Origin of the sequence: Paenibacillus sp. 1A_MP2, from assembly GCF_052244825.1 — a bacterium.
GTDB classification, from domain to species: Bacteria; Bacillota; Bacilli; order Paenibacillales; family Paenibacillaceae; genus Paenibacillus; species Paenibacillus vandeheii.
Map to the genome: position 1 here is coordinate 3,054,232 of NZ_JBQQCS010000001.1, position 57,671 is coordinate 3,111,902.

The following is a 57,671-nucleotide window of genomic DNA, read 5'->3' on the forward strand; positions in this document are numbered from 1 at the left end:
CTGATATTATTAATGCTTACGCCAGTGTCGAGTATTTGCAGACCAAAGTAGCCTTTGGCCAAATTGTACGCGGAATGCACCATTGGGGAGCCAGTCTGGTTATCGTTATGATGTTCTTACATACGATGCGTGTGTTCTTTACCGGCTCTTACAAAGCACCGCGCGAGATGAACTGGGTTGTCGGCATGCTGATCTTTTTTGTCATGCTGGGTCTCGGGCTTACAGGGTACCTGTTGCCATGGGATAACAAAGCCTACTTTGCAACCAAAGTTACCCTGGAGATTGCGAATACGGTTCCTTGGCTGGGGCCGATCATTAAGGAATTCTTGCAAGGCGGAACCATTGTAGGTGCACAGACGTTAACACGGTTCTTTGCCCTGCACGTCTTCTTCCTTCCGGCTGTGCTTCTGGTGCTTCTGGTCGGTCACTTTATTATGATCCGCAGACAGGGCATTTCGGGACCACTATAATCTGAGAAGGGAGGAATCGACATGGCTCACGGACAAAAGTCAGATGACCAGGAAAAGATTATCTTCGTCGGGGACTCACGCGTCCGTAAAGGAGCGGGGTTTATAACTCCACCGGATTACACGGCGTATCCCGGCAAATCAGAGGCTTTTATTCCTAACTTCTTGCTGAAAGAATGGATGGTTGGTGTCGTTGTACTGGTTGGTATTTTGGTACTAACGATTTCGGAGCCTGCACCACTGGGCTATCCGGCCAATCCAAGTGCATCGGTTATCCCGATGCCGGACTGGTATTTCCTGTTTCTGTATCAGTATTTGAAATACCCATATGCCTCAGGGGATTATGTCCTGTTGGGGGTACTTGGAGTCAGTGGAGTCGCTTTCGGCGCTCTGCTGCTCGCCCCGTTTCTGGATACAGGCAAGGAGAGACGGTTCTACAAACGTCCGATTGCATCATCGCTGATGATTTTGTCGGTGATGGCCGTATTCTACCTGACCAATGTTGCGTGGACACACTACGAGCATGAGTTGGAAGCAAGCGGTAAGAAGCCGGAACATATTCAGCGTGAGGAAGAAGCGCTGGAGAAACATCTGCAGGGTCTACCTACCTCCAATGCGCCAGGTCAGAAAGAAGAAGTGGCGATCGTCGAGAAGGATGACCCTGCGATGGATACCTTCAAAAAGGCCGGGTGTATCGGGTGTCATGCCGCTGATATGAAGGGGGCAGGTGGACCTTCTCTACGTGGTGTGGGGGACAAACACAGCCAGGAAGAAATCCTGACGATTATCAAAGAAGGATACAACAGCATGCCGGCTCAGTACGACAAAGCCATTGCCCAAGGGTTGACGGATGATGATATCAATCACCTGGCGGAATGGCTTGCGAAACAGAAGGCAGAACAGTAAAATCGAAATAAGCAGTGAAACCTGATCGTTTATGCGGTCAGGTTTTTTTGAGGAGTTTTTCGCAACACCTTTCTTTGGAACGCAGAACACATAGGATGGAAGGGGCAGAGAATGTGGCTTTATCGTACTTTTGGAGTCGGGAATTTCTAACAAATCGTTATTTCCTGTGGCTCTTGTTTTGGTGTAACGCATTAGGAACTGTATACGGATACATATGGTACGGGGATCAAATGGAGTATACGCTGGCACAGCAACCACTGTGGCAGATTGTGTTTGTGCCGGACAGTCCCACAGCGAGTTTGTTCTTCACGTTATCTTTATTGTGGGTATTGTACAAGCCAAAATCGATGGTCCTGAATCGAATTGGACATGTCATCCAGGCACTTGCTGTGGTCACTTCGGTAAAGTACGGTGTATGGGCGGTATCTATCATTTTTGCAGGCTGGATGCAAGGGGGGCACAACATTGGCAGGATTGGATGTTGATTGCATCTCATAGTGTTATGGCTATTGAAGCGCTCTTGTATGTTAGATTCTTTGGGTTCCGTTGGGGGGCTTTGGTGATTGCTGCCTTGTGGACGCTGCTAAACGATACGATGGATTATACCTATGACATTTTCCCTTGGCTGCCTGCATCGCTCATGGACCATCTGGATGGTGTACGCAATTTCACCGTCGGATTGACACTAGTGAGCATTCTATGTGCGTGGCTTGCACTGAGACAGGCCAAACGGGCCTGAATTCATAACGCAAGCTTGTTCTAAGGAACTCTCCCCTGCCATACATTGATGGTGGGAGGGATGTCCGTGAAGAGAACGTTCAGGATCAAAACTGGATTGATGGTGGTGTCGTTCATGACTCTACTGTTCTGGACGAACTTGTCATACAGTGTATCGGCGGAGAGTAAAGGTGCGAACGGAAATACAGATCAGCAAGTATCAGCCAAAAATTCAATAAAACAATTAAATGAAGAAGCGGCCCTGCTGTATCGACATGCCTTGGATAATGATATTGAAGAGGTTAGAGGCAGTATTTTGCGAATCAGTAAAGGTCTGGAGCATATATCCTTTGAGGGCCAGACGACAGTAGAAGGCATTCATGCCCTATCCGAGACCATTGTTGAAGTGAAAGAAGCTGCCGTTAGGGTGAAAAGTGATGATAATTCTCTCCAGCAGGCCTCTGCCAAACTTCGACTTGCGGCGGACAGTCTTGCCAACCCAGCTAAACCCTTATGGCTCCAGTATTATAAAATCGTAAAAAATGATATTGATGCGCTATCAACTGCAGCAGATCAGCAGTTAAGCACCGCGATCATAGCAAGCCGCTACGCCTTGCTGGAGGAGCACTACGAGACGATCCGGCCTGCGGCAATGATTCGCCGAGAACCTTACGAGATCGCCCAGTTGGACGCCTGGTTGTCTCATACAAAGGGGCTGACTGCGGCCAAGCAGACTGACATCGCACAATTGAAGAGTATGGTAGCCCATGGTGAAGAGTTGGTAAACCAGCTGTTTGGTCGTGAAAAGGATGAGAGCGCCTTTGTGCCGTTTGTTCAGGGGCCAGACCGGAGGGTAGCCGGATTGCTCATTAGTTCCGTAATTATTGCCGTGCTAAGTTATGCGGGGTATCGTAAGTATCGAGCGCAGCAGCAAGGGATTTTTCCTTTCCGGCGGTAGCTCCTTTTCTACCATCACGATATGAAAAAAGACCTCTATCTACAAGAAGGGCCATCTCATGGCTTTTGTCTTGGGGAGAGAGGTTTTCTTATTGTAGAGATACAAGGTCAGCTTTCCTTAAACCCTTCTCCATGCACATCATGGACATCGCTAATAATAACAAAAGCTCTGGGGTCGACGGAACGCACAATCGTTTGCAAACGTCTGAATTCCTGCCTGGAAATGACACAGTATGCAACATGCTTAGCCTGTTTTGAATATGCGCCAATGGCGGGAATTAGCGTGACGCCGCGATCCATATCACGGGTAATCAAATCCGCAATCTCGGGTGCGTGATCACTGATGATCATAAATGCGCGGGCCGAATACGCTCCTTCCTGAATAAAGTCGATTACTTTAGAGGCAATAAATACAGCTACAAGGGTATACAGTATTTTTTCTTTGGGAATGTAGACGAGGGAGATGCCAATAATGATGAAATCGATACCTAGCAGTACACGCCCCATACTCCAGCCATACTTTCGATTAAGAATGCGGGCAATGATGTCAGAGCCACCTGTCGTTCCGCCCAGCGGAATACGATGCCAAGGCCTGCACCGAGTGTAACACCGGCGTAAAGCGCCGCAAGTAAAAGGTCGTTCTCTGTATGTAGCGGTTCGATCCAGCCGAAATGAATCATTTTTTCAAATAACCAGAGGAACAACGTAAGCGCTCCAATACCCACGCCTGTATAAATCATCTGTCTGCCGCCCAAAATCTTAAGTCCCACCAGAAAGAGCGGAATGTTGACAACCAAGGTTGTAAGTGAAGGAGAGATGTTGAACGCGTACTTCAGCAGGACCGTAATCCCGGTTACGCCGCCTTCCATGAGCTGGTTGGGGATGATGAAGTACAGAAGTCCAAAGGCATATAATGCCGTACCCAATAGGATGGGGAGAATCAATTTGAATTGAACCCAGGTTTTGGAAGTGCTCATAAGTTCCCTCTCCATTTTACAAATTAGAATGAGAAAGCAATCATTCCCATCTTAGTATACCTGTTTATCGATTCTTTAAAAATGATTTGTCGTTTCTGATGGTGGAAGTGAATCTAAATAACTGATATATTAGGAACAAATACGACACAATTTCAAAAGGAGAATCCGTTCTCATGGAGAAAAGCATTGCAGAAATGCAGCGTGAGGTTGATCTGTATATTTCCCAGTTCAAAGAAGGATACTTCAGCCCGCTGGCCATGCTTGCCCGTATGTCTGAAGAGGTGGGAGAGCTTGCAAGGGAAGTGAACCACGAGTTCGGTGAAAAACCGAAAAAACCTTCCGAAGCAGACAATTCCATTGAGCTTGAGCTCGGTGACATTTTATTTATCACGATTTGTTTTGCGAATTCTCTGGGATCGACCTGGCAGAGGCGCACGACAAAGTCATGCATAAATTTAACACACGCGATGCAAATCGGTGGACGCCAAAAAACACCGATAAGGCGTAGATTACATATGCTGTACCATCACCTCAATGGGGAGGGACAGCTTGGATGATGAAACCGGAAGAGTACATGCAGCATGCATACCGCTGTATTTTGCAAAATGATTTTGAGCAGGCGATTCGTTGGTTTGAATCTGCCATTGATGCTCACCCTGAACATGCAGAGCTCTATTATCGTTGTTCCATTACACATGCCCGCAGTCAGCACCTGGGTCCAGCGCTCGAATATGCGCGCAAGGCTGTTGAACTGTCTCAGGGGCTTGAGGAGTACGTTTTACATCTGCAGACCCTGGAAGCCAAACAGTTAAGCACTCAGGCCAAGGCATTGCTTGAACAAGCCGGGAACGAAACGCATGAACGATATGTGAAGGCGGCGGATCTGCTGAAACAGGCGGTTAAACTTGACCCGTTATATGTGGAAGCGCATATCATGCTTGCTCTTGCTTACTGTGATCTAAATGAGTTCGACCTTGCAACCCGGTCCGTTCGTAACGCATTGTTGCTAGACCCGCAGAATGAGCAACTGCATCTATTATTACAGGAAATTAAGCAGCGAATGAAATCCATTCAATAAGAACCCATTTCAGATGGAGATCGTTTGAAATGGATTCAACCAAACGAACTAACATAGTGAGGAGATGCAGCCAAGATGAGTGAAGTAATAAGAGTGGCCGTAATCGGAGCGGCTGGCCGGATGGGCCGTGAAGTAGTGAAACTGGTGCTTCAAGATCCTGATCTGGAGCTCGCAGCAGCGGTCAACCGCTCCGGAGCAGGCACGGATGCCGGAACGCTTGTTGGTCTGCCTGAATGTGGGTACTTTTGACCGATGATATCGAGATGGCTTTTGCAGAGACTAAACCACAGGTTATGGTAGATTTCACAGTCCCTCAATACGCCTTCGCCCATACAGAGATTGCCATTCGTCATGGAGTCAGACCTGTTATGGGGGTTACCGGTTTTACGCCGGAGCAGATTGAACAGCTGGACAAGCAGTGTCAGGACAAAGGCATCGGAGGGTTAATTGCCCCGAACTTCTCGATCGGTGCTATTCTGATGATGAGGTTTGCTGCGCAGGCTGCCAAACATATGCCGAATGTGGAAATTATTGAATATCACGGCGATCAGAAGCTGGATGCTCCTTCAGGTACAGCAATTAAAACAGCCGAGTTAATTGCAGCAAACCGCGAGGAACTTCGTCAGGGCAATTCGAACGAAGAAGAGACGATCGAAGGAGCACGAGGCGGATATTATAATGGATTCCGAATTCATAGTGTACGGTTGCCGGGGGTATTTGCACAGCAGGAAGTCGTATTTGGAGACTTTGGCCAATCCCTCAAAATTCGCCATGATTCCTATGAACGTGCAGGTTATATGCCTGGTGTTAAAATTGGTGTACAGAAGGTTATGGAATATACAGGACTTATCTACGGATTTGATCACTTTATCGACTAAAAGAGGTAGTTCAAAAAGTCAACTTTTGATCACGAGGTCACTCGAGAAGCGGATACAACATCGAATCTTGAATTCAGCCGGGCCTTCCGTTGCTCACGTAGGTTCGCCTACGCTCCGCTACTCAGTCCCTAGCTTCATCCAACCTTCTTGGTGCTGAAAACCTGACTTTTTGAACACACACTAAAAGGAGATTGTCATGTTGAAAATTGCATTTATTGCCCATGATCGCAAAAAAGAAGAAATGGTTAACTTCGTGACAGCCTACGAAAATGTTTTTACAGACCATCAACTATACTCGACTGGTACAACAGGTCTTCGTATTATGGAAGGAACCTCATTAAAGATCCATCGGTTTGAATCCGGTCCACTGGGCGGGGATCAACAGATCGGAGCCTTGGTTGCGCAAAATGAGATGGATCTGATTATTTTTCTGCGTGATCCATTGATGGCACAGCCGCATGAACCAGATATTAACGCTTTGCTGCGTCTGTGCGATGTACAGGGGATTCCGCTTGCCACGAATATTGCAACTGCAGAGATTCTTGTTAAAGCACTGGATCGCGGTGATTTTGGCTGGAGAGAGCTTGTACATAAATACAAGCCTGAGGGTGGATTGAATTCGGGTGATGCTCAATGAGTTTGGACATTCTCATATTCGGTGCACACGCGGATGATGCAGAGATTGGGATGGCAGGAACGATTGCCAAACATACTGCAGCGGGACTGAAAGTAGGCGTGTGTGATCTGACCCGGGCAGAGATGTCTTCCAACGGGACAGTAGAGCGCAGAGCCGAGGAAGCGGAGCAAGCCTCCCGCGTCCTCGGTCTTTCGTGTCGAAGCAATCTCGGTTTGCCTGATCGCGGGCTGTATATTACTCCTGAACACATAGAGGCTGTGACGGCCGAGATACGCCGTCATGCGCCTCGTATCGTGTTTGCGCCATATTGGGAGGATCGCCATCCGGATCATGTAATGTGCAGCAAATTGGTGCAGGAGGCTGTATTCAATGCCAAGCTTAGAAACTATAAGCCAGACATGCCCGCAGTGCAGGTGAAAGAATTGTATTTTTACTTCATCAACGATATCGGACCAACGGATTTGATTGTGGATATTACGGAACACTATGAGCAAAAGGAAAATTCATTGCGTAGTTATCGTTCCCAGTTCGAATTGGGAGAAGGCGCAGTTGCCACTCCATTGACTCAAGGGTATATTGAACGTGTGAGAGCTAGGGATTCTTTGCTTGGACAGCGGAGCCTTATTCCTTATGCAGAAGGATTCGCTAGCATTACACCTTATGTAGTTCATCAATTTGGCCAAGCAGCCAAGTCATAAAATGATCGAACTTGCTCGTATAAATTAGTTATCAATTGCATTTCCGTTGCATTACATCAACCTGCACAAGCGGGAGATTAAAGGAGCGTCCACCGGATGGATCAAAAGCTAAAAATCGGTATTACCTGTTATCCGTCCCTCGGAGGGTCTGGCGTTGTCGCAACGGAGCTGGGCAAATTGCTTGCCGAACAGGGTCACCAGGTTCATTTTATTGCTAATAGTATCCCGTTCAGACTGGGTACATTCCAGAAAAATATTTTTATCATGAAGTTGAGGTCAATGATTATTACGTCTTCCGTTATCCGCCATATGATCTCTCATTGGCCACGAAGATGGCGCAAGTAGCCAAAGCACAGAAGTTGGATCTGCTACATGTCCATTATGCGGTGCCACATGCGGTATGTGCCTTTTTGGCAAAGCAAATGGTTGGTGAGGATTTAAAGGTGGTAACAACGTTACACGGAACAGACATTACCGTACTGGCACAGGATGAGTCGTTGAAGGATTTGATTCGACTTGCCATTAACGAGAGCGATGCTGTTACGGCAGTATCACAGGATTTGATTCGTGAAACAATCGATTTGCTGGATATTAGACGTCCCATCGACCTGACCTATAACTTTATTGATAAAAGAATCTATTATCCACGTGATGCAGCGAGTCTGCGTAGAGACTTCGCAGCTCCTCACGAAAAAATACTGATGCATATCTCCAACTTCCGCCCTGTGAAGAGAACACAGGATGTGGTGGAGGTGTTCCGTCAGGTACAGGAACAGGTACCTTCCAAACTGTTATTTGTTGGAGAAGGGCCAGATTTGCCGAAGATTCAATGGAAGATTAATGAGCTTGGACTGAATGACAAGGTTCATTTTCTGGGTAAGCAGGATGATATTGCGCAAGTCATTTCAATGGCTGATGTGTTGATGCTGCCGTCGGAGAAGAGAGCTTCGGACTTGTGGCACTTGAAGCCATGGCTTGTGGTGTCCCTACCATTGGGTCACAGGCAGGGGGTATCCCTGAACTGGTATTGCACGGCAAGACCGGATTTTTGTCTCCAATCGGCGACACACAATCAATGGCAGAGAACACAATTCGTTTGTTGACGGACGACCGTTTAATAGCGGATTTCAGAGAAGCGTGCTTGAAACGGGCACACCATGATTTCTGCAATGATGCCATTCGGCATGAATATGAACAAATATACTACCGCGTGCTGGGACGTGAAGTTCCGAATCTGAAGCCGATTTGTGGCTGATTATTAGATCGGATGGTTCCATCGCGGAAATATATCTGTGTAAGCCACACCAAGCAACACGTAGTTATGAGGTGATAATAAGTGGTTCAATGGACACAGGTAGATCCTGAAATGGCAAGACAAAGTGAACAGGTGCTGCGGACATTAAATGATAAAGGGTACGACGCCTACTGGGTAGGTGGTTGTGTTCGTGATGAATTGCTGGGACGTCGCGTGGATGATATGGATATCACCACGTCAGCTTCCCCGAGCAAGTCATGGAATTATTCGCAAATTGTATTCCTACGGGCCTCCAGCATGGAACGGTTACTGTTCGTTCAGGAGGCTTTTACTTTGAGGTTACAACATTTCGCACCGAATCCGAATATAAGGATAATCGAAGACCTGCTGCCGTTCATTTTGTGCAGGATGTCAAAGAGGATTTGCAGCGGCGTGACTTCACGATGAATGCTCTCGCTGTGGATCGGGACGGAAATATCGTTGATCCTTTTGGTGGACAGTTGGATATTCAGGATGGACGGGTCAGATGTGTGGGATTGGCGACTGAGCGCTTCGGTGAAGATGCGTTGCGGATGCTTCGGTGTGTTCGTTTTGCTTCGGTATTTGATTTTAAAATTGCCCACAACACCTGGAAGGGGCTAATTCGACAAAAGGATCTGCTACAACATATCGCCATGGAAAGAGTACGTACCGAAATGGCGAAAATGATGGCAGGCCCACATCCGCTGCACGGTCTGGAATTGCTGTTTCGAAGCCAGGCGCTGGAGCATGTGAAGGCACCAATCTACATGGAACGATTCAATAAAGACCTCCTGTCCAATATGGAGCAATTGATAGAAGAGAACGTATTATTACGCTGGTCTATGCTGCTGATTGCCGGCCGTTATACCAGGGATGAAGCAGATGCATTACTTCGAAAATGGACATTTTCTAATGATGATCGTTCCCGCATCAGTGGAGTTCTCCAGGTCGAACAGTTAATCAAGGCTGTCGTACAAGAGCAGAAGGACGAAGAGGCACTGCGTTCAGAATGGATTGTAACTGTGCTGTCTAGCGGACGTCAGGCGACAGAGGACTGGCTCATGATTCAACGACTGCTTCCAACAGGCTGGCGAGAACATGAGGTTCTGCACGAAGAACAGATTGCTGTAATACAGTCCAGGGGTGCTGCATGGAGTCAATCCATGAAGGTGTATGAACTGAAAGATCTGCATATTACGGGTGAGAACGTTTTGCAGCAACTTGGACGCAAAGGCGGACCATGGCTGGGACAACTGATGAAACATCTCCTAAGAGAGACTGCGATCGGAAATATAGCGAATCAGCATGACATGCTGACCAACGAAGTAAAGCGGGTGGCTGCAGATGACAAAGCATGAGGATCTGTTACATATGTTGCTGAATGCAGAGGGGGAGTTTGTGTCTGGTGAAGAGATCAGTCGCAACCTGTCCATTAGCCGAACAGCCGTGTGGAAGCACGTAAACAAACTGCGTGACATGGGTTATGAGTTTGAAGCCGTATCTCGCAGAGGGTACCGCTTGGTCACGAAACCGGACAGCATTGATGCCACTGCGCTTCAGCTGGCACTGGAAACAACAGTGTTTGGCCGGAAAGCCATAATCCTGAATTCCACGTTGTCCACCCAAGGTGATGTTCAGCAGATGGCTGAGCAAGGGCAGAGCGAAGGAGTAGTTGTTCTGGCGGAAGAACAGACGGGAGGGCGAGGCCGCTTTGGGCGTAAATGGTTCTCCCCACCCGGGAGAGGTATCTGGATGAGCGTTCTTATGCGCCCGGAACTTGCTCTGCAAAATACACCACAGCTGACCTTATTAACGGGTGTGGCCGTGTGTCGTGCTATTCGGTCATATACAGGTGCAGATGCCGGGATCAAATGGCCTAATGATCTTTTGATAGCTGGTCGGAAGGTATGTGGGATACTGCTTGAATCAACTGTTGAAGATCACGAAGTGCGTTATTGTGTAGCGGGCATAGGCGTTGATGTTAACTTCGATTCGAAGGATTATCCTGAAGATTTGAGATCCATTGCAACTTCACTCAAAATGGAGACGGGACAAACCATAGACCGGACTAGACTTGCAGCGGCCATTCTCTCGGAATTGGAGCGTTTGTATATTTTTTATCAAAAGGAAGGCTTCGGTGTGATCTCTTCACTCTGGGAAGCTTTGTCCGTATCCATGAATCGTGAAATTAAGGTGGCTAATCCACAGGGCATCATCGAAGGTACAGCAATGGGCCTTGATCCTTCTGGAGCATTGATTGTGGAGAAGCCAAACGGTGAGCGTGTCTCGGTTTACTCTGGTGAAGTTTCATTGGTAAATTAAACAATTTGTCGAATTTACACCGTCAAAATGAACATAAGACGTGAACTTTGGGCAGAACTTTGGTATACTGTGTTCGTGAGGCGATATCGGCTATTACAGACCGAATTGCACTCCGGCAATAGTATGCTTTGTTCTGCTTTACATTTGTTGCAGTGACAAGGCAGGAATGGTAATAAATGAATAAAGTGAGTTGTTGGATTCTGCTCTGAGCCGAAGAGGACCGAGACAGAAGGGACGATCGCAAGTGACTCTTTTTTGACTTTTCGGGACTTTTTAGTGGAAACTAAAAGGTTTTTTTGTTGCGTTTAAATTGAAAAGATGAGAGGAGCCATGGCGAAAAATGGCAAACAAACAAGCATTGAATATTGTGAAAATGAAAAAATATAAGCAGGACGGCGTGCCGCTTAGTATGATTACAGCTTACGATTATCCGACAGCTCAATTGGCTGAGGAAGCAGGTATCGATCTGATTCTGGTGGGTGATTCACTGGGGAACGTGGTGCTGGGTTATAACTCTACCTTACCTGTTACGATTGACGATATGGTGTACCATACACGCTCTGTAGTGCGTGGTGCGGGAAATACGTTTATCGTTGCTGATATGCCCTTTATGACGTACCATGGCAGCGTGGACGAGACACTCAAAGGTGTCCGTCGCCTGATGCAGGAAGGACATGCACATGCGGTCAAGATGGAGGGCGGTCTCGAAATCGCAGATACGGTAAAAGCGGTTGTTCAAGCTGGTGTGCCTGTTCTTGGACATATTGGACTGACTCCTCAATCCGTGAATCAAATTGGTGGTTATCGCATTCAGGGCAAGGATGCTGCAGATGCCAGACGTCTCTTGGACGAGGCCAAGGCGCTTGAAGCGGCCGGAGCTTTCGGCATTGTACTGGAATTGGTCACTGAAGAAGTGGCAAGAGCGATCTCGGAAGAACTGACTATTCCTACGATTGGTATAGGCGCAGGCAGAGGATGTGATGGTCAGGTACTGGTATTCCATGATGTGGTTCAGTATGCTTCCCCATACACGCCAAAACGCTTTGTCAAAACGTATGGAGACGTAGGTACATTGATTCGCAATAGCATTGAATCCTATGTGAAAGAAGTTAAGGACCGTTCGTTCCCGGCCGAAGAGCATGTATTTACCGCTGCTGACGGCGTTCTAGATCAACTGTACGGACAACGTAAAGAAAAGGTGGAGACCAGCGTATGAAAGTGATACGGACAATCGCAGAATTAAGACAAGAACTTAGCTTGCAGCGTCAGTCGATTCAGTCCAGAGAGTCGGTTGTAGGACTTGTGCCTACGATGGGATTTCTTCATGAAGGCCATGCAAGTTTGATGCATGCGGCCAAACAACAAAGTGATATCGTGGTTTTGAGCATATTTGTAAATCCGATTCAATTCGGTCCCAATGAAGACTTTGACAGTTACCCCAGGGATGAAGCCAGAGATGTGGAAACAGCACGTGCAAAAGGAGTGGATATCGTATTTATTCCCTCTGTTGAAGAGATGTATCCACAGCCTACACAAACGACCGTATCGGTTTCCCGTTTAACGGATCGCTTATGCGGTGCTTCCCGTCCGGGTCATTTTGACGGAGTAACTACGGTCGTCTCGAAGCTGTTTAATATTGTACAACCGCAGCGTGCATTTTTTGGCATGAAGGACGCACAGCAGGTTGCTGTGATCCAACAGATGGTTAACGATTTGAACATGGCAGTAGAGATTGTACCTTGTCCTATTGTCCGTGAAAGTGATGGTTTGGCGCTTAGTTCTCGGAACGTGTACCTCAGCACCGAACAACGTCAGGAAGCTCTTGTTCTGTCCAAGGCACTGCGTGTGGCACAGGAAGCTGTAGATGCAGGGTCGGCTGTGACAGCAGCGGATATCCGGGGCATATTGCGCCAGAACATTGAACGTTCACCAATGGCCGTGATTGATTATGCTGAAATTCAGGCTTTTCCAAGTTTGGAGCCACTTGCGGATCAGGAAAAAGTTCTTGGCCGGGACGATCTGCTGATCGCACTTGCAGTAAAATTCGGCAAAACCAGATTGATTGACAATATACGACTGCAAAAATCGGAGGTGCTGTCCCATGTTTAGAACACTAATGAAATCCAAAATTCACCGGGCAACCGTTACAGAAGCAAACCTGAACTATGTGGGTAGCATTACCATTGATGAAGATCTGATGGAAACTTCTGATCTAATGGAAAATGAGAAAGTACAAATTGTGAATAACAACAATGGTGCCCGTCTGGAAACCTATGTCATTCCAGGGCCACGTGGAAGTGGTGTCATCTGTTTGAATGGAGCAGCAGCCCGTCTGGTACAGCCTGGCGATACCGTCATTATCATTTCATATGCAATGATGTCTCAAGAAGAGGCAAATAATCACAAACCTACGGTTGTATTTGTGGATGGACAGAATAAACCTGTGCAAACGATGAAGCACGAAGTTCATGCGACGATTATGTAATCGACTGGTAAGGGGAATGAAATCGACCCATTCTACAAAAAATGAGTAAAGGTCACTGCACTAATCCATTTTTTCAAGGGTGGGGATGCATCGATGTTCCAGCATGTTTTCGCAGAAATGAACGACATGTTAGATGAAATTATCAAGCGCTACCCTTCTGCTGAAGGCCTAAGCAAACAGGAATTGCTGCAAAAGTGGAATTTGCTCAAGCGGATGAGTGACGGGATGATTGATGAGTGGCTGATGTTTGAAGAAAAAATGAGCCAGGTAAGGGAACGGGAATTGGATAAAGATAAGCCCGCCTCCCTTGAGCCTGAACAGGAAGCTGTTACCGCAATGCCAGAACTGCATCTGGAGTGTTTCAGTCGCGGTCAGGGTTATTTCAAACTGCAAATGTACCCGCAGGCTATTATGCAATTTTCCAGGGTTGTGACCGACTATCCGGAAAGTGCATTGACTCGGTTTTACCTGGCTCTTGCTCATCTTAACCTGGAACAAACCGAGGAAGCTGGAATACACTTGCAGCGGATTATGCATCTGAACGGTTCGCCGAGATTGAAGGGACTGGTATGTAACGTCCTGGGCTGTATTGAGGCTAAACTCGCGAATCCTGAAGGTGCATGTTCACTATTTGCGCAGGCGCTTCAGTATGACCCGACGTTGACCGAACCGCTGTATAACATGGAAGCCTGTCGATTAAACAGCGGAAAATTGCAATATGCAAATCAGCTGACAGCCTTAAATTAAGGGCCATTCGGCGGCATAAAGACGGTGTTCCCTCCTCTGGCATAGCGGAGGGGACACCGCCTTTTTTGTCAGTTAATTTTCAAATGCCCTTTTTTTTGCTATGCTGTAACATAGACTGGAATGGAAGGGACCGTACATTGCAATGAAATTTGCCGTATTGGATTTCGAAACAACCGGCACGCAGTCCGACGGTGAGATTATACAAGCCGGACTTGCCATCATAGATCATGACTACAGCATAACTCAAATATATAGTTCTTATGTGAACCCAGGTGTACCGATTCCTCCGTTTATTACGGGGTTAACCGGTATTACTGATGAAGATGTAGCGGATGCTCCCTCATTGGAAGAGATGATGATGGAGATGGTTCCGCTGCTCGACGATGTGGTTCTTGTTGGGCACAACGTTGCTTTTGATTTTCACTTTCTTCAAAATGCACTCGATCGCTGCGGTTACCTGCCGTTCACCGGACGTATTCTGGATACGATTGATTTCCTGAAGATCACGTTCCCGTCACTGGGCTCTTATCAACTCGGATATGTGTCTTCAGAATTCGGATTTCAGCATGACCGCCCTCATCAGGCAGATAGTGATGCTCTTGCGACAGCTTTTGTATTACTGAAGTGTCTCGATGAGCTGCGTGCATTGCCTCTGATCACGATTCAGCGCCTCAGTGATCTGTTTGCGCCAGAAGATAGTGACTTGGGTTGGTTCTTCGACGGAATGCGTACTGAGAAGGAATCAGAGCCGATTCAGGACCTGGATGGTCATACGTATTATCGCCAGCTCGCCCTGAACGTGAGTGACTGGACTGATATAGGTTCACCACGTGATGAGCGGGAGGGTAACCCGCTGGAAAACGTAAGTTTCGAGCAGTTTATGGATCAGGTTAGAGATAACCTGAAGGAGACGCTGGACCATTATGAGGAGCGTGAGGCACAAACTCAGATGTTCAGCAGTGTACGACAAGCGTTGGATGAAGAGAAGCATCTATTGATTGAAGCTGGAACGGGTACAGGCAAATCGCTTGGTTATTTGTTGCCTGCCATCTATGAAAGTGTGAAACAGGAACAGAAAGTAATGGTCAGTACACATACCATCAACCTGCAGGAGCAATTGAGAGAGCGGGATATTCCTATGCTGACCCAAGTGGTTCCGTTCCCGTTCAAGGCAGCGGTGTTCAAAGGACGTGGGCACTATCTGTGTCTGCGTAAGTTTGAGCATAAAATCAATAAACGTGAATTCGCTACACCGAAAGAGGATTATTTTACAGCAGCTCAGATGATTGTCTGGCTTACCCAGACGGAGACTGGAGACGACGAGGAGCTTAATCTAAGCGGGCGCGGTGGAGACTTCTGGGAGACGGTACAGAGTGAGTCTGAATCCTGTCTTGGACGCTCCTGTCCTTGGTTCCGCAAATGTTTCTATCATCGGGCCAAACATGAAGCCGGGCTGTCCGATATCGTCATTACGAATCATTCGAAATTGTTTACGGATGTCAAAGCAGCACATCAGCTGCTGCCAGCCTACGAAAGTCTTGTCATTGATGAAGCACATCATCTGGAGGATGTAGCAGGTAAGCATCTTGGTCTTCACATGAAGTATTTTACGTTGGTTCATACATTGACCCGACTGTTTAAAGATAGCCGTAATGGCCAACTGCCGATGCTTCGTTCTCAACTGTCGGGTCATGAAAAATCGGTACAGTGGAGCTCCATGATCGATCAGATGTTCCCGCTTGCCGTTGAAGTTAAGGAGATATGGGATCGACTAAGCGATACACTGTTCGGCCTGCTGCCTGAACGTAGCGATGCTTCTCCAGGCGAGACTGGACAATTTTCACTTAGACTGAAGCCTTCGCAAAAACCGGCTAAATGGCAGGAGTTGCAGGATGTAGAAAACCAAATCTATGTAACCCTAGGCGATTTGATTCGTAAAGGCGACAAGCTGCTGCTTGAAGTGAAAGAAGATCAGGATGATTATCAGTCCGATAGTCTGATTACGGATATCTCAGGACTGCTCAAGGACTTGGCAACGATCAAGGATAATCTGCGTTTCTTCATGCGCATGGATGATGCCAATACCGTGTACTGGATGGAGGCTAGCGGCCAATTCCGCAGTAAATCACTGCAGCTCTATGCCGTTCCTGTCGATGTCAGTGCGCAATTGAAGGATATGTTCTTTGATAAAAAGAAAAGCGTTGTGCTTACATCGGCTACGCTCTCCGTTGACAAGTCATTTCAATTCATGATCGAACAGCTGGGCTTGCAGGAAGCTGCCGAGAATAACCGCTTGTTGACATCCATGCTGCCGTCACCATTCAACTATCGCGAACAGGCCCTGCTCGTCATTCCGCGTGATTTCCCAAGTGTGAAGGGCAGTGTAGGTGATGCCCACTTTGTGGATATGCTCGTGCATTCGCTCGCGGAAACGGCTATCGCCACTCGTGGACGCATGATGGTGCTGTTCACCTCCTACCGCATGCTGCGCCAGGTCTATGACCCGCTTAAGGAGGCCTTGTCAGGTAATGATATCTCTTTGCTCGGGCAAGGGGTGGACAGCGGCAGCCGTTCCAAGCTTACACGTCGCTTCCAAGATGCGAAAGCGACTGTACTTCTTGGCACAAGCAGCTTCTGGGAAGGAGTGGACATTCCCGGAGAGGCTCTGACCTGTCTTGCAATTGTCAGACTGCCGTTCCAGCCACCCAATCATCCATTAGTTGAAGCAAAGAGTGAGCTTTTGCAACAACAGAAGAAAAATCCGTTTATGAAGCTGTCCGTGCCGCAAGCCGTTATCCGCTTCAAACAGGGATTCGGCAGACTGGTTCGTACGGGTAAGGACAGAGGTATTGTGATTGTATACGATACACGTGTCATTGAAGCATATTATGGCAAGTACTTTTTATATTCATTACCAGGTCCCAAAATGGAACACATGCTCACAGAGCAGATGGTTCCTCGCATTTCGGAATGGCTTGAGAGACCAACCGATGAACAGCAATAACAGCTATGCTCTGTAGCTTATATGATTGCATGAAGCCACTATTTGGCGGTAAAATTGAGCAATATCATTCATTCGTTTCATGAATAGTGAGTAAAGCGATTAAAGAAGTAATTTAAGCAATTATCCATTATATAACAAAGAGCATCCTGTTTAATTCAGTCATCTTTTTGCATCGTTTTAGACAGGGTGCTCATTCTTTTCATCTATCTATCTATCGTGGCCTTGGTAAGGGGGAGCAATTGAATGAAATCAGATAAAATTTCGGAAGCCGTGGTGCGAAGATTGCCTGTTTACTTGCGTTATTTGAATGAACTGCATCAGCGCGAAGTCAATACGGTTTCTTCACAAGAACTTGGATTGAGACTGGATTTGAATCCGGCTCAGATTCGTAAAGACCTGGCTTACTTCGGTGACTTTGGTCGTAAAGGGATCGGATATGACGTTTCATATCTCATCGAGAAGATCCGCCATATTCTGAAAATAGACCAGCAGATCAATGTAGCTCTTGTCGGAGCAGGTAATTTGGGACACGCTTTGTCCAATTACAATGCCTACCTCAAAGACAACATGAAGATTGTCGCTGTATTTGATGCCTACGGTCCGAAGATTGGAAGTCAAATTAACAGTCTGACGGTGCAACCGATGAATGAATTAACGGATTCGGTCAAAAAAGATAACATTCGTATAGGGATTATCACGGTTCCGGATACGGAAGCCCAAAATGTTGCCGATCAGTTGATTGAGTCAGGAATTGAAGCGATTCTGAATTTTGCGCCAACGATCCTGAAGACCCCGCCGCATATTCGTATTCATCATGCCGATTTTACGACGGATCTGCTTAGCCTTGCTTATTATTTGGAGAATGGAAAGGACGACGAGGAAGATGACGACAAATAGATGGGTAATTCACAACGGCAAATTTGCCGTCAGTGAGGGCACGAATTGGAAAGTGGTTCAAGGTTATATGGTTGTCGAGAATGACAAGATTGTGCATATTGGTGAGACTTTGCCGGAAGGAGACGAAAGTCTGACAAAGGTGGACGGAAAAGGACTGCTCTTCTTGCCGGGTCTGATCAATACGCATGGTCACGCGGCCATGTCGCTTCTGAGAGGTCATGGAGATGATTTGGCATTACAAGTATGGTTGCAGGAGAAAATGTGGCCAATGGAAGCCAAAATGACGTCTGAAGACGTATATTGGGGCACATCACTTTCCGTACTTGAAATGTTGAAAGGTGGAACAACAGCATTCCTGGATATGTATGATCATATGGATCAGGTTGCAAAAGTGGTGGAACAATCCGGCGTTCGGGCTGCTCTGGCACGTGGGGTAATCGGACTTTGCTCAGCGGAAGAACAACAGCGCAAGCTGGAAGAATCCGCAGCATTTGCCCGTCAATGGAATGGACAAGCAGACGGAAGAATTACAACCGTAATTTCTCCACACGCACCTTACACTTGTCCTCCAGATTACATAGAGAAGCTGGTACAGGTTGCTCATGACCTGAATCTGCCTTTGCATACGCATATGTCTGAAACGCTTCGTGAAGTGGAACAGAACGTGGCTGATTACGGTCAACGTCCGGTTGCACATCTGGAGAAGCTAGGATTTTTCTCCCGTCCATCTCTGGTTGCACATGCGGTACATCTGAATGATGAAGAGATCGAAATTCTTGCATCACATGATGTAGCAGTTTCCCACAATCCAGGCAGTAACCTGAAATTGGCTTCGGGTGTTGCACGAGTACCTGATCTGCTGAAAGCAGGGGTGACCGTGTCCCTCGGAACAGATGGACCAGCAAGTAACAATAACCTCGATATGTTTGAAGAGATGAGACTTGCTGCTTTGATTCACAAAGGTGTGTCCGGTGACCCTACCGCAGTGCCAGCAGGGGAAGCACTTCTGCTTGGAACTTCGTATGGTGCCAAATCCATATTCCTGAACAATACAGGAGCACTGCAAACAGGCATGAAGGCTGACTTCATCGCCTTGAATATTGAACAGGCCCATTTCTATCCGCATACGGATCTGATTTCCCATACCATATACTCCGCATCAGCCAAAGATGTAGAGCATGTGTGGGTGGATGGTAAACAAGTGGTTAAACATGGCGAATGTCTTACGATGGATGAAGAGCGTATTTTGCGTGAGTCTCAACTGGCATTTGACGGTCTGCTTGCCCGTTAATTCCAAGGACAGCATCGTCATAGGGAAAGGAAGTTCGGCTTTTGAAGAAAAAAAGAAGTGGATATGGATTTCGCTGCTGCTCCTGGTTCTGATTCTGTTTGGACTTCAGCGTTATTATGTCTATGTTACTCAGGATCAGCGCAAGGAAGAGGCGTTGGCCATACAGGCGGCCCAGGAACAGGTCGGTATTACGTCACACGAAGACCTGCGTAAGTATGTCTGGGGGCAAAAAGACGGCGGAGACAACATATACTGGACCCTGATCGGTAAAAATAAGGATAACCAGGATGTATTGGTGTGGATCAAGTTTGATGAAAATAACAAGCCTGTGACAGGGACCAATGCGGTGCACAGTGAACTGCTGAAGAACGGCATGTCTGAAGCACAGATTCGAAATCGGTTCAGCTCTGAAGTTCCAGGCGGGGAGATCAAACGAATCATGCCAGGTGTTGTGAATGGAATCTATGTATGGCAAGTGTATTATAACGATGCTACTCACAATTATTATAGGTTTTACCGCTTTAGTAACGGGGAACAGGTTGACCTGGTCTATACGATTCCGAATAGCTAGAATCAGCAGACGTACTATTTTCTAAAAAGAATACAGTAAAGAACCGGCAGACGGAAACCCGACTGGACCGGTTCTTTGACGTGTTTTCTTGATCATTTTGGATTTGAATAGTTAAAATTAATAATTTATTCATATTTTCGCCTTAGATATTGTATATACGATGTGATATACTCAAATATGTATTCAAGGATACATCATACACAAATAAATCCTGTTAGACACATCACAGGACTTTACGTACACATATTCATATTCTTGCCTACAAGCTATAGAATGGGCCAAATTATAGGAGGGGTGACTCACTTGAAGATAAAAGTATTGCCTATTGCTCTGACTGCCGTCATTTCAGCCGTTGTGTTGTTTGGAGGTTGGTTTGTGTATCGTCATGTGGCTGTGCAAAGCCCAATTGAAAAGATGGTTACCCAGTACGATGGAGTCAATGATGTACAATTAACTATTAACCACAATGATGTACAGTTGAAACTCGATCTGCAGCCGGATGTTGATTTGGGCAGGTTGGTACAATATATTCACAAAGAAGGACAAACCCTGATTGGCACTCGTTCGTTGAAGCTGGATGTCGTGGATCATTCCAACGAAGCGCTGGAAAGCTGGTGGGGTAGCGCCATGTTTACCGTAGCTCAGGCTATGGAGAGCAAACAATACACCGAGATTACACCGACCTTGTCTAAAATGGCTACGAATGGGATCAAGGTAAACACAGCCATGGATGACAATAATGTATATGTCAGCCTCAGAGATGGAGATGCCAGCAAGTTTATTATTCTACCGCGTGTGCCCGGTCAGATAGGAGTGTGGCCAAATGCCTAAATGGACGAAAGAAATTGCCATTGGATTTGTACCCGTATTAATTATCTTTCTCGCTTTTATCGGTGTAAACATGATTCCCATTCTGATCGCTGCAATGATTGTGGGAGCTTTGCTGCTCATGATGCAAATGCGTGGTGGAATTACGGTGGGTGCGGGTCAGGAACGCAAACGCAAGAAAAAAGGACCGTCCAAGCTGACTTTTGAAGAAATTGGCGGTCAGGAGAGTGCGAAGCAGGAGCTGAGGGAAGCGCTTGATTTTCTCATTCGACATGAGGAAATTCAGAAGTTTGGTATTCGTCCTTTGAAAGGGATTTTGCTCACAGGTCCTCCTGGAACAGGCAAAACCTTGATGGCCAAAGCTGCTGCTCATTATACCGACTCTGTTTTTGTAGCTGCTTCAGGCAGTGAGTTTGTTGAAATGTATGTCGGTGTGGGTGCCGGCAGAATACGGGATTTGTTTCGGGATGCGAGAACTCGTGCTGCAAAAGAAAATAAAGAAAATGCCATTATATTTATCGATGAAATTGATGTGATCGGTGGAAAACGGGAAGGTGGACAACAGCGTGAATATGATCAGACGCTGAATCAGCTGTTGACGGAAATGGATGGCATCTACTCTTCCGAAACACCGCGAACACTCGTGATCGCCGCTACAAACCGAAAAGAAATGCTGGATAGCGCACTGACGCGTCCAGGACGTTTTGACCGTCATATTCAGGTGGACTTGCCGGATAAAAAAGGCAGAAAACACATATTGGAGCTGCATGCAGTCAATAAGCCTCTTTTGGAAGGGGTAAATCTTGAGAAGACAGCCGAAGAATCCTATGGCTTCTCTGGAGCACAGCTGGAAAGTGTGATGAACGAAGCTGCAATTTATGCGATGAGAGACGGGCTGCTCAACATTGAACAGCGTCATCTGTCCCTTGCGATTGATAAAGTAATGATGGGTGAGAAGACGGACCGCGAATCCAGCGTGGAAGAGAAAAAAGAGTGGCTATTCATGAATTGGGACATGCCATTATGGCTGAACTGGTTCGTCCTGGCAGTGTGAGTCAGGTTGCACTCAGTCCGCGTGGACAGGCCCTGGGATATGTACGTCATAACCCGCAGCAAGAACAATTTCTGTACACAAAGCGTTTCCTGGAAGAGCAGATCATGATTGCCCTCGGTGGTGCGGCAGCAGAGGAAATGTATTACGGTGGACGCAGTACAGGATCACGTAATGACTTTGAACAAGCAACGAATGTGGTACAGACGATGATGGCTTCCGGACTTACTTCGTTGGGTATTGTTAATATGGATATGGTAACGACGGAAGAGTTGATGCGGGAGAACAAATTGATCCTGCAAGACCTGATGGAACAGACCAAACGATTGCTTGAAGAACAGCGGACAATATTCGACAATTCCCTCGACACGCTGCTCAGGGAAGAAGTATTGTCTGGCGATCAATTTCGTTGTCAATTTCGTGACAGCGCCCTTCTACCGGCATAATTTATTTATGTCGGTTATTTTTTTTACATTTCACTCGTGCTAAGATATTATTATATGTTGGGTCGAAATTTGTAATTTTCGGCGAACAGGGTACAATAGAGAAATAGAGAACCGAAAGGATGGAGCAGAACCATGTTTTTCAAAAAGATAGGAGTTGTCGGCGGCGGCACGATGGGACAAGGTATTTCCCAGATGCTTGCAGCCAAAGGACTTGATGTGCTTCTGGTGGAGCATACGACGGAGAAGCTGGATCATGCATATAACATGATTGAGACCAATCTTGACAAACAACTGGAGAAATGGGCTATTACGAAAGCGGAGAAGAAATTGATTCTCTCCCGTATTACCAAAGTTGCTCATTTGGCTGAACTCGGATCTTGCGATATGGTTATTGAGACCATTTCCGAAGATCTGGACGCGAAAAAAGCGGTATTTAGTCAACTCGACCAAGTTTGCCCAAGCAACGTTATTCTTGCAAGTAATACATCCACGCTGAGTTTGACTGAGCTTGCAAGCTCGACCAAATTCCCAGAGCGTGTTATTGGTATGCACTTTATTCACCCGGTTTCCCGGGTTGATCTTGTAGAGATTATTCGTGGTCTGAAAACCTCAGATTCCACATTTGAAGAAACTAGACGTTTTGTGGAAGAAGTAGCAGACAAAAAAGGCGTTATGATCTATGAATCGCCTGGATTTGTTACGTCCAGACTGATCTGTCTTTTGATTAACGAAGCACTGCATGTATTGCAGGAAGGTGTCGCTTCCGCTGAAGATATTGATGACGCTATGCGTATCGGATATAACTTCCAGCACGGACCACTTGAGATGGCAGACCGTTTCGGACTGGATTCGGTAGAAGCTGCACTCGAAAGAATGTTCCGTGAATTCGGTGAGTTGAAATATCGTCCTTCCACGGTCCTGAAAAAAATGGTGCGTGCAGGACACCTGGGTGTCAAAACAGGCGAAGGATTCTTCAAGTACGACAAGGATGGTGACCGGCTGTGAAAGTACTCGTAATTAATGCGGGAAGTTCCTCGCTCAAATATCAATTGTATAACATGACGGATGAATCCGTATTGGCAAAAGGTCTGGTAGAACGGATCGGGATGGATTCTTCCATTCTGACACACAAACCAACGGGCCGTGAGGATGTTACCGAAGTTAGCGAAATTTTGGAACATACAACAGCGATTCGTAAAGTTATTGACATCCTGACAGACAAAGAAAACGGTGTGCTCGGTTCTGTGGATGAAATCCAGGCTGTTGGACATCGTGTGGTTCATGGTGGTGAAGCATTTAAGGAATCGGCCTTGGTCGATACTGCTTCCAAAGCAGAAATCCGCCGCCTTTTCGATCTGGCTCCACTGCATAACCCTGCAGCAATGATGGGTATTCGTGCGGCTGAAGCGAATATGCCGGGCGTACCACAGGTCATGGTCTTTGATACGGCTTTCCATCAAACGATGCCGGAAAAAGCATATCTGTATGCCATTCCACGTGTGCTTTACAAAAAGTATAAGGTTCGTCGCTATGGCGCACATGGTACTTCCCATGATTACGTAAGCAAGGCAGCAGCTGAATACCTGGATCGTCCATTGGAAGATCTGAAGATCATCACATGCCACGTCGGTAATGGTGGTAGCGTAACTGCTGTGCAGGGCGGCGTATCCGTAGATACTTCCATGGGGATGACTCCACTCGAAGGATTGATGATGGGAACACGTAGTGGTGACCTTGATCCGGCAATTGTACCTTATGTTATGAACAAGGAAGAACTAAGCGTGAGCGAAGTAAACTCCATGTTGAACAAACATAGCGGACTTCTTGCAATCTCCGGCATCAGCAGCGACATGCGTGAAATCACGGAGGGTATGGAGGCTGGCGATGCCAACTCCACGCTTGCATTCGAGATGTATGAATACCGTCTGCGTAAATACATCGGTTCTTATGCAGCAGCAATGAACGGTGTAGACGTGATTGTATTTACGGCTGGTGTAGGTGAAAATTCCGTTGTTCTTCGCCAAAAAGTATGTGAGCAGCTCACGTACCTGGGCGTTGAACTGGATGAAGCGCTGAATGCGATTCGCTCGGGAGAACCACGTCGTATCACAACCGCGAATTCCAAAGTGGACGTTCTCGTCGTTCCTACGAACGAAGAATTGGTAATTGCAAGAGATACACATCGAATCGTATTGAATTCTCTGTAATCTAATTGTAAAGTGAATATAGCATGACAAGGAAGTGCAGGGGACAGGCATATGCCTGCCCGCTGCATTTTCAAATTCAGGATTCCAAGGAGAGATATGTGCATGAGTACGGATTGTGTAATTCGTAATGTGAGTGAGCATGTGGGCGAGACGGTTAAGATCGGCGCCTGGATTAACAACAAACGTTCCAGCGGCAAAATTCAATTTTTGCAACTGCGTGATGGAACCGGATATATTCAAGGGGTAGTGGTTAAGAGTGAAGTCAGCGAAGATATCTGGAATGCTGCCAAGAGCCTGACTCAAGAAAGTTCATTGTATGTTACAGGTATTATCCGCGAAGAGCCACGCAGTGCATCTGGTTATGAGATGACGGTTACTGGCGTGGAAATTATCCATCTGACTGAAAATTATCCAATTACTCCGAAAGAGCATGGGGTAGACTTCCTGATGGATCATCGCCATCTATGGCTGCGTTCGACGAAACAACGTGCGATTATGGTTATTCGTGCGGAGATTATCCGCGCTGTTCAGCAGTTCTTTGATGGTAACGGATTCACACAGGTTGATCCTCCGATTCTTACCCCTTCATCTGCTGAAGGAACAACGAACTTGTTCCACATCAAATACTTTGATGAAGATGCTTACCTGACACAAAGTGGACAGCTCTATATGGAAGCTGCGGCGATGGCACTGGGTAAAGTGTATTCCTTCGGCCCTACATTCCGTGCTGAGAAATCCAAAACACGTCGTCACCTGATCGAGTTCTGGATGATTGAGCCGGAGATGGCTTTTGTGGATCACGAGGAGAGCCTGCGGGTGCAAGAGAAGTTTATTGCTCACGTCGTTCAAACGGTTCTGAAAAACTGCCGTGCTGAACTGGAGTCCATCGGACGTGATGTATCCAAGCTTGAGAACATTGTTGCTCCGTTCCCGCGCATTACGTATGATGAAGCGATTGAGTTCCTGAATGGACAAGGCTTCGATATTCCTTGGGGAGAAGACTTCGGTGCTCCGCATGAAACGGCAATTGCCGAGAAATATGATACACCGGTCTTTATCACACATTATCCGGCTGGAATCAAGGCGTTTTACATGAAACCTGATCCAAATCGTCCTGAAGTGGTCCTCTGTGCAGACATGATCGCACCAGAAGGATACGGAGAGATCATTGGTGGTTCCCAGCGTATCGATGATCCGGAACTGATGCAGCAGCGCTTTGATGAGCATCAATTGTCGGAAGAGGCATATCAGTGGTATCTGGACTTGCGTAAATATGGATCGGTTCCTCACTCCGGCTTCGGTCTGGGATTGGAGCGGACGGTAGCATGGATCTGTGGATTGGATCACGTACGTGAGACAATTGCATTCCCACGTATGCTCTATCGTCTGTACCCTTAATGCTTAACCGTGAGTCCATGGAAGAAACCGGCTCCAAAGCCTGGTTGAATGGAGTAGCTTACGGTATGGCATCAGGGACAGCGCAGCTCCCATATGCTTTATTGCGCTATTATCATCAGCTGGGGTTAAGTGACGCAGAGGTGCTTCTGCTGATTCAATTGTTTGGATTCCGGCAAGTCGAATTCAATGAGTTTCCAACGCTTGAAGAGCTTGCTACCCGTATGGGTCTTGCGCCTGAAGGCATCGCCAGAATGCTGCAACGTCTCATGAGAGACGGGTACATTCACATTGACGAGCATCGGGATGAAGAGCGTGACATTCAATATGAACGTTATGATCTGCATGGATTATATGCCAAGCTGGCAGGATGTACAGCAGAGGATATGGCCGTTGCGCGTAAGCAGCAGCTGGACAGTAATGCATTGCGCCCGGATTCGAACAGTGTTCAAAAAGAAGAGGAAGAACGAAACATGTTCTCTATTTTTGAAAAAGAATTTGGCCGCCCGCTTTCCCCGATGGAATGCGAGACTATATCCAGCTGGTTGGATCAGGATCGCTATCAGGAGGAACTGATTCTCATGGCATTGAAGGAAGCGGTGTTTGCTGGTAAAGTCCATTTCCGGTATATCGACCGAATTCTGCTTGAATGGAGCCGTAACCGCGTGAAGAATGTGCAGGACGCCAAGGCATATACGCTGCGGTTTCGTAACGGAGGACGTTAACACCAATGTTAGATTAGACAACAACTTCATTCAGAATAAATCAAAAACAGGCCAGAAGATATTCTGAGCCTGTTTTTTTAGATTATAGAGATGTTAATTTAGACATGTTAAATTCCCGAAGAAACTGACCTTTTCAGGCAATGCACAACCTTTTTATAAAAAATTGAATGAATACGCAGGGGTCAACAAACAAGTTGTCGTCTATTGTAGTGGAGAGGAGGGGAGAGTCATTGATGAAGCGCGCTTAATCGAACAAATCCGTCAAGGCGATACATCCCAGATGCGCTTGTTGATCGAAAAGTACAGCCAGCATGTGTACCATGTGGCCTATTCCGTATTGCGGAACGATCAGGAAGCACAGGATGCAGCGCAGGAGGCGTTCATTCAAATGGTTAAATCTCTCCCCGATTACCGATCCGAAGGTTTCAAAACGTGGTTAACCCGAATTGCTTTTCACAAAGCCATTGATGCCAAACGCAAGCTGGGCAGACGAAGCGCTGAGGATCTGGGCGGAGAAGAAAAAATAATGAACATGCCCGGTCTCGAAGAAGATGTTCTTGCCCGCCTCGTGCGTGAAGAGCGTCAGGAGAAGTTGCGCGAGCGAATCAACCAGCTGCCTGCCCAGCACAGGGACATTATTACTGCGTATTACTTAAGCGAAAAAAATTATGAGCAGATTGCCCGTGATGCACAGGTGGCAGTGAAAACCGTGGAGTCCCGTCTGTATCGTGCCCGGCAGTGGATTCGAAATCATTGGAAGGAGGATGAGTGGCGTGAGGAATAAAAGGATGTATACCGTCCAGGAATGGACTGATTATATTGAAGGCCGAATGACAGCAAACGAGGCAACTATGATGGAACAAGTGCTTATGGACGTTCCAGAAGCTATGTACAACTATCTCGAAGCACTCGGCATTCATCGGGAGTTGCCACAACTGAAGGACCCGGCAGGCTTCGCCGATTCGGTCATGAATCAAATTAAGGATATGCAACCCTCCAAGCCAAAGCGCAAATCGCGTTCAGGACGAAGCCGGCTCTGGATGGATCACAAGGTATTTCATTATGCGGTAGCGGCTTGTCTGACGTTAATCTTCCTCTCCTCGGGACTGTTTGACAAGGTAGCGCCTTATCATAAGTTCCAGGACGGTGATCACAGGGGGTCATTTACGGAAAAATGGACGGAAGCAGCCACTTCCTGGCTGGATCACTTCAAGCCTAGACCATAAATTGTTTCGCATTGCCTGAAAAGAAAGGATGACGACTGTGCAATCAGATCGTAACAAATTACTTGCATTCCTATTAAACCTGATACCGGGTCTTGGTTTTCTGTACTGGGGTCGGCCTGCCAGAGCTGTAATCTATCCATTACTCTTTTTTGGGACAGCTGTTGGTTCGTTTATGCTGGCCATGCTGGTGAGAGAAAGGGAATTAATGATTCTCGGGGCCTTGGGTGCCATATTCTTCTGGTGTGTCAGCATGCTGGATATGATTATCGTTCTGCTCCGTGCGCCATCTCCAAGTGATGCCCGCTACCATGGATATGGCGCACATTACAGTGGACCACATCGGGGGCGGCATACCAAGGAGAATACGCTGATCAGGAAGGCCACTTGGGACAGATGGAAATGGACCAAGAAGGAATACATCAGCATCAAGGCAGTGAGTATGGCATCCCCAAGGGCAGTATGGTCAACCGCTCTATCGAAAAGGTAGTGATAGCGAACGATTCTTCACGATTTTGCTTTCGTTTGTTCCAGGTCTGGGACATCTCCATCTCGGATTGTTACATCGCGGATTATCGTTCCTGATTGCGTTCTTCGGTTCATTTGCCATGATGGTTTTTGTAGCTTCCATTACGAATGAATCCGTATTTCTGATGTTCTTGCTCATTCTGCCTGTCATTTGGGTGTACTGCATGTTTGATGCAGTACAGCACGTCCATCGCAAGCAGGCAGGTGAGGTGTTGCAGGATCGGACCTTGTTCGAGGAACTGGAGATGGGCAGGGCATCGGGACGACGCAGTAAAGTGCTTGCAACGCTGTTATCAGCTTTTCCGGGTGCGGGTCATCTGTATCTGGGACTGCAAAAAGAGGCATGCAATTGATGTTCCTGTTTCTTGGCAGCATTTATATTCTGGACCTGCTTCGCTTATCGGTATTTTTGTTTATGATCCCGTTGATCTGGTTCTATAGTTTCTTTGACGGGCTCCAGTGCTCGAGTCGTTACGGCCGTGAACCGCTGACCGATCAGCCCATTTTTAAGGACTGGGCCCGTCACCAACGACTGATTGGATTCGGTATTGCAGCGTTGGGTCTGTATTATCTGGTCATCCGATTGGTCATTCCACAGCTGAATGAGATGTTCCCCAATGTATTTATGACGTACGAGATTCGTTCGTATGTGAACACCGTCATTGTGTCCTTACTGCTCATTTTTGGTGGTCTGAAGCTGTTGTTCGGCAAGCAGCGTGGGGCGAGTACGAATAGTGCGGTTCATCGGAATGAGGAGGGAGCAGACAGCCTCTTTTTATTTAAAGATCGGGATGATCGACTGTAGGATTCATTCGCAGCTGTACACAAACGGTATTGGAAAACGGGAATTTTCTATAAACTAAAAACACGCCAGGGGCTATGTAAACCAGCCTCGGCGTGTTTTTGGTTGTGCAGCCTTAATTTTGAATGGAATAATTTCTATTTCGTAGCGCCCTTTAGTAGAAGTTGACGGTACATCACTTCGAACAGGAACTCGAACGCTTCCAGATGACGTTTCGCTTCAAAAGCATCTTTACCCCACGCATAAATACCGTGATTACGCAGCAAAATCCCTGGCACATTAGTATCAAGTACATCTGGTACCAATTCAGCGATGGATGAAATATCCGCGAAGTTAGGCAGAATCGGTACACGAATCTCCGCATTTTCTTCCCAGATGTTAAAAGCTTTGATCAATTCGATTCCTTGAATCGGTACGTGTCCATCTGCTCCAAAGAACTCACTGATCAGGTTGTTAAATACGGTATGCACATGGAACACGGCGCCACAGCCGGTTAAACGATAGATTTCGCAGTGAATCAACGTTTCAGCGCTCGGCTTCAGGGTTGTGGTCTCAATGGCTTTGCCATGCTTGTCCACAAACAGAAAATCTTCCGGTGTGCGGAGAGATTTGTCTTTGCCCGAAGCTGTAACCGCAAAGTAAAATTGCTCCGGGTCGAAGTCGCCCACACGCATCGACAGGTTGCCACTTGTACCTGGGAACCAGTTACGGCTGGCAAACAGCGCTTTGATATCAGCCAGCTCTTCAAGCACCTGGCGTTTGTGTTCCAATGTAATCTTTTCAAAACCCATCTTTACAGCACTCCTTGTGTTTGCTTCTGTTTCATATCTTCCATAATATCGTAAAAGGTCATGAATGGGACATGATCTACACCGAGTTCGATACACTTATCCGTCAGGATGGAACGGGAATAGACGAGATCGGCGATTTTGGCACCTTCAAAATCAGTCAAACTGTCGCCAATAAGGATACGATTATATTGTTCTTCAGGGAATGTACGAATTACCGTCGTTTTACACATGCCGCAACCGTTCTCACAAGGAGGCTGACATGGATTAGGCCATTCAATACGGATGAATTCATCTGTGAAATCCGCCCCGTTGCAATAAATGTGATCCTTTGGAATATCAAATGGAGCAAGCAAAGGCGCGATAAAAAAGTCCATTCCGCCGCTGGTGACATTGAATTCAATGCCCTCGTCTCGAACGTATGCAAGAAATTCGCTGAACCCTTCTCGGATCCCAGCCTGTCCAAGTACAAATTCCTCAATCTCGTCTTTCTGTGAAGAAGGCAACAGTGCGAACATCGCTCCAACACCTTCACGGAGGGAAATTCGCTGTTCAATCGTATCTTTCATAATCGCTTCAATACCTTCAGGCTTAAAATGCTTCATAATCGCTACAATATTGTCCGAAAGGGTGATGGTGCCATCAAAATCACAGAAAATGACCGTTTTTTTATCACTTCTCATCGTTCGCCACCCCACAAATCCAGTGCACTTTTCAGTTCTGGATGTTCGGCAGCATACTGTGCCAGTGGAATGGAGCTCTGGGCTGCTTCAATAGCCTGTAAGAATGCCCGTCCGCCTGCCTCCGTACCCACAGGATGCCCATGAATGCCTCCGCCTGCATTAACGATGACATCGGTGCCGAAGTCTCGCAGAATAAGCGGTACAAGCCCGGGGTGTATACCTGCTGAAGGCACAGGCATGCTGGCTCTGACCGGAAGTTCAGGTGACAGCAATTGTTCTGTAATGGCCATATTCTCTTCTTTCGGCATCGTTACCGATCCGTAAGGGGAAGGGAAGAGCACCAGATCCGCTCCGGCAAGTCGCATCAGTTGTCCCAACAGGACGGATGCCGAGATACCGTAATGTGGTGAAGGATACAGTGCACCTGCAAGAGCAGGATGAGCCATAATTGGTACGTTGATGTCCGGATCACTGCTAAGTTCATGCAGCACGTCATATCCGTAAGACAATACATTGAACAACAGTGCATTGGCTCCCGCACCTATCGCGCGTTCAGCCTGTTGTTTCAGGCGTGATGTAGGTCCGGTCAAATTCGCCGCATAGAGCAGTTTTTTGCCCGTCTCCTTGCGTGCCTGTTCGGCAGCTTTCATGCAAACCTCGACTCTTTTTTCGATCGGAGTCAGCTTGTTCTCAAACAGAATTTCATCGTCCTTAATCAAATCTACTCCACCAAGGGCCTGGCGTATAAACTGTTCCCGCAGCTCCTCTGCATCCAACCCAATGACTGATTTAAAAATGCTCATCAACAGTGGACGATCGTGTACGCCCAACAGATCACGAACACCATTCAGTCCAAACTTGGGACCGGGGAATGCGCTGAGGAAGCCGTCCGAGAATCCAAGTCGGGTCAATTTGATGCGTCCATCCATTGAAATTTTGCCAAAGACCGTCACGAGCAGGGCAGGAATATCACGGCTGAAATTCACATCAGGATAACCAATGGTAATATCGGCGTAACGTTCGCCGGGGGCAATGCCCTCAGCCTCATGTATCTCTACACTGATGACTTCGCCCAAATGTTTCTGCATCGCCTCACGCTTAGCCTGAGGCAATTCGGTCCAACTGCCAACGGTCATGCCGACAGCAATGGACTCAGCCTTCTTGCGGAAGTCTGCACGATCATCATGCAGACGATATGTGGCTGTGCACATGTTATTCATTTTAAATCCCCTTCCAAAGCAGCTCCCATCTCCCGTGAGCGCTCTGCACAGCGGTTGACGGCTGCGATTACATTTTCAAAGAAATCTCCCTCGTCCAGCGTTTTTAGTGCTGCCTGGGTTGCGCCTCCGGGGGAGGTTACATCACTACGAAGTTTCATCGGCTCCATGCCGGTTTGCTGCACCATACGTGATGCACCCAGCACAGTCTGAACTGTCAGGTCACGGGATTGCTGGCTGGACAAGCCGCCACGAATACCTGCGGCAATCATGGCCTCCATCAAATAGTATACATAAGCCGGACCACTTCCGGAAATACCTGTGAGCACTTCGAGTTTATCTTCAGGCACGATAGTCACAATTCCAACAGCTTCAAACATCGTCATGACTGTACTGCGTTGTTCATCCGTAATCTCTTCAGAGAAGGCAAGTCCGGTAGCGCCAAGCCCAATTGTACTGGATGTATTCGGCATGGTGCGTGCGATCGGTTGCTTGCGCCCGAGGAGCGTCTGCATCGTACGGATCGATAATCCAGCAATAACGGAGACGATTAATTGATCCGGTGACAGGAGCGGCCCAAGTTCACGCAGCGCTGCGGCAGCATCCTTCGGTTTCATACAGAGTACAATAACTGGAGAAGCGGCGAGATGATCCAGCGATTGTGCAGCCGTTCCGGTATGTACGGCATAACGGGTACTGAGCTCCTCCTGACGTTTCTGGTTGCTGCGGTTCAGCATCGTAATATCCTGAGAACGTACGACAAAGCGGGAGATCAATCCCCGCACGATAGCTTCAGCCATCGCACCTGCTCCGTGAAAAGTAATCTTCTGTTGTAATAACGTCTGTTGTTCTTGACTCATATTTATCGTTCCTCCTATATAACTGTAGCTGCGAAATTATTGCCGGATTTGTCCATTGCCAGTAATACGATATTTGGTTGACGTCAGTGCAGGCAGACCCATAGGTCCACGAGCATGCAGCTTCTGGGTACTGATCCCAATTTCAGCTCCATAGCCGAATTCAAATCCGTCTGTGAAACGTGTGGAAGCATTATGGTATACAGCGGCTGCATCTACATCATGTAAGAAACGTTCTGCATGAGTGGTATCCCGGGTGACAATACACTCTGAATGCTTCGTGCCATAACGTGCGATATGCTGCATCGCTTCATCCAGATTCTGAACCACACGGATATTTAAAATATAATCATTATACTCTGTCGCATAATCTTCTTCCGTCACAGGAAGGGCAGAGGGAACCAGACGACGTACCGTGTCACAACCCTTCAACAAGACATTTGCCTCACGAAGTTGTTCGGCCAGAGTCGGCAGATGCTCCTCCGCGTAAGCAGCGTGCAGCAACAAGGTTTCCATGGAGTTGCACACGGATGGACGCTGTGCCTTGGCATTAATAGCAATCTCCGCTGCCATGACCGGATCGGCAGATTCATCCACATAGGTATGACAGATACCTGCGCCGGTTTCGATCACAGGCACTGTTGCATTGGCGACCACATTGCGGATCAGTGAAGCCCCGCCGCGCGGGATGATGACGTCCAGCAGTCCGTTCAACTTGAGCATTTCGTCCACGGAGGAGCGGTCTGCATCCTCAACAAGCTGCAAGGCGTCAGCGGGCATGTCTGTTTTTGCCAGTGCCTGATGAAGCACCTCCACAATTTTGCGATTAGAGGAGAGGGCAGAGGAGCCGCCTCGCAGAAGTACAGCATTGCCTGTTTTGAGGCAGAGTCCGGCTGCATCTACTGTAACATTTGGACGGGCCTCATAGATGATGCCAATCAGACCGATAGGCACTCTTAATTTTTCAACATGCAATTCGTTTGGACGAGTGAATGTCTCAAGCACTTCGCCGACAGGGTCCTGCAGGTTTACAATCTGACGCAGCCCTTCAGCGATGCCGGCGATACGATCTTTGTTCAGAGCGAGGCGATCTAGCATCGATTCTGGGGTACCTTGCTGTCTGCCACGTTCCAGATCATCCGCGTTTGCTGCAATAATGGAATCCGCTTGGTCAATCAATGCGTCTGCCATGACCAGCAGCGCGCTATTTTTTTGTTCTGTGCTTAGTCGATTCAACTGCGGAACCACGGCTTGGGCCTTGCTCGCTTTTTCTCTGACTTCACTCATCATAAATTCCTCCCATATATAAAAGTGTCTATTTTAACGTAATCCACTCGTCCCGGTGAATAACCTCAAGTCGATGGATGCTGTTCAACTGCTTCATCACTTCGCCACTTGGCAGTCCTGCAATGAGCCGCAACTGGTCATCATCATAATTGACAATGCCACGACCGAGCAGGGTATCATCCATACCGAGTACCTCTACAACGTCTCCGGCGTGGAAGGTGCCCAGTACGCGCTTGACGCCTACAGGAAGGAGACTATGACCACCATGGACCAGTGCTTCTTCGGCACCATTATCCACAACCACGGTACCGAGCGGTGTAGACATGAAACCAAGCCATTGCTTTTTACGAGAGAGAGCGGCAAGACGAGTCTCGAAATACGTTCCTTTTCCGGTCCCATCAACTGCTTTTTGCATATCTCCAGGTTCCTTCACACTGCCCACAAAGACAGGCACACCTCCACGTGTTGCCACTTTGGCTGCATCGACCTTGGATCGCATCCCACCCGTGCCTACAGATGATCCTGAACCGCCGGCATAGGCATAGATTTCTGCTGTAATTTCCGGGATACGGTCATAACGTACGGCAGCTGGATCTTTGCGTGGATCAGCCGTGTAGAGGCCGTTGGTATCTGTAAGAATGACCAAATGTTGTGCCTTGACCAGATTTGCCACCAAAGCAGACAGAAGATCGTTATCTCCAAACTTCAATTCATCAACAGATACGGTATCATTCTCGTTAAAGATTGGAATGACGCGCTGCTTGAGCAGCTCTTCCACGGTCATCCCCGCGTTACCCATACGTTTTCGGCTGTGAAAGTCAGTACGGGTGAGCAGAATTTGTGCTGTAGTAACGCGGTGCGCTGCAAAAGCCTGTTGATATGCCTGCATCAGCAAAGCTTGCCCAACAGCCGCTGCGGCTTGTTTTTCATGCAGCTGCTTGGGACGCTGGGGGTAACCGATCTCCCGGAATCCGGCAGCTACCGCTCCCGAAGTGACCAGAAGAACCTCATGGCCTTGTTCAGCCAAGGCAGCAATTTCTCCAGCAAAAAATGTAATGGCACTGCGATCGAGCCCGCCTTCTTCCGTAGTAAGCGAACTGCTTCCGATCTTAACTACAATACGTGAGGTCATGTTTTCACTTCCTTAAACAATATTAATGATTGACCCTGGAGCAGACCGTTGGGTACAAAAAAACTCCCGCCCTTTTAATTAAAAAGGACGAAAGTTCGTTACTTCCGCGGTACCACCTTTATTGATGATTGGATCATCCGGCTTCATGCCCTGTAACAGAAGGCACTGTCCTGTGCATCACAGGCCGCTCAGGGGTAGGGTTCGGAGAGAAGCCGCGGTAAATTCTTGCAGCCCGATGGAATTTACTCTCTGGGCGCGGCTGATCCTCTCGTACTGGTCCCGTCATCACGTTTCGTTCAATATTTCCTTATAACATACCATGGAAACTTGGCAGATGCAAAGGGGTTATACACCTGTAAATTACTTGAATAAATTCAGCTTGCCAATCCGCTGCGCAGCTTCCCTTAATCGATCTTCATCACTTAGCAGTCCTGCACGCACATAGCCCTCACCATGTGAACCGAAACCAATACCCGGTGCGACCGCGACCTTTGCTTCACGCAGTAACACATCTGCAAAGGACGCCGAAGTAAAGCCAGCGGGAACAGGCAGCCAACTGAAGAAGGAACCACCTGATTTGGTAGCCTGCCAGCCGATGGATGAGAGTGCGTCATAGAAAGCGTCTCGACGTGATTCATAGCGTGCAACCAGCGAAGTGACACATTCCTGAGAAGAGGTCAGTGCTACCGCAGCAGCGGCCTGGATGCCTCCGAAGAGACTCACGTAGATATGATCCTGCAGCAGATTAATTTTGGAGATAATTTCCGCGTTGCCCAGGGCGAAACCGACACGCCAACCCGCCATGTTGTACGTTTTGGATAACGTATAGAACTCAATGCCCACTTCTTTGGCACCTGGTGCCTGCAAAAAGCTCACTGGCCGATGTCCATCAAATCCGATCGCACCATAGGCGAAGTCACTGGCTACGACGATTTTATTTTGAATGGCGAACTCTACCGTATCTTCATAGAAGGAAAGCGAGGCGGTGGCCGATGTTGGATTGTTGGGATAGTTCAGGAACATCAGCTTGGCCTTTTCCCGATCTTCGATAGAGATTGCTTCATAATCAGGCAGGAATGCATTGGACTCCAGTAGGGGCATAAAAGACATGTGCGCTTTCGCCAGTGCGACACCGGACCAATAATCCGGGTAACCTGGATCGGGCACGAGACATACATCACCTGGATTGAGCAAGACTTGAGGCAACTGGACTAAACCTGTTTTTCCTCCAAACAATATCGCAACTTCCGTTTCCGGGTCCAGGTCCACGTTGTAATCTTCCTTGTAACGTTTTGCAACAGCTTCCTTGAGGAAAGCATGCCCGCTAAAAGGTGAATATTTATGATAGAGCGGGTTCTCTGCTGACTCTTGCAGTGCTTTAACAATGTGGGGCGGTGTAGGTGTATCCGGGTTCCCCTGACCCAAATTGATTACGTCGTGACCACTTGCAATTTCGCGGTTTACATTTTGAACAAGGGTAGCAAAAAATTGTGTTGGAAGCTGTGTCATTACATCGGATGTAGGTATGGTAAAGGCTGAACGACTCGATAGGTTAGGCAGATTAGTCATGCTATACATCACTCCGGTTATTAAAGATGGCAATATAGTTCTCATTAATTTATCACGTCAATCCCGAGCTGTATAGGGGAAAACACTTCATGAATACTTGGATGGAGCCAATAGTTAAGTTATTGTACAAAAGTGAAATGAGGTATTTCAGTTTGTCCATTGAGGTTAGGGTAACTCGAGAAATAGAAATGAAAAAGGGTATACGAAATACGGCAGTATTATTGCCATCGGGGTGCACGATTGTTTGTCATGGGTATTATCGGACTGGCTTCGCTGTTATACCATCTGATGGGTTCAGACCGGTTACGAAAGTGAAGGAAGCGCTCGCAGCGGGCAGAGCCTATAAGCAGATATCATCTGAAGCGGTTCGCCAGTATGCGGGCGACCATATATTTGTATTGCTTCCTGAAGAGAGCGTTGCAAGGCAGGCCACAGAGAAGTTGATGCAAAGTTCAAGCTGGAGAGCTCTTTCGGCTGTAAAGAAGGGGCAGGTGTACGGAGTGGAAGAACTCACATGGAACTTGGGCGATGCTATGACCAACAACCGATTGTTGACTTTGTTGCCCGAGTTGTTACGTAGGAGTTCATCTTGAAAACAGGTTGCAGACGTTTGGATGATCAAGCTATGATTACAGGTATTACGGTTCAGAGGAGTGCTTATCATGACAGAGCAACAACATGGGGAAATGCGTGTGGCCCTGATTCAGGGCGATATTCAGCTCGGAGATCCTGAGGCCAACCATAAGCATATGCAGTTTTTACTTGAACGAGCGGTAGAACAGTATCCCGATCTGGGTCTGGCTGTACTGCCCGAAATGTGGAATACGGGCTATGCATTAGAACAAATTCATGAGCTTGCTGACCCGGAAGGACAGAAATCAAGGGAATGGCTTGCGGCTTTTGCCCAAAAACATCGAATTTCTATCGTCGGCGGTTCTATTGCGGAGAAACGTGACGGCCAAATTTACAATACAATGTATGCCTATAATAGCGAAGGAAATCAGGTAACACGTTATGATAAATTACATTTGTTCCGCCTGATGGATGAAGAGAAGTATTTGCAGCCTGGTGCAGAACCGGAAATATTCGAGCTCGAGAATGGTCTTACCGCAGGAGCTTCAATCTGTTACGATATTCGTTTTCCCGAGCTGGCTCGCACGCTTGCCTTGAACGGGGCCAAAGCATTAATCGTACCCGCTGAATGGCCGAATCCTCGTTTGAACCACTGGCGGACATTATTAACAGCAAGGGCGATCGAGAATCAGATGTACGTCATTGCGTGCAACCGTGTAGGAAAAAGCGGAGAAACCGAATTTTTCGGACATTCCCTCATTATTGATCCGTGGGGTGAAATAGTGGCTGAAGGTGGAGAAGGAGAAGAGATCGTGACTGGATTTATCCGCCCTTCGCTGGTGGATGAGGTTCGCGGCCGCATTCCGGTGTTTGAAGACCGCAGACCTGGCATTTATTTTGGCAGCAAATAAAATTTGTAATTTTCCAGTAAAGTGTTTCGTGATCCGGGAGGCGGGTAATGATAACTATCCCGTCACCAAGGAGGATGATCAATCAAATGGACAACCATGTGAAAGATACGCTCAGGAGACTGGAACAGGAAAACACTAGGGTAGATCACTTAAGGCCATTCTTAGAGAATGGGGCAGGAGGGCTATCACCCCTGAACAATCTGTTCAGGATGAAGGCCGCCTTGTGAATCAACAGAACAGGCTAACGAGTGAACGGAATTTGCGAAAATAAACCGCCAAACTTGAAATTCTCATATGTACGTTTTTACGTTAACATTTCAATAATGATATCAGCAACATGGTACTGTAACGATGTATTGCTAATCCCATGTAAGAACTTTATCCTGCGGATGCGGGAGACGAGTATAGAACAAAGGCTTGGCCCTTATGGGTCAAGCCTTTGTTTATTTTAGTGCATGGGTGGCAGCCAATACGGTGATCGTTCCAATTATTCTCCTTGAGAGAGTTCGGCAACCGTTTGTTGAAACGTATGAATGAATGCCTCCGCGGCTTTGGAGAGAACCCGTCCTTGGCGGTATGCAACTACAAGGGTACGACTGGGGGTTGGTTCGGCCAGCGGGACATATACGGGCACGAATTCACTGCGGGGAGCACGGGCAATAAAGCGCGGAACCAGCGTAATACCCATACCTGTAGCGACTAGTGACTGTAGCGTCTCGATGTTCGTGCTCTCAAACACCACATTGGGATCAAACCCGGCTTCCTCACACAGATCAAATGTAAGTTTGCGGAAGCCCTGTCCTTTCTTCAGTACAACAAAGGGTTCATCGCGAAGCTCTTCCATCCTTACTGGGAGCGGATGTTTCGGATCTCCTCTGCGTGCCAAAGGGTGATTTGGGGAACAGCCAGATCAATTCGCTCTTCACCAATCGTTACATAAGATAGGCTTGGCTCCTGCAATGGGAGAGAGAGCAGGCTTAAGTCAGCCTTGCCACTAGCCGTCAACTTTTCAAGTGTAAGCCCGGAGTCTTCCAACAAGGTTACTTCAATCTCGGGATAGGCTTGCTGGAATGCGGGAAGCACATGCGGAAGTAGGTGGGAGCCAGTGATCGGCATGCTGCCTACAACGACTTTACCTTTACGCAGCTGGGAAATGTCCGACATTTCCTGTCTAAGCAGCTCGACGGCATCAATGATTTTTTGTGCCTGCTCTACAAAAGTCACCCCTGCATGGGTCAGCTCCACGCTGCTGGTATTACGTTGGAATAGCAGTACGCCCAGTTCCTTTTCAAGTTTGGATAGCTGCTGACTTAAAGAAGGCTGGGCGATGTGCAGCTTCTCGGCTGCCCGGGAGAAGTTTCGCTCTGACGCGATTTGCAGCGTATATTGAAGTTGTCTGAATTCCATATCCACACGTCATTCCTTTCGTTATGCCATCATTATATCACTAGAGATGAAGAAATCATTATTTTTGCTGAAACGCTTGCACTGCATAAAAAGAGCTGATATACTGTGTCTGAAAACGCTTAATGGTTTAAACTTACCCGGGTATAACTAGAAAATCGTTTTCAGATGTATTCTTTTTCAGTACGATGAAGTTCAACTATTCATATTCTTTTCGTATATATAATTGAATAATGTTCATCCAACGATGGCGTGTTACTGTTCGGCAGGCAAGACCTAGATTGGGTGGGAAGAGTCCTTTTCCTACCCTATTTAGGTCTTTTTTTGTTCCCAGCAGAAAAAAAGGCGGAGGTGCACCATGAATCACAAGAAATTAGCCCAATCGATTATGGAGCTGGTTGGTGGCAATGATAATATCAACACGGCAATTCATTGCTCCACCAGGCTCAGACTTACTTTGAAGAATCCCGATGTAGCGAAAACGGCCGAAATCAAAAACCTGGATGGCGTCATCGGCGCAGTGAACAGTGGCGGGCAATACCAGGTAATCATCGGCAATGATGTCGGATATGTCTATAACGAACTTGCCAAGATGATGGATACCCAACAATCCAGTGAGGTTCAGGAAAAGAAAAAAGCGGATTACAGTCCCAAAGGTCTGTTCAACACCTTTGCCAGTGTAATTGCAGGCATCTTCCAGCCGATTATTCCGGCCATTGCTGCTTCAGGCATGTTGAAGGCGCTGCTGCTTTTGGCAACCGTGACCGGACTAATGTCGAAAGAAAGCCAGACGTATACCGTTTTGAGTGTTATGTCGGATGCGGCCTTTTATTTTCTTCCGGTCCTGCTGGCCTATTCCAGTGCAAATAAATTTAAGACCAACCCTTTTGTAGCTGTCCTGTTCGCGGGAATCATGCTGCATCCCAATATGATTGGATTGCTTGGCGGTGAAGATCCGGTATCCTTTATCGGATTGCCTGTGGCTTCTGTTCAATATGCATCATCGGTTGTACCTATTATTTTAACAGTCTGGTTTATGTCCTATATCGAACGTTTTGCCGACAAGGTCTCACCAGGACCCGTTAAGATATTCCTTAAACCGTTGATTGTCATTCTGATTGTTGCTCCAATCGCACTGATTGTGCTTGGTCCACTGGGTATGTATCTCGGAACAGGCATGTCCAACCTGATCTATTGGATTCAGGACAAAATTGGCTGGTTGACTGTTGTCATTATGGCGATTCTTATGCCTTTAATTGTGATGTTCGGCATGCACAAAGTGTTTTATCCGATTATTTTTGCAGCACTTGCTTCACCTGGTTACGAGACACTGGTCCTGGTCGCCATGCTGGCATCTAATATGGCGCAGGGAGCTGGAGCGCTGGCGGTATCGTTCAAAACCAAGGATGTGAAGCTTAAACAAGTCGCACTGTCTGCGGGCATCTCCGGGGTATTTGGAATCACGGAACCAGCTTTGTACGGAGTACATTTAAGACTCAAAAAAACGCTGTTTGCATGCATGATCGGTGCTGGCATCGGGGATTGTTCGCAGGGATTGTGAATCTCAAGGCGTATGCAGCCGTAGGACCAGGGATTGCATCCATGCCTATGTTTATCAGTGAAGACAACATGAACATTATCTATGCCCTTATTACCATGCTGATCTCCGCTGTTATTGCGTTTATTGCAGTGTATGTCATTGGATTTCAGGATGTTGTTCCCGCAGCAGTTCCAGCAACTGACTCTTCGGTAGCAAAAGTGGAAGAAAAACCTGAGATCAAGCCTTCGGCTGGAATCAAATCCAAAAAAATGGTTTTTGCGCCACTGGAGGGTACAGTACTTCCCTTAAGAGAAGTAAAGGATGAGGCTTTCTCCCAAGAAGCGATGGGACAAGGAATGGCCATCCAGCCGAGTGTTGGCAAAGTGTTTGCTCCGTTTGATGGAACCGTTGAGACGGTATTTCGTACCAAACATTCCATTGGGTTGAGATCGGTGGATGGAGTGGAACTACTGATTCATGTAGGACTGGATACTGTGAAATTGAAAGGGCAGCATTTTGACGTAAAGGTAAGCGAAGGAGAACAGATCTCCCATGGCCAACTTCTGATGGAGTTTGATCTTACGGCAATACAAGCCGCAGGTTATGACACCACGACCCCTGTAATCGTGACCAATTCCTCCGATTATCTGGAGGTATTGGGTAATGAATCATCACCAATGACGGGACCGGAGAAACCATTAATTACAGTGTTATAACCGTCGAAATATGAATGAGAGGCAGGCAGCCGGATATGGAAGTCGTGAAAATACTGAATTCGAGCGTTGTTCTCGCCAGACGTGGTGAGGATGATAAGGAAATTATTGTGATGGGGAAGGGCATCGGCTTCAAGAGCAAACCTGGAGATATCGTGAGTGACGACGAGATTGAAAAGGTATATGTGCTTGAAAATGAAACAATCTCTTCGGATCTCACCGCTCTAATGAAGGAAACGCCAAAAGAATATCTGATTCTGGCTGACGAGATCATTTCTTATGCCAAGCACACCTTGTCCCGACATCTGAGTGATCATCTCTACGTCTCATTGACGGATCACCTGTATATGGCGACTAAACGGTTCAGGGACAATATGACCATCCAGAATCGCATGCTGTGGGAAGTGAAGAAGTTCTATCCACAGGAATTCAGCATTGGCATGCATGGTCTGTCTCTCATTCACAATCAGATTGGTCTATCTCTGCCTGAAGAGGAAGCGGCCAATATCGCCTTTCATCTCGTCAATGCTCAGCAGAATGATGACAATATGAATCAGGTCATGCTGATGACCAACACGGTCAAGGATGTTCTCAATATTATTAAAATTCATTATCAGGTGGAGCTGGATACACACAGCATTAACTATTCCCGCTTTTTAACCCATTTGCAGTTCTTCATTCAGCGACTGTTTGAGCATAAAACGTTAAATACGCAGGATCATGAGCTGTTTGACCAGATCGCGAGCAAATATCCGCAGGAAGAAGAATGCGTGCTGCTGATCAAAGAGTATATTGAAGCCCGCTTCGAACATACGATTTCTAGCGAAGAAATGATGTACCTGATTATTCATATCAATCGTGTAATGAGTCGCAATTAAGATTGGACCAATCAAGGAGGAATACACAATGACCAATATAACAAGAACGTTCCCGGAAGGTTTTTTATGGGGAGGAGCCATTGCAGCCAATCAGGCGGAAGGCGCCTGGAATGTCGATGGCAAGGGTCTGTCTACAGCGGATATCGCCATGTATCGAAAAGGTGTGGCCAAGAGTGAGTACAAAAAGCATAATGCGATTACGGAAGAACAGATCCAGGAAGCGATGGAATCAACGTCGGATAGAGAATATCCGAAACGCAGGGGCATTGATTTCTACCATCGTTACGAGGAAGACCTGGCCTTGTTTGGGGAAATGGGTCTGAAAACATTGCGTTTGTCCATTGCATGGACACGGATCTTCCCAAATGGGAATGAAACGGAGCCAAATGAAGCCGGTTTACAATTTTATGATCGTGTTATTGATGGCATGTTGAAGCAGGGCATTGAACCACTGATCACGTTATCTCATTATGAGATGCCGATGTATCTGGTTAATCATTATGGGGGCTGGACGGATCGCAAAGTGGTCGATTATTTTGTGCACTTTTGCCAAACGGTGTTTAATCGATATAAGGAGAAAGTAAAATACTGGATTACCTTTAATGAGATTGACAGCATCGTTCGTCACCCGTTTACGAGTGGTGGTATTGTTCCAAATCGTATTGACAACGTGGAACAAGCTGTATATCAGGCGCTGCATCATCAATTTGTGGCCAGTAGCCTGGCGGTGAAATATTGTCATGAGATCATTCCCGGTTCTCAGATCGGATGCATGCTTACCAAGTTGACGACATATGCCCATACGTGTAATCCCGAAGATGTATTGGTGGCTTCCAGGGACAATCAGTTCAATCTCATGTTTACGGATGTTCAAGTCCGTGGGGCGTATCCATACTTTACGAAGAGATTGTTTGCCGAAAAAGGGATCGTACTGGATATGCTGGAAGGTGACGAGGAGATTCTGAAAGTGCACACGGTGGACTTTATTTCATTCAGTTATTATATGTCGCTTGTATCGAGTGTCGACGGGGACAGACTGGAGCAGGTGAGCGGTAACACCACGGGGGGTGTAAAGAACCCTTATCTGAACACCAATGACTGGGGCTGGCAGATTGATCCGGTAGGCCTGCGTATTTCCCTGAACGAGCTGTATAGTCGCTATGGAGTGCCATTATTTATTGTTGAAAATGGGATCGGAGCCGTCGATACGATTGAAGAAGACGGCAGCATTCAGGATGATTACCGGATCGATTATTTCCGTTCCCATATGGAGCAGATGCATGAAGCTATTCTCGACGGGGTCGAATTGATGGGTTACACCAGTTGGGGCATTATTGATCTGATTAGTTATTCCTCCTCCGAGATGGAAAAAAGATATGGCTTTATCTACGTCGATCAGGACAATGACGGTAACGGAACGTTGGAGAGAAAACGCAAGAAGAGCTTCTACTGGTACAAAGAGGTAATTACAAATAACGGTCTGTAGAATATGTGTAGTCAAAAATGATTGTAAGACTGAGCAGGATAGAAGACGTGATTGTTTAACCCATAATGAAGATATGGCAGCTCTGGTTTCAGGGCTGCTTTTTTTATTTTGCGCGCCTAGCCAAGCTAGACACAACTAACCGGTGAAAGTCCGGTCGAGGTAAGAGCCAAGTCGCCTCGTAGCTGACGGGCAACTGGTGGAGAAATTCTAAGGTTGAAGCCCCGTGACAAAGTAACTTCCACGGAAGTGCGAGCAAATCTACAGGCCGTAACATGAAGTGAATCCTGCCGCATCGTCAAAAAGAACCTTTTTTTTAGGACAAGAGAGAGCCGAGTCTCGGAAATATGGGCGAAGGCCATGGAACGCGTGAAGCCTTTGGAAGTGCAGCGCGGAAGAACTCTCCGGTGTATGGGGAACGGCATGTGGAGAAAATTGGGTCTGGAACTAGGGAGACCCTCAACTTCAAAACGTACTATACCTGGCGGCCAAGGAAGATCCGAGACGTCGGTTTCATGCGCTATATGACAAGGTTTACCGAGAAGATATTCTTTGGGAAGCATGGAAACAGGTCAAGGCGAGTGGTGGCAGTGGTGGCGTCGATGGAGTGACGCTGGACACCATCGTTCAGGAATACGGATCCGAGCGTTCTTAAACACTTTATTCAGAAAACGCTTAAGGAACACAATGAAATGCAAAGTAATGCAGGCTCAAATTATCAAATTAAAACCTTGGATACTCGACATATGAGGAAATGGACTGAATTCAAAGAAGAAGAACAAATAAATGCAAGAAGTCTTTATGAAAAAAGGGTTCAACTACCCAACTTATTTGAATCGGATCTACATTATTTATATGACATGCCGAAACCAAGGCACTGGCCAGCTTGTTCTTAGTTGGGCTCAAGATTTCATTTATAATCATCCGGAGTTTGAGCAATTGACTTTACATGTGTCAGACAAGAATAAAGGTGCAATTCATTTGTATCAAAAGGCTGGTTTTTGTATTGAAAAATCAAAAAAATTTTCTTAGCAGTAAATCTTAACTTATGAAGAGGTTAACGGATGTAAATTCATCTGGCTAACGTCATTTTTATTAAACGGTCAGGAATAAATACTTGAACTGACTTAAGATTTACTTATAATCACTTGCAAACACTCAAAATTACACTTATAATTACTTAAAAGGAGGTGCGAGTATTGTGTATCAAGAGGAAAGATTGTTAAAAATACTCGAATACTTGAAACAACACCAATCGATGAGTGTTACAGATATATGTACGCTGTTTGAAGTATCAAGGGATACTGCACGAAGGGATATTGTTAGATTAGTACAAGAAGGCGTTGTGATTCGAACTCATGGGGGCTATCGTTACCTGAGTTACAGAAAGAAATGCTGTCTTATCAGGATCGTTTGATTGATGAATCCGAGAGTAAGAAAAAAATAGGGAAGTTTGGGGCAAAACTTATCCAAGACCATGAGACTGTGATTTTAGACGTATCAACCACGGTGCAATTTGTAGCGGAACAAATTAGCGCAAAAAATTGCACGGTGGTCACGCACTCGATTGATAACGTAGGGATCTTGTCCAATCGAGAGGATCTTCAAATCTATATTCTCGGTGGTTACTTGAATGTAAAGCACCGCTTTTTATATGGCTCTTCCATTATCGATAAACTAAGTGAAATTCGTGCTGATAAAGCCTTCATTGGAGCATCGGCGATCCGGTCTGATGGACTCTATTATCCATATGAAGAAGATGCCCGGGTAAAGAAAGAAATGGCCAGAAGATCTGATCAGGTTATCGTAGTAGCCGATCACACAAAATTTATTGGCAAATCTATTCATCGGCTGGACTTTGATTTCGTTGACATTTTAGTCACAAATCTGGAACTCCCGAGTGAGATCAGAGAAGTTCTGGATCAGAAGAACATCACTGTTATTGAGTGTCAGGAAGAAAATGAAGAGGTTCGAAAGCAAGACTGATAACCATAGGGAAGAGGAGGGTTTTTATGTATTATATTTTGCATAATGTACAAATGGCACTTCGCAACCGTATCGTTCCATCAGCCAATGTGTGGATTTCTGAAGGGAAAATCATGAGGATAGACACAGGTGATCTTCCTACGCTAGAAGGAGAGTATGAACGGATTGATGGGAGAGGACATTTGCTAGTACCTGGAATGATAGATGTTCATATCCACGGTGCCAATGGCTTTGATATGATGGACGGTACTGAAGAGAGTATTCAAGAAGTTTCACGTCAATGTGCTTCAACGGGGTGTACCTCATTTCTGGCTACATCTGTTAGTTCTACGATGGAGGATCTTCTGGAAATGATTCGTAGTGTCAAGCGTGTAATAGGACAAGAAGTGGGAGCAAAGATCGCAGGGATTCACTTAGAGGGACCGTATCTGAACCCGAAGCGAAAAGGAATGCAGAATGAAAAGTATTTGCGGCATCCCAACATAGAAGAAATGAAGATCATTTTCCAGGAAGCAGGGTCACTCATTAAGATGGTTACTATTGCTCCCGAGCTGCCGGGAGGAATGGACTTGATTTCCTTTTTGAAAGAACAGGGAGTAGTTATAGCGATCGCTCATTCGGATGCCACATATGAGGAAGCCAAACAAGCCTTTACATCAGGTGCGAGTCATGTCACGCATTGTTTTAATGGCATGCGGCCGATCCATCATCGAGATCCGGGTCTGATCGTGGCTGCTTTTGAAGAGAAACATGTAAGTCTTCAAGCTATTGTGGATAATGTCCATCTGCATCCTGCTATTATTCGACTGATGCATAACCTGAAAGGACCGGAAGGAATGGTCTTGATCACAGATGCTTTACAAGCAATGGGTATGGGCGATGGGAATTATCTATTTGGAGGCCATCATGTCACGGTATCGGGTGGCATTGCAAGAATGGAGGATGGAACACTGGCCTCCAGTACAGTTACCATGAATGAAGCCTTACGTTATACCGTCGAAACCGGAATTCCCTTGATAGATGCCGTACAGATGGCTTCAACTACGCCGGCCAATATTCTTGGATTTCAACAAAAGGGGGAAATTTCCTCTGGTTTCGATGCCGACCTGGTCCTATTGGATGATGAATTTCAGGTTCTCTGGACGATGGTGGGTGGTCAAATTCTATAAATCACTATTATTTGCGATTCCACAGCGAAAGCCGTGTATAACTGCCTTGAATCAAAAGAGTGAAGCACGTAATAAGGAGAAGAATGGATACCAATAATGAACCGTCATATACCGAACGGTACGTACGGTGGTGTGAGAGGTAGGGGGGCTTGACGCCCCCTCCTACTCGATTAAGGGTATTTTTCAAAAGGTATCCATAATGGCGAATGAGTATATGAGGGAATCTCACTAACCGGAATGTTAATATTCTATCGTTATACTATGTCGGCAGGGTACGATACTATAGACGGGGAGAGATTGGGCACATTATTTTCTCTAATGATAGGTATCCCAATGGTTTTGATATTAAGATTTAAATTGTTTGCGGAAGCAAAGCGGCGAGATGCCCATCATTAATTTGAAGGTTCGTCCGAAATGGGAGGTGTTATCAAACCCCACCATTCCTGCAATTTCAGTAACATTAAACGAAGAGCCCACCAGCAAATCACGCGCTTCTTTAATACGGATGTTATTAATATATTCAATGAAGCTGAACCCGGTGGATTCTTTAAAGGTTCGGCAAAGGTAAGAAGTGCTTATATCGAATTGCCGTGAAATCTCACAGAGCTTAAGCGGTTCCATATAATGTTGATTTACATAATTAACGATGTCCAGAACTTTCTTGTGTGCACGATTGGATTCCACCAATGGAGCTGCAAGGCTGTCAAACAGTTTACGATTAAGATTGATGAGCAACTCCACCAATAAAATTTGTTGGTACTGTTCATAGCCGCGGGCTTGCTTCTGCTCCTCCTGGATCATCTTCTGAAAAAGCTGTTCAATGAAATACTGATCCTTCCCGGTCATCTTCAAAGCGCGGTAATCACTTTTGAACAATTCGAGCAGTTCCTCACATTGACCGCCGGTACACAAATGCTGCAGGAATTCTTTCTTGAACAGCAGTGTAACCCGTTCATACATATTGCAGCCGGAATTAACCAGCTTGTGCCTTTCGTGAATATCCATAAATAGCAGTGTTCCGCCCGCAACCTGGTATGTTCTGTCCCCTATAAAATAATAAAAATCTCCTGATATTAAATACAGAATCTCATATGCATCATGATAGTGGCTGGAAGGCATGCTGGTATATATCTGTTTCTTGCGGCTGATGTCAAAAAGAGTAGATTCATAAAATATCGGCTTCATTTAACACCTCCTAAGAGGATTGTAGACTTGAATTACAGCATGTAGCAATATATGTATAAAAATTTAATAATCACAAGAGAATACGTGCTGTTCAGACAAACTTTTTGAGATAAGCTTGAAATGAATTTACCAAGTGTTGGAAAAAGGAGGGGTGTCATACTCAGATGTTTGAGGATAAGGTTCATAAGGTTCCCTGCTGCCAAAAGTTAAAGCGCTTATACTATTAAAATAAGGGAGAGATTGCGGTGCTTAATTCAACGAATAGTAAGGTTTTTAAGAAGATGAAATTTTCATTGTTGATCCTGCTCAGCTTTTCAATTATTTTTTCTTATGGCTCTCTGTCCAATGCGTCTCAACAGAAAAGTTATGCGGCTGGGAACCCTGATTCTAAATTCTCACCGGCAACACTTCAATTCTTGCGTGTCAACACAGGACTGGATGGTGAGCAGTGGAACAATATTATGATGCTTGTCAATAAACCGGAGCAGGACGATCTGAACTGGACCAAGTTTTACGGATATTGTGAAGATATTGATGATGACCGCGGTTATACGATTGGAATATTTGGTGCGACTACAGGCGGCCCAAATGACACCGGTCCTGACGGTCCAGATCTGTTCAAGGAATATGACGCTGCCAAAGGCGCGAGTAATCCTTCGGTTAAAGGCGCATTGGCCCGGATCGGTGTCAAGGGTTCGATGAAAGGAAAAGTACTCGAAATCAATGAAAGCGAAAAGAGTTTCTGCAAAAAGATCGGCAATTTGCAAAATGATCCCGAGTGGAGAGAGGCTATGTGGAAAACGTTCTACAATGTCTATATTAAGTACAGTGTGGATCAGGCCCGCAAACGCGGCTTTAACTCGGCATTAACGATTGGTTCCTTTGTGGACGCAGCGCTGAACCATGGAGCGACAGGCGGCTCCGAGACCCTACAAGGGCTTTTGGGTAAATCAGGAGGCAGCACGGATGAGAAGACTTTCATGACCAAATTCTATAAGGAACGGACCAAGATTGTGGATACGAATGACTACAACTCTCCGCCTAACGGGAAAAATCGTGTAAAGCAGTGGAGCAATTTGCTGAATATGGGTGAGACAGACTTGAAGAACGCAGATTCGGCAGTACGTCAAGTTACCGACTGGGAACTCAAGTAACAGAAATGCAAGGGTAGCAGAACCGCCGTTCTTCTCGGTAGCGGCAGTTCGATGAAAGTGAGTTTAATGAAGAGGGAGGTGGGCCGAATGGATAAAAACCAATCTTATCTCAAGCACAGATTTTCCAAGGTAATCAGTTTAATAGTTATAGGTATGCTGCTTGCGATGGAGTTGACCGGTTTTGTCTCAGCAGGAAGGGAAGGAAATGAGGAAGATCTTGCAAGTGAAGCAGCTGCAGTTCAGGAAACGATTGCCCAGTGGATTTTTAAAGACAAAGGTGAGAACGGAATATTTCCGGCTACCGGCGGGGTATATCAGACAGCTTCATCCATTCGTGATGTAGGAACAAATACAGCTGCATACACCTTTGAGTCAGGTGAGAACAGTGTACGCAACCAGGGCTGGCATGAAGGAACGGGCGTTAAATACTGGCTTGCCACGCTCTCAACCAAAGGCTTCGAAGGTATCTTCCTCTCTTCACAGCAAACTTCTTCAAGTACGGGACCCAGGGATTTTAAGGTACAATACAGCACGAATCAGCAGGAATGGACAGATGTTGTGGGCGGTAAACTGGTTCTTGCCCAGAACAATTTTAATTGTGCCAATAATTCCTGCAAATTAACGAACCTCGCTTTGCCTGCGGGAACAAACAATCAAGATGTACTCTATATCCGCTGGGTGGTAGACTCTTTGAAAAGCGTAAGCGGAGGAACGGTATCCAGCTCAGGCTCAAGCAGAATCAAGGATGTAGTCATTAAAGGAACACGCAGCAGTGGCGAACCTGGGGACACTCCCACACTTGAGGTAAGCAAAACTCCCGCTTCAGGAGCTGCGGATGTTTCTCTTAACGCAGAGATCACAATAAAGTTTAATAAAGCGATCAGTCTCAACAGTGGTTATCAAGTTGTAATCACGGAAAACAGTGCGCCTCTAAACAACATCTCAGCCTCGCTCCTCGACCAAGATACGATTAAAGTCAGCCACCCTAATTTTACTGCCGGCAAAACTTACAAGGTGACCATCCCTAAAGAGCTTCTTAAGGGGACAATGGACGGCCGGACACCCGACAACGATATTACCTGGAGCTTTAAGACCAAGTCTCAGGACACCGGCAACAAAACACCAACGCTGCTGAACATGACTTTTAATGGGGATCCAAAGACAAGTATCGCCTTTGACTGGTATACAGCCGAAACCGTTAGAGGTACAGTAGTGCAAGTGGTAGAGGCTTCCAATGCGGGAGGAAGCGAGTTCCCGGAACAACTGGCAACTTCCTATGAGGGAAGCTCAACAGTTATTGAAACCTTAATGACGACAGGAGACAGAAGTTCCAAGAAGTATAAAAAGTTCGCCAGTCATAAGGTTATCGCAAGCGGTCTCAAGCCTGGAACCAAGTATATGTACCGGGCTGGTAACGGTGATGCGGACGGCTGGAGCGAGACAGGTTCTTTTACCACGGACAAAGCGAATAATCAGGATTTCCATTTCCTCTATGTAACCGACACCCAAGGCTCCAGCAAGTCGAATTTCGATCTGTGGCAGGATACTTTTAAGAGAGCTATTGAGAAAACAGTAGATCCCAAGTTTGTTCTTCTTACAGGGGATCTAACGGATGATGGTGATCTGGAGCAGCTGTGGCAGTGGTTCTTGGGTGTGCCGAAAAAAGAATTTGCCAATGTGCCATTTGCGCCGATCATCGGCAATCATGAGATAGAGGATTATCCGAACAATAACTTCTATAACCATTTTAATCTTCCAAAAGATGTCGGAACGGGTGCTCATGACGGGTCAGTGTATGCTTTCGAATACGGCGATGCCCTGTTCATGCAAATCAATTCCCAGTACGAAGGGGAGGTCAAGCCTTACAAAGCGGATATTCAATTCACGAAGCAGTTGGAATGGATGCGGAATCAGGTGGCAAAGACCGACAAGAAGTGGAAATTCGTCTCTATGCATAAGGGAGCTTATTCTTCAGGGGATAATGCTTCAGCAGAAAGTGAACGGGTAGAATTTTACCGAAAATATCTGATTCCTGTATTTGATGAGCTGGGTGTGGATATGGTGTTTGAGGGACATGACCATATGTATATGAGGTCTTTTCAAATGCTGAACAACGTTCCAATTAAGAATGTCATTACCGATGAGCAGGGAAATGTGCTGAATCCTAAAGGGACTGTATATCTAATGGGTAACTCGGCCGCTTCGAAATTCTATGCTCTTAATCCAGACGCAGACACGTTTTTTGCAGCAAAAAACGATCAGCCCAACAAGAAAATGTTCGTGGATGTTTCCATTACAAGCGATGTGCTGAAATTTACATCCTACACAGCAGTTAAAGATAAACCTCTTGCCGTCTATGATGCTTACAGTATTAAACGGACTGACGTCAGACCCGGCACAGTTCAAAATGCAAGCGCAGTAAAACAGTCAGCGAACCGTGCAGTTCTTTCGTGGAAAGCGCCGGCAAATAGTTCTGAGCCGGTACGAGGTTACCGGATTTACGAGAAGAATGATAAAGTCAGCACGAATTGGAGCGTGTATGTACCGGCTGTAAGCGGTCAGACGAGTTACAGCTATACATTAAACGGCATCGATTCTTCCAAAGCCTACAATTTCGTTATCAAAGCAGTGGGGACAAGAAGTAATTCGCTTCCAGCAGAGGCAGGAATGCAATGAATGGATAGATATGGGGAATACGCACGTATGGAACAGGCGAGATGTAGTTATAGCAGCCCTGGTAACAGGGCTGCTTTTTCTATTTTGCATAAAAAGCATTGACAGCGAAGAAGCTGGACCGTAGTATAAGACTTATGATAATGATAATTGTTATCAATTGAAACCTCCGCGTATAGCTGTGGTTTATTTGCTTTTGCCTCATTATAGGTTAAACCTATTACATCTATAGATATTATATCTTGGAACAATGAAGGACAGGGTGATATATTTATGTCATTCAAGAGCTTCACTTTTAGAGGAACAACGTAGGCTCTTCCAAGGACCGAACTTATGATGAGGTGAAAATGATGAGTAAAAAAACGATGTTTGAGAAAATTTGGGAAAATCACGTGATTCATCAGGAAGAAGGCAAACCAAGCATTTTGTACATCGATCTGCATCTGGTGCATGAAGTAACATCGCCACAGGCGTTTGAAGGTCTGCGTCTGAGCGGTCGTAAAGTCCGTCGCCCTGAACTTACGTTTGCAACAATGGATCACAACGTTCCAACGAAGGATCGCTTCAACATTACGGATCCAATCTCCAAACAACAAATCGACACACTTTCACAAAACTGCCGTGACTTCGGCGTAAAACTGTATGATCTGGATACCATCGATCAAGGTGTTGTACACGTTATGGGACCTGAACTGGGCCTGACTCATCCAGGTAAAACAATTGTATGTGGCGACAGCCACACATCCACACATGGTGCATTTGGTGCACTCGCATTCGGTATCGGTACGAGTGAAGTAGAGCATGTTATGGCAACCCAATGTTTACAGCAAGCCAAAGCCAAAACAATGGAAGTTCGTTTTGTCGGCAAACGTAACCCGGGTGTAACCGCTAAGGATATGATTCTCGCAGTCATCGCCAAATACGGTACAGACTTTGCTACTGGATATGTTATTGAATATACGGGTGAATCGATCCGTGAACTGAGCATGGAAGAGCGTATGACCGTCTGCAACATGTCCATTGAAGGTGGAGCAAGAGCGGGTATGATTGCTCCGGATGAAACCACATTTGAATATCTGCGTGGACGTGAATACGTACCTACCGATGGCAAATTCGATGAAGCGGTTGCTGCCTGGAAAGAGCTTGTAACTGACGAAGGTGCTGAATTCGACCGTATCGTTGAAATCGATGTGGAATCATTAATTCCGCAAGTAACTTGGGGTACTAGCCCAGGAATGGGAACCGACATTTCTTCGAAAGTTCCTGTCCCGGCTGAACTGCCAACAGAAAACGAACGTAAAGCAGCTGAAAAAGCGCTTGAATATATGGGCTTGGAACCTGGAACACCGATCTCCGAAATTCCGGTTGATTATGTATTTATCGGTTCATGCACCAATGGACGGATTGAAGATCTGCGTGCTGCTGCACAGGTAGCCAAAGGCCACACCGTATCCAGTAATGTTACAGCGATCGTTGTTCCAGGCTCGGGACGTGTTAAAATTCAGGCCGAAAAAGAAGGTCTGGATAAAATCTTCACAGACGCTGGATTTGAATGGCGTGATGCAGGGTGCAGTATGTGTCTGGCAATGAACCCGGATGTATTGAAACCAGGACAACGTTGTGCTTCGACTTCCAACCGTAACTTCGAAGGACGTCAGGGACGCGGAGGACGGACTCACCTCGTATCTCCTGCAATGGCGGCAGCAGCAGCGGTTAAGGGACACTTCGTAGACGTACGTGACTGGAATTTCAAAACGGAAGCAGCTATCTAACAAAGGAACGGATTGAAGGGAGAACGAATGATATGGATGAATTCAAAACACTGCAAGGCATCGTTGCACCGGTAGACCGGGTCAATGTAGATACAGATGCAATCATTCCGAAACAATTTTTGAAACGGATCGAACGGACCGGATTTGGACAATTTTTGTTCTACGAATGGCGTTTTGACGAAGAGGGCAACAACAACCCTTCCTTCGAAATGAATAAACCTCGCTACGAAGGTGCATCTATTCTGATCTCACGCGCTAACTTTGGCTGTGGATCTTCCCGTGAGCATGCTCCATGGGCGATTATGGATTACGGATTCCGTTGCGTAATTGCACCTTCTTATGCCGATATCTTCTACAATAACTGCTTTAAGAACGGGATCTTGCCGATCAAGCTGTCCGAAGAGCAGGTAGAAGATCTGTTCCAGCGTACAGCGACACATGAAGGCTATGAGATGAATGTGAATCTGGAAAACAAAACGATTACAGATGCTTACGGGCTGCATATTGATTTTGATCTGGATGAGCATCGTCGTCAATTCCTGTTGCAAGGACTGGACGATATTGGTCTCACACTTCAACATGATGACGAAATAGCAGCTTACGAACAACGCCATGCAGCTAAATTGTTTGGACAAACGGCCTCAGTCTAATCTTTCATCTGTACTTCGTATATCAAACCTCCAATCGTGCAGGGAACTTCACCGTTCCTTGGCTCGAATTGGAGTTTTTTTTGCATTTGCAACGATGCAATTCTGTCTTCGAATTGCAGGGTATTCCGACTAAATATGACAACGTTGTAACCGGATGGAGTGACAATATCTGATAAACTGATTAGTAGATTATGGAAGGGTAGATAGAGTCGAGTGCTTCATCACAGCGAATCAGATCGAAGGTTCAAAAGACAAACAGAATGGTGGTTGATGTATGAAGAAATGGTCGGCAGCAGTCTTTGTTTTTCTGTTCCTGTGTTTATTTCCTGTCATGGCAAATGCCGATTCGTCTCCCTCGATTGTGCTGGACGGTGTGACCATTAATCAACAGTCAGGAGCTCCGGCCGAGAATATTGGCAAAACCGTGATGGTGCCCATCCGAATCGTCTCTGAAAACCTCGGTTATCAGGTGAAATGGGAGAAAGCCACCCAGACCGTTCGTATTCTCAAAGGCAACAGCAGTATCCAGATGACTGCAGGTGAAGATGCTGCCACAGTAAATGGAAATCGGGTAACTCTCGATTCACCGCCTCTTATTAAACAGGGAACTACACTGGTTCCGTTACGATTTGTCGGTGAAGGCATGGGTCTGCGTGTGGGATGGGACAATGGAACCAAGACCGTAAGCCTAGCCAGCATCCCTCCTGTAGCAGGTACGGAAAGTGAAATTGACCCCGTGGAAGCTCCTGAGCCGGATGGTCTGTCTGAGCTTCAAAGCATCAGCTTCGGCGGAGATCGTTTGATCCTGGCGACGAATGGGAAAATCACACCGAAGATTTCCAGTCTAAGCGGACCCGATCGGATCATCGTAGATCTGCCTGACACCACATTTGCCAAGGAGTTCATCCAGGGACAGGCTACCAATCCGGATGGCAGCGGAACTCTTTTGGTTACGGATTCATCACTGGTTTCCAAGGTGCGATATGCAGTGTTTAGTCAAACACCTTCAACGGTACGTGTGGTCCTCGATCTGAGTCAGGTGGCGACCGCCAAATGGTCACTGGGCGAGAACAACGTGTTGCTTGTTGATCTTGCAGTGAGTAATGGAGAATCAACCAGTCAGCCTGCTTTGCCAACCAATGATGGCAAAAAGGTCGTGATTATTGATCCGGGACATGGTGGAAGACAGTCGGGGGCCGTCAGTGTGACAGGCGCCTATGAGAAGGACTTTAATTTGGCTGTGGGACTCAAAGTTCAGGCACTTCTACAACAGCATACGGAGATTCAGACGGTAATTACAAGGCAGGATGACACGGAATTATCCCTGCAGCAACGTGTGGATATCGCTCAACTGAATCAGGCGGATATTTTTGTGTCGATCCATGGAAACAAGTTTACAACCCCTGTTCCTAATGGAATTGAAACGTTGTACAGTCGTAAAGAGAGTAAGGATTTGGCCGACATTTTGCACAAGCATGTGTTGCCGATTACGGGATTTAAGGATCGGGGAGTCAAAACGGCAAGTCTGCATGTAACCCGTGAAACAACGATGCCGGCGGTTCTGCTTGAACTCGGATTTCTGAGTAATCCTGCGGATGAAGCAATGATGTTGACCGAAGAGTATCAGAACAAATGTGCACAGGCCATCGTAGACGGAATTGTTGAATATTTGGGTCTTTAATTAAGGTTGTGCGCAAATATGAAGGTCAGGGTAGTCCGTTGTTTCGAGATGCATAATTGATAAATAAGGAAAAATACAGACAATAAAATGTAGAAAAAGCTTGATTTGACAACGTTTTTTTTCTGTTATGTTGGAATATATTCGCAACTTTTGAGAGTACAGGGCGTCTAATAGGTGTCTGGTAATGCCTCAGTGGTCAGTCGGAGCTGAAGGTGCACAACATGCGGCAAAAAAATATGAGAATGGTAGGGGTGAAGGATGAAGAAGTTCGGTTTTTTGGTACTGTTATTTGTCTTTGGGCTCGTTTTCCCGGGCTATAGTCATGCAGCAGCAGATACGCACATTATCCTAGATGGGAAAGAAATTGTGCAGCCTTCGGATGCCAAGGCGGAAATCATCAATAGCAAAGTGATGGTTCCGATTCGGGTTATTTCGGAGAGCCTGGGATATGGTGTGGACTGGAAACAGGCAACAAGCACCGTGACTATTAGCAAAGACAACACTGCCATGCAGATGATTGTTGGACAGAAGACGGCAACGGTGAACGGCAGTAACGTGAACCTGGATGCCCCGCCACTCGTGAAAAATGGAACCACACTTGTGCCTTTAAGGTTCATTGGTGAGCAAATGGGTCTTAAGGTGGGTTGGAACAATACAACGAAGACGGTAACATTAGTTACCCAGAATTCAGGTTCCGGAAACGGGACAACTACTCCTCCGAACTCTGGTAATGATGGTGGAGGATCGGATCAGGATGGTCTTGTACTGGTGAACGGCATCAGCTTCAGTGACAACCGCTTTTTGATTGCAACAAGCGGAAATACGAAGCCGAACGTCTTCACGATGACAGGACCCGATCGAATCGTTATAGACTTGCCAAATACCGCATTCGCTGATTCTTTTAGTGAAGGACAAGCTTTGGACAGCAACCAGAATGGACAGCTTGTAGTGAGTGGATATCCGGATGTGTCGAAGATTCGTTATTCCTTGTACAGCAATAGTCCTTCGACCCTTCGTTTTGTCATTGATCTGAGTAATGCCAAAGGTTATGACGTGCAAAGTGACTCTGGTCTGGTTATGATTGATCTGAACAAAGAAGGCACTACAACGCCGCAGCCTCCTGTTGGAAACAACGGCAAAAAAGTTGTTGTTGTAGACGCTGGACACGGTGATCAGGATCCAGGAGCCATCGGTGTAACCGGCAAGAAGGAAAAGACTTCAATCTGGCAATGGCTCTGAAAGTGGAAGCATTG

49 protein-coding genes and 9 pseudogenes (2 of these 58 only partly in view) are annotated in these 57,671 nt (G+C 46.6%); 48 read left to right on the forward strand and 10 right to left on the reverse strand.

The features are described from left to right. From qcrB to ACTWJ7_RS15035, 4 genes and pseudogenes are all read left to right on the forward strand, one after another. Nucleotides 1–470, forward strand: the 3' portion of a protein-coding gene (gene qcrB, locus ACTWJ7_RS15020; RefSeq protein WP_017687726.1) for a menaquinol-cytochrome c reductase cytochrome b subunit. Its footprint begins 202 nt before the window's first position; 470 of the gene's 672 nt are visible here — the last part of the coding sequence; its start codon lies off the left edge, out of view; the stop codon is at nucleotides 468–470. Nucleotides 471–491: 21 nt separating this feature from the next. Continuing rightward, nucleotides 492–1,373, forward strand: coding sequence for a menaquinol-cytochrome c reductase cytochrome b/c subunit (locus tag ACTWJ7_RS15025; protein WP_301877540.1), 882 nt, complete (start codon nucleotides 492–494; stop codon nucleotides 1,371–1,373). 113 nt (nucleotides 1,374–1,486) lie between these two features. After that, nucleotides 1,487–2,112 (forward strand): annotated as a pseudogene (locus ACTWJ7_RS15030) (DUF1405 domain-containing protein). A gap of 66 nt (nucleotides 2,113–2,178) precedes the next feature. Then, nucleotides 2,179–3,048, forward strand: a complete 870-nt coding sequence (locus ACTWJ7_RS15035) for a sporulation protein YpjB (protein WP_301877538.1) — start codon at nucleotides 2,179–2,181, stop codon at nucleotides 3,046–3,048. A 107-nt stretch (nucleotides 3,049–3,155) separates the two neighbouring features. Here ACTWJ7_RS15035 and ACTWJ7_RS15040 read toward each other — a convergent pair. Beyond that, nucleotides 3,156–4,024, reverse strand: a pseudogene (locus tag ACTWJ7_RS15040) (YitT family protein). A 173-nt stretch (nucleotides 4,025–4,197) separates the two neighbouring features. Between ACTWJ7_RS15040 and ACTWJ7_RS15045 the strand changes: the two are divergent. The 28 genes and pseudogenes from ACTWJ7_RS15045 to ACTWJ7_RS15180 all read left to right on the forward strand — a co-directional run bounded on the left by ACTWJ7_RS15045 (nucleotide 4,198) and on the right by ACTWJ7_RS15180 (nucleotide 29,116). Next, nucleotides 4,198–4,532 (forward strand): annotated as a pseudogene (locus ACTWJ7_RS15045) (nucleotide pyrophosphohydrolase). 45 nt (nucleotides 4,533–4,577) lie between these two features. Then, the gene (locus tag ACTWJ7_RS15050) at nucleotides 4,578–5,102 is read left to right on the forward strand and encodes a tetratricopeptide repeat protein (protein WP_301877535.1); all 525 of its coding nucleotides are present in this window, start codon (nucleotides 4,578–4,580) and stop codon (nucleotides 5,100–5,102) included. A gap of 75 nt (nucleotides 5,103–5,177) precedes the next feature. After that, nucleotides 5,178–5,980 (forward strand): annotated as a pseudogene (gene dapB, locus ACTWJ7_RS15055) (4-hydroxy-tetrahydrodipicolinate reductase). A gap of 196 nt (nucleotides 5,981–6,176) precedes the next feature. After that, complete coding sequence (gene mgsA / locus ACTWJ7_RS15060; RefSeq protein ID WP_109998459.1) at nucleotides 6,177–6,617, forward strand: methylglyoxal synthase; 441 nt, start codon at nucleotides 6,177–6,179, stop codon at nucleotides 6,615–6,617. Beyond that, nucleotides 6,614–7,315, forward strand: coding sequence for a bacillithiol biosynthesis deacetylase BshB1 (gene bshB1 / locus ACTWJ7_RS15065; RefSeq protein ID WP_285080465.1), 702 nt, complete (start codon nucleotides 6,614–6,616; stop codon nucleotides 7,313–7,315). The genes mgsA and bshB1 overlap by 4 nt, the downstream gene beginning before the upstream one ends. A 96-nt stretch (nucleotides 7,316–7,411) precedes the next feature. Next, nucleotides 7,412–8,570 (forward strand): annotated as a pseudogene (bshA, locus tag ACTWJ7_RS15070) (N-acetyl-alpha-D-glucosaminyl L-malate synthase BshA). Nucleotides 8,571–8,792: 222 nt separating this feature from the next. Beyond that, nucleotides 8,793–9,283, forward strand: a pseudogene (locus ACTWJ7_RS15075) (CCA tRNA nucleotidyltransferase); the annotation flags it as partial. 150 nt (nucleotides 9,284–9,433) lie between these two features. Next, entirely contained in the window at nucleotides 9,434–9,949 is a 516-nt protein-coding gene (locus ACTWJ7_RS15080; RefSeq protein WP_443146378.1) for a hypothetical protein, read from the forward strand. Then, nucleotides 9,936–10,913 (forward strand): biotin--[acetyl-CoA-carboxylase] ligase, encoded by a 978-nt coding sequence (locus tag ACTWJ7_RS15085; protein ID WP_301877526.1) that lies wholly within the window; start codon nucleotides 9,936–9,938, stop codon nucleotides 10,911–10,913. Before ACTWJ7_RS15080 ends, ACTWJ7_RS15085 begins: the two co-directional genes overlap by 14 nt. A 340-nt stretch (nucleotides 10,914–11,253) precedes the next feature. Further along, the gene (gene panB, locus ACTWJ7_RS15090; RefSeq protein ID WP_079349393.1) at nucleotides 11,254–12,129 is read left to right on the forward strand and encodes a 3-methyl-2-oxobutanoate hydroxymethyltransferase; all 876 of its coding nucleotides are present in this window, start codon (nucleotides 11,254–11,256) and stop codon (nucleotides 12,127–12,129) included. Beyond that, nucleotides 12,126–13,022 carry a pantoate--beta-alanine ligase gene (gene panC / locus ACTWJ7_RS15095; protein WP_301877525.1) on the forward strand — a complete coding sequence of 299 codons (897 nt, stop codon included), beginning with the start codon at nucleotides 12,126–12,128 and terminating at the stop codon, nucleotides 13,020–13,022. The genes panB and panC overlap by 4 nt, the downstream gene beginning before the upstream one ends. Next, nucleotides 13,015–13,398, forward strand: coding sequence for an aspartate 1-decarboxylase (gene panD, locus ACTWJ7_RS15100; protein WP_024630626.1), 384 nt, complete (start codon nucleotides 13,015–13,017; stop codon nucleotides 13,396–13,398). The genes panC and panD overlap by 8 nt, the downstream gene beginning before the upstream one ends. 93 nt (nucleotides 13,399–13,491) lie before the next feature. Further along, on the forward strand, nucleotides 13,492–14,145 hold the full coding sequence (locus tag ACTWJ7_RS15105) for a tetratricopeptide repeat protein (protein ID WP_301877520.1): 654 nt from the start codon (nucleotides 13,492–13,494) through the stop codon (nucleotides 14,143–14,145). 142 nt (nucleotides 14,146–14,287) lie between these two features. Further along, nucleotides 14,288–17,149: an ATP-dependent DNA helicase DinG gene (dinG, locus tag ACTWJ7_RS15110; protein ID WP_301877518.1), complete on the forward strand. Its 2,862-nt coding sequence runs from the start codon at nucleotides 14,288–14,290 to the stop codon at nucleotides 17,147–17,149. 243 nt (nucleotides 17,150–17,392) lie between these two features. Further along, nucleotides 17,393–18,046 (forward strand): redox-sensing transcriptional repressor Rex, encoded by a 654-nt coding sequence (locus ACTWJ7_RS15115; protein ID WP_053780717.1) that lies wholly within the window; start codon nucleotides 17,393–17,395, stop codon nucleotides 18,044–18,046. Then, nucleotides 18,033–19,337, forward strand: coding sequence for an amidohydrolase (locus ACTWJ7_RS15120; RefSeq protein ID WP_285080483.1), 1,305 nt, complete (start codon nucleotides 18,033–18,035; stop codon nucleotides 19,335–19,337). The genes ACTWJ7_RS15115 and ACTWJ7_RS15120 overlap by 14 nt, the downstream gene beginning before the upstream one ends. Beyond that, the gene (locus ACTWJ7_RS15125) at nucleotides 19,297–19,908 is read left to right on the forward strand and encodes a cell wall elongation regulator TseB-like domain-containing protein (protein ID WP_443145583.1); all 612 of its coding nucleotides are present in this window, start codon (nucleotides 19,297–19,299) and stop codon (nucleotides 19,906–19,908) included. Before ACTWJ7_RS15120 ends, ACTWJ7_RS15125 begins: the two co-directional genes overlap by 41 nt. Before the next feature lie 303 nt (nucleotides 19,909–20,211). Next, the gene (locus ACTWJ7_RS15130; protein WP_079349389.1) at nucleotides 20,212–20,739 is read left to right on the forward strand and encodes a hypothetical protein; all 528 of its coding nucleotides are present in this window, start codon (nucleotides 20,212–20,214) and stop codon (nucleotides 20,737–20,739) included. After that, nucleotides 20,732–22,233, forward strand: a pseudogene (locus ACTWJ7_RS15135) (AAA family ATPase). The gene ACTWJ7_RS15130 and the pseudogene ACTWJ7_RS15135 overlap by 8 nt, the downstream one beginning before the upstream one ends. Before the next feature lie 132 nt (nucleotides 22,234–22,365). Next, nucleotides 22,366–23,238, forward strand: coding sequence for a 3-hydroxyacyl-CoA dehydrogenase family protein (locus tag ACTWJ7_RS15140; RefSeq protein ID WP_024630618.1), 873 nt, complete (start codon nucleotides 22,366–22,368; stop codon nucleotides 23,236–23,238). Next, nucleotides 23,235–24,440: an acetate/propionate family kinase gene (locus ACTWJ7_RS15145; RefSeq protein ID WP_079349388.1), complete on the forward strand. Its 1,206-nt coding sequence runs from the start codon at nucleotides 23,235–23,237 to the stop codon at nucleotides 24,438–24,440. Before ACTWJ7_RS15140 ends, ACTWJ7_RS15145 begins: the two co-directional genes overlap by 4 nt. Nucleotides 24,441–24,542: 102 nt before the next feature. Continuing rightward, the gene (gene asnS, locus ACTWJ7_RS15150) at nucleotides 24,543–25,838 is read left to right on the forward strand and encodes an asparagine--tRNA ligase (RefSeq protein WP_053780723.1); all 1,296 of its coding nucleotides are present in this window, start codon (nucleotides 24,543–24,545) and stop codon (nucleotides 25,836–25,838) included. Between the two features lie 17 nt (nucleotides 25,839–25,855). After that, on the forward strand, nucleotides 25,856–26,560 hold the full coding sequence (locus ACTWJ7_RS15155) for a DnaD domain-containing protein (protein ID WP_079349386.1): 705 nt from the start codon (nucleotides 25,856–25,858) through the stop codon (nucleotides 26,558–26,560). 280 nt (nucleotides 26,561–26,840) lie between these two features. Next, complete coding sequence (locus ACTWJ7_RS15160) at nucleotides 26,841–27,344, forward strand: RNA polymerase sigma factor (RefSeq protein ID WP_301877512.1); 504 nt, start codon at nucleotides 26,841–26,843, stop codon at nucleotides 27,342–27,344. After that, nucleotides 27,334–27,786, forward strand: coding sequence for a hypothetical protein (locus ACTWJ7_RS15165; protein WP_301877511.1), 453 nt, complete (start codon nucleotides 27,334–27,336; stop codon nucleotides 27,784–27,786). The genes ACTWJ7_RS15160 and ACTWJ7_RS15165 overlap by 11 nt, the downstream gene beginning before the upstream one ends. A gap of 37 nt (nucleotides 27,787–27,823) precedes the next feature. Continuing rightward, nucleotides 27,824–28,273: a hypothetical protein gene (locus tag ACTWJ7_RS15170; protein ID WP_443145584.1), complete on the forward strand. Its 450-nt coding sequence runs from the start codon at nucleotides 27,824–27,826 to the stop codon at nucleotides 28,271–28,273. Nucleotides 28,274–28,298: 25 nt separating this feature from the next. Further along, a complete protein-coding gene (locus tag ACTWJ7_RS15175) occupies nucleotides 28,299–28,664 on the forward strand; it encodes a hypothetical protein (protein WP_443145585.1) in 366 nt (121 codons plus the stop codon). Beyond that, on the forward strand, nucleotides 28,661–29,116 hold the full coding sequence (locus ACTWJ7_RS15180; protein ID WP_443145586.1) for a hypothetical protein: 456 nt from the start codon (nucleotides 28,661–28,663) through the stop codon (nucleotides 29,114–29,116). The genes ACTWJ7_RS15175 and ACTWJ7_RS15180 overlap by 4 nt, the downstream gene beginning before the upstream one ends. A 134-nt stretch (nucleotides 29,117–29,250) precedes the next feature. Here the strand turns inward: ACTWJ7_RS15180 and ACTWJ7_RS15185 are convergent, their stop codons facing one another. The 7 genes from ACTWJ7_RS15185 to ACTWJ7_RS15215 all read right to left on the reverse strand — a co-directional run bounded on the left by ACTWJ7_RS15185 (nucleotide 29,251) and on the right by ACTWJ7_RS15215 (nucleotide 36,646). Continuing rightward, nucleotides 29,251–29,904 carry a methylthioribulose 1-phosphate dehydratase gene (locus tag ACTWJ7_RS15185; protein ID WP_301877509.1) on the reverse strand — a complete coding sequence of 218 codons (654 nt, stop codon included), beginning with the start codon at nucleotides 29,902–29,904 and terminating at the stop codon, nucleotides 29,251–29,253. Between the two features lie 2 nt (nucleotides 29,905–29,906). Further along, nucleotides 29,907–30,584 carry a 2-hydroxy-3-keto-5-methylthiopentenyl-1-phosphate phosphatase gene (locus ACTWJ7_RS15190; protein ID WP_301877506.1) on the reverse strand — a complete coding sequence of 226 codons (678 nt, stop codon included), beginning with the start codon at nucleotides 30,582–30,584 and terminating at the stop codon, nucleotides 29,907–29,909. Further along, nucleotides 30,581–31,804 carry a 2,3-diketo-5-methylthiopentyl-1-phosphate enolase gene (locus ACTWJ7_RS15195; RefSeq protein ID WP_301877505.1) on the reverse strand — a complete coding sequence of 408 codons (1,224 nt, stop codon included), beginning with the start codon at nucleotides 31,802–31,804 and terminating at the stop codon, nucleotides 30,581–30,583. The genes ACTWJ7_RS15190 and ACTWJ7_RS15195 overlap by 4 nt, the downstream gene beginning before the upstream one ends. Further along, nucleotides 31,801–32,661: a pyrroline-5-carboxylate reductase gene (proC, locus tag ACTWJ7_RS15200; RefSeq protein ID WP_301877502.1), complete on the reverse strand. Its 861-nt coding sequence runs from the start codon at nucleotides 32,659–32,661 to the stop codon at nucleotides 31,801–31,803. The genes ACTWJ7_RS15195 and proC overlap by 4 nt, the downstream gene beginning before the upstream one ends. A 36-nt stretch (nucleotides 32,662–32,697) precedes the next feature. Then, entirely contained in the window at nucleotides 32,698–33,945 is a 1,248-nt protein-coding gene (locus ACTWJ7_RS15205; RefSeq protein ID WP_301878396.1) for a glutamate-5-semialdehyde dehydrogenase, read from the reverse strand. A gap of 28 nt (nucleotides 33,946–33,973) precedes the next feature. After that, nucleotides 33,974–35,077 carry a glutamate 5-kinase gene (gene proB / locus ACTWJ7_RS15210; protein WP_024630606.1) on the reverse strand — a complete coding sequence of 368 codons (1,104 nt, stop codon included), beginning with the start codon at nucleotides 35,075–35,077 and terminating at the stop codon, nucleotides 33,974–33,976. Between the two features lie 360 nt (nucleotides 35,078–35,437). Beyond that, the gene (locus tag ACTWJ7_RS15215) at nucleotides 35,438–36,646 is read right to left on the reverse strand and encodes a pyridoxal phosphate-dependent aminotransferase (protein WP_301877501.1); all 1,209 of its coding nucleotides are present in this window, start codon (nucleotides 36,644–36,646) and stop codon (nucleotides 35,438–35,440) included. Between the two features lie 89 nt (nucleotides 36,647–36,735). Here ACTWJ7_RS15215 and ACTWJ7_RS15220 point away from each other — a divergent pair, with 89 nt between their 5' ends. Together ACTWJ7_RS15220 and ACTWJ7_RS15225 are read left to right on the forward strand one after the other, a co-directional pair. Beyond that, entirely contained in the window at nucleotides 36,736–37,239 is a 504-nt protein-coding gene (locus tag ACTWJ7_RS15220; protein WP_301877500.1) for an ABC transporter substrate-binding protein, read from the forward strand. A 69-nt stretch (nucleotides 37,240–37,308) separates the two neighbouring features. Further along, a complete protein-coding gene (locus tag ACTWJ7_RS15225; RefSeq protein WP_301877497.1) occupies nucleotides 37,309–38,130 on the forward strand; it encodes a carbon-nitrogen family hydrolase in 822 nt (273 codons plus the stop codon). Nucleotides 38,131–38,617: 487 nt separating this feature from the next. Here ACTWJ7_RS15225 and ACTWJ7_RS15230 read toward each other — a convergent pair. Further along, nucleotides 38,618–39,537 (reverse strand): annotated as a pseudogene (locus tag ACTWJ7_RS15230) (LysR family transcriptional regulator). A gap of 355 nt (nucleotides 39,538–39,892) precedes the next feature. Here ACTWJ7_RS15230 and ACTWJ7_RS15235 point away from each other — a divergent pair. From ACTWJ7_RS15235 to nagA, 8 genes are all read left to right on the forward strand, one after another. Next, a complete protein-coding gene (locus ACTWJ7_RS15235) occupies nucleotides 39,893–41,095 on the forward strand; it encodes a PTS transporter subunit EIIC (protein WP_443145587.1) in 1,203 nt (400 codons plus the stop codon). Further along, nucleotides 41,092–41,790, forward strand: coding sequence for a glucose PTS transporter subunit IIA (locus ACTWJ7_RS15240; protein ID WP_443145588.1), 699 nt, complete (start codon nucleotides 41,092–41,094; stop codon nucleotides 41,788–41,790). Before ACTWJ7_RS15235 ends, ACTWJ7_RS15240 begins: the two co-directional genes overlap by 4 nt. A 35-nt stretch (nucleotides 41,791–41,825) precedes the next feature. Continuing rightward, the gene (licT, locus tag ACTWJ7_RS15245; protein WP_079349370.1) at nucleotides 41,826–42,665 is read left to right on the forward strand and encodes a BglG family transcription antiterminator LicT; all 840 of its coding nucleotides are present in this window, start codon (nucleotides 41,826–41,828) and stop codon (nucleotides 42,663–42,665) included. Nucleotides 42,666–42,693: 28 nt separating this feature from the next. Beyond that, nucleotides 42,694–44,151, forward strand: a complete 1,458-nt coding sequence (locus tag ACTWJ7_RS15250) for a glycoside hydrolase family 1 protein (RefSeq protein WP_079349369.1) — start codon at nucleotides 42,694–42,696, stop codon at nucleotides 44,149–44,151. A 783-nt stretch (nucleotides 44,152–44,934) separates the two neighbouring features. Continuing rightward, nucleotides 44,935–45,180 (forward strand): GNAT family N-acetyltransferase, encoded by a 246-nt coding sequence (locus ACTWJ7_RS15255; protein WP_301877494.1) that lies wholly within the window; start codon nucleotides 44,935–44,937, stop codon nucleotides 45,178–45,180. 226 nt (nucleotides 45,181–45,406) lie between these two features. After that, nucleotides 45,407–45,565, forward strand: coding sequence for a DeoR family transcriptional regulator (locus ACTWJ7_RS15260; RefSeq protein WP_443146379.1), 159 nt, complete (start codon nucleotides 45,407–45,409; stop codon nucleotides 45,563–45,565). After that, the gene (locus ACTWJ7_RS15265; protein WP_443145589.1) at nucleotides 45,541–46,134 is read left to right on the forward strand and encodes a DeoR/GlpR family DNA-binding transcription regulator; all 594 of its coding nucleotides are present in this window, start codon (nucleotides 45,541–45,543) and stop codon (nucleotides 46,132–46,134) included. The genes ACTWJ7_RS15260 and ACTWJ7_RS15265 overlap by 25 nt, the downstream gene beginning before the upstream one ends. Before the next feature lie 26 nt (nucleotides 46,135–46,160). After that, nucleotides 46,161–47,303, forward strand: coding sequence for an N-acetylglucosamine-6-phosphate deacetylase (gene nagA / locus ACTWJ7_RS15270; protein ID WP_301877492.1), 1,143 nt, complete (start codon nucleotides 46,161–46,163; stop codon nucleotides 47,301–47,303). 345 nt (nucleotides 47,304–47,648) lie between these two features. On the opposite strand, the gene ACTWJ7_RS15275 is transcribed toward nagA, so the two are convergent. Beyond that, nucleotides 47,649–48,488, reverse strand: coding sequence for an AraC family transcriptional regulator (locus ACTWJ7_RS15275; protein WP_301877491.1), 840 nt, complete (start codon nucleotides 48,486–48,488; stop codon nucleotides 47,649–47,651). Nucleotides 48,489–48,769: 281 nt separating this feature from the next. Here ACTWJ7_RS15275 and ACTWJ7_RS15280 point away from each other — a divergent pair, with 281 nt between their 5' ends. The 6 genes and pseudogenes from ACTWJ7_RS15280 to ACTWJ7_RS15305 all read left to right on the forward strand — a co-directional run. Further along, complete coding sequence (locus ACTWJ7_RS15280) at nucleotides 48,770–49,642, forward strand: chitosanase (RefSeq protein ID WP_301877489.1); 873 nt, start codon at nucleotides 48,770–48,772, stop codon at nucleotides 49,640–49,642. An 87-nt stretch (nucleotides 49,643–49,729) separates the two neighbouring features. Next, entirely contained in the window at nucleotides 49,730–52,318 is a 2,589-nt protein-coding gene (locus tag ACTWJ7_RS15285; RefSeq protein WP_301877487.1) for a metallophosphoesterase, read from the forward strand. Between the two features lie 347 nt (nucleotides 52,319–52,665). Continuing rightward, nucleotides 52,666–54,087 (forward strand): 3-isopropylmalate dehydratase large subunit, encoded by a 1,422-nt coding sequence (gene leuC / locus ACTWJ7_RS15290; RefSeq protein ID WP_079349361.1) that lies wholly within the window; start codon nucleotides 52,666–52,668, stop codon nucleotides 54,085–54,087. A 32-nt stretch (nucleotides 54,088–54,119) separates the two neighbouring features. After that, nucleotides 54,120–54,737, forward strand: coding sequence for a 3-isopropylmalate dehydratase small subunit (gene leuD, locus ACTWJ7_RS15295; protein WP_024630591.1), 618 nt, complete (start codon nucleotides 54,120–54,122; stop codon nucleotides 54,735–54,737). A gap of 274 nt (nucleotides 54,738–55,011) precedes the next feature. Beyond that, nucleotides 55,012–56,418 carry an N-acetylmuramoyl-L-alanine amidase family protein gene (locus ACTWJ7_RS15300; RefSeq protein WP_301877485.1) on the forward strand — a complete coding sequence of 469 codons (1,407 nt, stop codon included), beginning with the start codon at nucleotides 55,012–55,014 and terminating at the stop codon, nucleotides 56,416–56,418. A gap of 258 nt (nucleotides 56,419–56,676) precedes the next feature. After that, nucleotides 56,677–57,671: pseudogene (locus ACTWJ7_RS15305) on the forward strand (N-acetylmuramoyl-L-alanine amidase) (it continues 415 nt past the right edge of the window).

Excerpts from the sequence above, each read along its gene's own strand:
- ACTWJ7_RS15025 (WP_301877540.1), top strand. The coding sequence starts at position 492 with ATGGCTCACGGACAAAAGTCAGATGACCAGGAAAAGATTATCTTCGTC.
- ACTWJ7_RS15050 (WP_301877535.1), top strand. The coding sequence starts at position 4,578 with ATGATGAAACCGGAAGAGTACATGCAGCATGCATACCGCTGTATTTTG.
- mgsA (WP_109998459.1), top strand. The coding sequence starts at position 6,177 with ATGTTGAAAATTGCATTTATTGCCCATGATCGCAAAAAAGAAGAAATG.
- bshB1 (WP_285080465.1), top strand. The coding sequence starts at position 6,614 with ATGAGTTTGGACATTCTCATATTCGGTGCACACGCGGATGATGCAGAG.
- ACTWJ7_RS15080 (WP_443146378.1), top strand. The coding sequence starts at position 9,434 with ATGCTGCTGATTGCCGGCCGTTATACCAGGGATGAAGCAGATGCATTA.
- ACTWJ7_RS15085 (WP_301877526.1), top strand. The coding sequence starts at position 9,936 with ATGACAAAGCATGAGGATCTGTTACATATGTTGCTGAATGCAGAGGGG.
- panB (WP_079349393.1), top strand. The coding sequence starts at position 11,254 with ATGGCAAACAAACAAGCATTGAATATTGTGAAAATGAAAAAATATAAG.
- panC (WP_301877525.1), top strand. The coding sequence starts at position 12,126 with ATGAAAGTGATACGGACAATCGCAGAATTAAGACAAGAACTTAGCTTG.
- panD (WP_024630626.1), top strand. The coding sequence starts at position 13,015 with ATGTTTAGAACACTAATGAAATCCAAAATTCACCGGGCAACCGTTACA.
- ACTWJ7_RS15105 (WP_301877520.1), top strand. The coding sequence starts at position 13,492 with ATGTTCCAGCATGTTTTCGCAGAAATGAACGACATGTTAGATGAAATT.
- dinG (WP_301877518.1), top strand. The coding sequence starts at position 14,288 with ATGAAATTTGCCGTATTGGATTTCGAAACAACCGGCACGCAGTCCGAC.
- ACTWJ7_RS15115 (WP_053780717.1), top strand. The coding sequence starts at position 17,393 with ATGAAATCAGATAAAATTTCGGAAGCCGTGGTGCGAAGATTGCCTGTT.
- ACTWJ7_RS15120 (WP_285080483.1), top strand. The coding sequence starts at position 18,033 with ATGACGACAAATAGATGGGTAATTCACAACGGCAAATTTGCCGTCAGT.
- ACTWJ7_RS15140 (WP_024630618.1), top strand. The coding sequence starts at position 22,366 with ATGTTTTTCAAAAAGATAGGAGTTGTCGGCGGCGGCACGATGGGACAA.
- asnS (WP_053780723.1), top strand. The coding sequence starts at position 24,543 with ATGAGTACGGATTGTGTAATTCGTAATGTGAGTGAGCATGTGGGCGAG.
- ACTWJ7_RS15155 (WP_079349386.1), top strand. The coding sequence starts at position 25,856 with ATGGAAGAAACCGGCTCCAAAGCCTGGTTGAATGGAGTAGCTTACGGT.
- ACTWJ7_RS15160 (WP_301877512.1), top strand. The coding sequence starts at position 26,841 with ATGCGCTTGTTGATCGAAAAGTACAGCCAGCATGTGTACCATGTGGCC.
- ACTWJ7_RS15185 (WP_301877509.1), bottom strand. The coding sequence starts at position 29,904 with ATGGGTTTTGAAAAGATTACATTGGAACACAAACGCCAGGTGCTTGAA.
- ACTWJ7_RS15190 (WP_301877506.1), bottom strand. The coding sequence starts at position 30,584 with ATGAGAAGTGATAAAAAAACGGTCATTTTCTGTGATTTTGATGGCACC.
- ACTWJ7_RS15195 (WP_301877505.1), bottom strand. The coding sequence starts at position 31,804 with ATGAATAACATGTGCACAGCCACATATCGTCTGCATGATGATCGTGCA.
- proC (WP_301877502.1), bottom strand. The coding sequence starts at position 32,661 with ATGAGTCAAGAACAACAGACGTTATTACAACAGAAGATTACTTTTCAC.
- ACTWJ7_RS15205 (WP_301878396.1), bottom strand. The coding sequence starts at position 33,945 with ATGAGTGAAGTCAGAGAAAAAGCGAGCAAGGCCCAAGCCGTGGTTCCG.
- proB (WP_024630606.1), bottom strand. The coding sequence starts at position 35,077 with ATGACCTCACGTATTGTAGTTAAGATCGGAAGCAGTTCGCTTACTACG.
- ACTWJ7_RS15215 (WP_301877501.1), bottom strand. The coding sequence starts at position 36,646 with ATGACTAATCTGCCTAACCTATCGAGTCGTTCAGCCTTTACCATACCT.
- ACTWJ7_RS15220 (WP_301877500.1), top strand. The coding sequence starts at position 36,736 with ATGAATACTTGGATGGAGCCAATAGTTAAGTTATTGTACAAAAGTGAA.
- ACTWJ7_RS15225 (WP_301877497.1), top strand. The coding sequence starts at position 37,309 with ATGACAGAGCAACAACATGGGGAAATGCGTGTGGCCCTGATTCAGGGC.
- ACTWJ7_RS15235 (WP_443145587.1), top strand. The coding sequence starts at position 39,893 with ATGAATCACAAGAAATTAGCCCAATCGATTATGGAGCTGGTTGGTGGC.
- licT (WP_079349370.1), top strand. The coding sequence starts at position 41,826 with ATGGAAGTCGTGAAAATACTGAATTCGAGCGTTGTTCTCGCCAGACGT.
- ACTWJ7_RS15250 (WP_079349369.1), top strand. The coding sequence starts at position 42,694 with ATGACCAATATAACAAGAACGTTCCCGGAAGGTTTTTTATGGGGAGGA.
- ACTWJ7_RS15255 (WP_301877494.1), top strand. The coding sequence starts at position 44,935 with ATGCAAGAAGTCTTTATGAAAAAAGGGTTCAACTACCCAACTTATTTG.
- ACTWJ7_RS15260 (WP_443146379.1), top strand. The coding sequence starts at position 45,407 with ATGAGTGTTACAGATATATGTACGCTGTTTGAAGTATCAAGGGATACT.
- ACTWJ7_RS15265 (WP_443145589.1), top strand. The coding sequence starts at position 45,541 with ATGCTGTCTTATCAGGATCGTTTGATTGATGAATCCGAGAGTAAGAAA.
- nagA (WP_301877492.1), top strand. The coding sequence starts at position 46,161 with ATGTATTATATTTTGCATAATGTACAAATGGCACTTCGCAACCGTATC.
- ACTWJ7_RS15275 (WP_301877491.1), bottom strand. The coding sequence starts at position 48,488 with ATGAAGCCGATATTTTATGAATCTACTCTTTTTGACATCAGCCGCAAG.
- ACTWJ7_RS15280 (WP_301877489.1), top strand. The coding sequence starts at position 48,770 with ATGAAATTTTCATTGTTGATCCTGCTCAGCTTTTCAATTATTTTTTCT.
- ACTWJ7_RS15285 (WP_301877487.1), top strand. The coding sequence starts at position 49,730 with ATGGATAAAAACCAATCTTATCTCAAGCACAGATTTTCCAAGGTAATC.
- leuC (WP_079349361.1), top strand. The coding sequence starts at position 52,666 with ATGAGTAAAAAAACGATGTTTGAGAAAATTTGGGAAAATCACGTGATT.
- leuD (WP_024630591.1), top strand. The coding sequence starts at position 54,120 with ATGGATGAATTCAAAACACTGCAAGGCATCGTTGCACCGGTAGACCGG.
- ACTWJ7_RS15300 (WP_301877485.1), top strand. The coding sequence starts at position 55,012 with ATGAAGAAATGGTCGGCAGCAGTCTTTGTTTTTCTGTTCCTGTGTTTA.